At 66.1% G+C, this 47,342-nt stretch carries 43 protein-coding genes, 1 tRNA gene and 1 pseudogene; 22 read left to right on the top strand and 23 right to left on the bottom strand.

Annotation, left to right across the window (positions count from 1 at the left end; translation table 11 throughout):
• Positions 1–243: 243 nt before the first annotated feature.
• Positions 244–1,623 (bottom strand): annotated as a pseudogene (locus BUC15_RS09075) (alpha,alpha-trehalose-phosphate synthase (UDP-forming)); the annotation flags it as partial.
• Positions 1,624–1,694: 71 nt separating this feature from the next.
• Between BUC15_RS09075 and otsB the strand changes: the two are divergent.
• Positions 1,695–2,516, top strand: a complete 822-nt coding sequence (otsB, locus tag BUC15_RS09070) for a trehalose-phosphatase (RefSeq protein ID WP_073187314.1) — start codon at positions 1,695–1,697, stop codon at positions 2,514–2,516.
• An 855-nt stretch (positions 2,517–3,371) separates the two neighbouring features.
• Here otsB and BUC15_RS09060 read toward each other — a convergent pair.
• From BUC15_RS09060 to BUC15_RS09050, 3 genes are all read right to left on the bottom strand, one after another.
• Positions 3,372–3,554 (bottom strand): hypothetical protein, encoded by a 183-nt coding sequence (locus tag BUC15_RS09060; protein WP_073187310.1) that lies wholly within the window; start codon positions 3,552–3,554, stop codon positions 3,372–3,374.
• Between the two features lie 28 nt (positions 3,555–3,582).
• Positions 3,583–3,656 (bottom strand) — tRNA-Ile (locus tag BUC15_RS09055).
• A gap of 65 nt (positions 3,657–3,721) precedes the next feature.
• Complete coding sequence (locus BUC15_RS09050; protein WP_245787930.1) at positions 3,722–4,765, bottom strand: hypothetical protein; 1,044 nt, start codon at positions 4,763–4,765, stop codon at positions 3,722–3,724.
• Between the two features lie 122 nt (positions 4,766–4,887).
• Between BUC15_RS09050 and BUC15_RS09045 the strand changes: the two genes are divergently transcribed.
• Genes BUC15_RS09045 through BUC15_RS09025 form a run of 5 tightly spaced genes read left to right on the top strand, consistent with a single transcriptional unit; the run spans position 4,888 to position 9,654 of the window.
• A complete protein-coding gene (locus tag BUC15_RS09045) occupies positions 4,888–5,952 on the top strand; it encodes an AAA family ATPase (RefSeq protein WP_073187308.1) in 1,065 nt (354 codons plus the stop codon).
• 57 nt (positions 5,953–6,009) lie between these two features.
• Entirely contained in the window at positions 6,010–7,041 is a 1,032-nt protein-coding gene (locus tag BUC15_RS09040; protein ID WP_073187335.1) for a DUF58 domain-containing protein, read from the top strand.
• On the top strand, positions 7,038–8,000 hold the full coding sequence (locus BUC15_RS09035) for a VWA domain-containing protein (protein WP_073187306.1): 963 nt from the start codon (positions 7,038–7,040) through the stop codon (positions 7,998–8,000). Before BUC15_RS09040 ends, BUC15_RS09035 begins: the two co-directional genes overlap by 4 nt.
• Positions 8,000–8,959, top strand: coding sequence for a VWA domain-containing protein (locus BUC15_RS09030; protein ID WP_425443346.1), 960 nt, complete (start codon positions 8,000–8,002; stop codon positions 8,957–8,959). The genes BUC15_RS09035 and BUC15_RS09030 overlap by 1 nt, the downstream gene beginning before the upstream one ends.
• Positions 8,956–9,654, top strand: coding sequence for a YggS family pyridoxal phosphate-dependent enzyme (locus BUC15_RS09025; RefSeq protein ID WP_073187303.1), 699 nt, complete (start codon positions 8,956–8,958; stop codon positions 9,652–9,654). The genes BUC15_RS09030 and BUC15_RS09025 overlap by 4 nt, the downstream gene beginning before the upstream one ends.
• Positions 9,655–9,805: 151 nt before the next feature.
• On the opposite strand, the gene BUC15_RS09020 is transcribed toward BUC15_RS09025, so the two are convergent.
• The gene (locus BUC15_RS09020; protein ID WP_073187301.1) at positions 9,806–11,650 is read right to left on the bottom strand and encodes an alpha/beta hydrolase family protein; all 1,845 of its coding nucleotides are present in this window, start codon (positions 11,648–11,650) and stop codon (positions 9,806–9,808) included.
• Positions 11,651–11,766: 116 nt separating this feature from the next.
• Between BUC15_RS09020 and BUC15_RS09015 the strand changes: the two genes are divergently transcribed.
• A complete protein-coding gene (locus BUC15_RS09015; RefSeq protein ID WP_073187298.1) occupies positions 11,767–12,783 on the top strand; it encodes a hypothetical protein in 1,017 nt (338 codons plus the stop codon).
• A 100-nt stretch (positions 12,784–12,883) separates the two neighbouring features.
• Positions 12,884–13,402, top strand: a complete 519-nt coding sequence (locus BUC15_RS09010) for a DUF3145 domain-containing protein (RefSeq protein ID WP_073187296.1) — start codon at positions 12,884–12,886, stop codon at positions 13,400–13,402.
• Between the two features lie 56 nt (positions 13,403–13,458).
• Here BUC15_RS09010 and BUC15_RS09005 read toward each other — a convergent pair whose 3' ends face one another.
• The 5 genes from BUC15_RS09005 to BUC15_RS08985 all read right to left on the bottom strand — a co-directional run bounded on the left by BUC15_RS09005 (position 13,459) and on the right by BUC15_RS08985 (position 18,296).
• Complete coding sequence (locus tag BUC15_RS09005; RefSeq protein ID WP_073187293.1) at positions 13,459–14,715, bottom strand: beta-ketoacyl-[acyl-carrier-protein] synthase family protein; 1,257 nt, start codon at positions 14,713–14,715, stop codon at positions 13,459–13,461.
• An 80-nt stretch (positions 14,716–14,795) separates the two neighbouring features.
• Complete coding sequence (locus tag BUC15_RS09000; protein ID WP_073187291.1) at positions 14,796–15,041, bottom strand: acyl carrier protein; 246 nt, start codon at positions 15,039–15,041, stop codon at positions 14,796–14,798.
• Positions 15,042–15,085: 44 nt separating this feature from the next.
• Complete coding sequence (locus BUC15_RS08995) at positions 15,086–16,081, bottom strand: beta-ketoacyl-ACP synthase III (protein ID WP_425443345.1); 996 nt, start codon at positions 16,079–16,081, stop codon at positions 15,086–15,088.
• 2 nt (positions 16,082–16,083) lie between these two features.
• Positions 16,084–17,028 (bottom strand): ACP S-malonyltransferase, encoded by a 945-nt coding sequence (locus BUC15_RS08990; protein ID WP_073187289.1) that lies wholly within the window; start codon positions 17,026–17,028, stop codon positions 16,084–16,086.
• Positions 17,029–17,189: 161 nt separating this feature from the next.
• Positions 17,190–18,296, bottom strand: coding sequence for a PucR family transcriptional regulator (locus BUC15_RS08985; protein ID WP_245787931.1), 1,107 nt, complete (start codon positions 18,294–18,296; stop codon positions 17,190–17,192).
• A 132-nt stretch (positions 18,297–18,428) separates the two neighbouring features.
• Here BUC15_RS08985 and cobF point away from each other — a divergent pair, with 132 nt between their 5' ends.
• From cobF to BUC15_RS08960, 5 genes are all read left to right on the top strand, one after another.
• Positions 18,429–19,160, top strand: coding sequence for a precorrin-6A synthase (deacetylating) (gene cobF, locus BUC15_RS08980; RefSeq protein ID WP_073187284.1), 732 nt, complete (start codon positions 18,429–18,431; stop codon positions 19,158–19,160).
• A 52-nt stretch (positions 19,161–19,212) separates the two neighbouring features.
• A complete protein-coding gene (locus BUC15_RS08975) occupies positions 19,213–20,226 on the top strand; it encodes a PHP domain-containing protein (RefSeq protein ID WP_217652183.1) in 1,014 nt (337 codons plus the stop codon).
• 162 nt (positions 20,227–20,388) lie between these two features.
• Positions 20,389–23,241 carry a pyruvate dehydrogenase (acetyl-transferring), homodimeric type gene (gene aceE / locus BUC15_RS08970; protein ID WP_084189472.1) on the top strand — a complete coding sequence of 951 codons (2,853 nt, stop codon included), beginning with the start codon at positions 20,389–20,391 and terminating at the stop codon, positions 23,239–23,241.
• A gap of 127 nt (positions 23,242–23,368) precedes the next feature.
• Positions 23,369–23,794, top strand: coding sequence for a DUF3052 domain-containing protein (locus tag BUC15_RS08965; RefSeq protein WP_084189471.1), 426 nt, complete (start codon positions 23,369–23,371; stop codon positions 23,792–23,794).
• Positions 23,791–26,001, top strand: a complete 2,211-nt coding sequence (locus BUC15_RS08960) for a 6-phosphofructokinase (protein WP_073187282.1) — start codon at positions 23,791–23,793, stop codon at positions 25,999–26,001. Before BUC15_RS08965 ends, BUC15_RS08960 begins: the two co-directional genes overlap by 4 nt.
• Here the strand turns inward: BUC15_RS08960 and BUC15_RS08955 are convergent.
• From BUC15_RS08955 to BUC15_RS08925, 7 genes are all read right to left on the bottom strand, one after another.
• Positions 25,976–26,731 carry a hypothetical protein gene (locus tag BUC15_RS08955; RefSeq protein WP_073187280.1) on the bottom strand — a complete coding sequence of 252 codons (756 nt, stop codon included), beginning with the start codon at positions 26,729–26,731 and terminating at the stop codon, positions 25,976–25,978. The two genes, BUC15_RS08960 and BUC15_RS08955, sit on opposite strands and share 26 nt — an antisense overlap.
• A 64-nt stretch (positions 26,732–26,795) precedes the next feature.
• The gene (locus BUC15_RS08950) at positions 26,796–27,344 is read right to left on the bottom strand and encodes a hypothetical protein (protein ID WP_073187278.1); all 549 of its coding nucleotides are present in this window, start codon (positions 27,342–27,344) and stop codon (positions 26,796–26,798) included.
• Positions 27,345–27,496: 152 nt separating this feature from the next.
• Entirely contained in the window at positions 27,497–28,669 is a 1,173-nt protein-coding gene (locus tag BUC15_RS08945; RefSeq protein ID WP_073187275.1) for a lanthionine synthetase LanC family protein, read from the bottom strand.
• Positions 28,666–29,529, bottom strand: a complete 864-nt coding sequence (locus tag BUC15_RS08940) for a T3SS effector HopA1 family protein (protein ID WP_073187273.1) — start codon at positions 29,527–29,529, stop codon at positions 28,666–28,668. Before BUC15_RS08940 ends, BUC15_RS08945 begins: the two co-directional genes overlap by 4 nt.
• Positions 29,516–30,472: a phosphotransferase family protein gene (locus tag BUC15_RS08935; protein WP_073187271.1), complete on the bottom strand. Its 957-nt coding sequence runs from the start codon at positions 30,470–30,472 to the stop codon at positions 29,516–29,518. The genes BUC15_RS08940 and BUC15_RS08935 overlap by 14 nt, the downstream gene beginning before the upstream one ends.
• Entirely contained in the window at positions 30,469–30,741 is a 273-nt protein-coding gene (locus BUC15_RS19455) for a hypothetical protein (RefSeq protein WP_073187269.1), read from the bottom strand. Before BUC15_RS19455 ends, BUC15_RS08935 begins: the two co-directional genes overlap by 4 nt.
• Before the next feature lie 109 nt (positions 30,742–30,850).
• Complete coding sequence (locus BUC15_RS08925; RefSeq protein WP_073187266.1) at positions 30,851–32,569, bottom strand: chymotrypsin family serine protease; 1,719 nt, start codon at positions 32,567–32,569, stop codon at positions 30,851–30,853.
• Between the two features lie 311 nt (positions 32,570–32,880).
• On the opposite strand from BUC15_RS08925, the gene BUC15_RS08920 reads away from it, so the two are divergent.
• Entirely contained in the window at positions 32,881–33,321 is a 441-nt protein-coding gene (locus tag BUC15_RS08920; RefSeq protein ID WP_084189469.1) for a DUF485 domain-containing protein, read from the top strand.
• Positions 33,322–33,324: 3 nt separating this feature from the next.
• Positions 33,325–34,944 carry a solute symporter family protein gene (locus BUC15_RS08915; protein WP_073187264.1) on the top strand — a complete coding sequence of 540 codons (1,620 nt, stop codon included), beginning with the start codon at positions 33,325–33,327 and terminating at the stop codon, positions 34,942–34,944.
• Between the two features lie 77 nt (positions 34,945–35,021).
• Here BUC15_RS08915 and BUC15_RS08910 read toward each other — a convergent pair whose 3' ends face one another.
• On the bottom strand, positions 35,022–35,453 hold the full coding sequence (locus tag BUC15_RS08910) for a VOC family protein (RefSeq protein WP_073187261.1): 432 nt from the start codon (positions 35,451–35,453) through the stop codon (positions 35,022–35,024).
• Positions 35,454–35,554: 101 nt separating this feature from the next.
• On the opposite strand from BUC15_RS08910, the gene metX reads away from it, so the two are divergent.
• A complete protein-coding gene (gene metX / locus BUC15_RS08905; RefSeq protein WP_073187258.1) occupies positions 35,555–36,688 on the top strand; it encodes a homoserine O-acetyltransferase MetX in 1,134 nt (377 codons plus the stop codon).
• Entirely contained in the window at positions 36,685–37,290 is a 606-nt protein-coding gene (gene metW / locus BUC15_RS08900) for a methionine biosynthesis protein MetW (RefSeq protein WP_073187256.1), read from the top strand. Before metX ends, metW begins: the two co-directional genes overlap by 4 nt.
• Positions 37,291–37,295: 5 nt before the next feature.
• On the opposite strand, the gene BUC15_RS08895 is transcribed toward metW, so the two are convergent.
• Positions 37,296–38,186, bottom strand: coding sequence for a 5'-3' exonuclease (locus BUC15_RS08895; RefSeq protein ID WP_217652182.1), 891 nt, complete (start codon positions 38,184–38,186; stop codon positions 37,296–37,298).
• Between the two features lie 43 nt (positions 38,187–38,229).
• On the opposite strand from BUC15_RS08895, the gene lnt reads away from it, so the two are divergent.
• Genes lnt through BUC15_RS08880 form a run of 3 tightly spaced genes read left to right on the top strand, consistent with a single transcriptional unit; the run spans position 38,230 to position 41,107 of the window.
• The gene (gene lnt, locus BUC15_RS08890; protein ID WP_084189468.1) at positions 38,230–39,744 is read left to right on the top strand and encodes an apolipoprotein N-acyltransferase; all 1,515 of its coding nucleotides are present in this window, start codon (positions 38,230–38,232) and stop codon (positions 39,742–39,744) included.
• A gap of 33 nt (positions 39,745–39,777) precedes the next feature.
• The gene (locus BUC15_RS08885; protein ID WP_073187252.1) at positions 39,778–40,557 is read left to right on the top strand and encodes a polyprenol monophosphomannose synthase; all 780 of its coding nucleotides are present in this window, start codon (positions 39,778–39,780) and stop codon (positions 40,555–40,557) included.
• A gap of 4 nt (positions 40,558–40,561) precedes the next feature.
• Positions 40,562–41,107 (top strand): FxsA family protein, encoded by a 546-nt coding sequence (locus tag BUC15_RS08880; protein WP_175558278.1) that lies wholly within the window; start codon positions 40,562–40,564, stop codon positions 41,105–41,107.
• A gap of 61 nt (positions 41,108–41,168) precedes the next feature.
• Here the strand turns inward: BUC15_RS08880 and BUC15_RS08875 are convergent, their stop codons facing one another.
• The 3 genes from BUC15_RS08875 to BUC15_RS08865 all read right to left on the bottom strand — a co-directional run bounded on the left by BUC15_RS08875 (position 41,169) and on the right by BUC15_RS08865 (position 43,938).
• Positions 41,169–41,510 (bottom strand): RNA polymerase-binding protein RbpA, encoded by a 342-nt coding sequence (locus BUC15_RS08875; RefSeq protein WP_073187247.1) that lies wholly within the window; start codon positions 41,508–41,510, stop codon positions 41,169–41,171.
• Between the two features lie 56 nt (positions 41,511–41,566).
• Complete coding sequence (locus tag BUC15_RS08870) at positions 41,567–42,334, bottom strand: glycerophosphodiester phosphodiesterase family protein (protein ID WP_073187245.1); 768 nt, start codon at positions 42,332–42,334, stop codon at positions 41,567–41,569.
• A gap of 62 nt (positions 42,335–42,396) precedes the next feature.
• Positions 42,397–43,938: a helix-turn-helix domain-containing protein gene (locus BUC15_RS08865; protein ID WP_073187243.1), complete on the bottom strand. Its 1,542-nt coding sequence runs from the start codon at positions 43,936–43,938 to the stop codon at positions 42,397–42,399.
• A gap of 149 nt (positions 43,939–44,087) precedes the next feature.
• Between BUC15_RS08865 and lpdA the strand changes: the two genes are divergently transcribed.
• Together lpdA and BUC15_RS08855 are read left to right on the top strand one after the other, a co-directional pair.
• Positions 44,088–45,488 carry a dihydrolipoyl dehydrogenase gene (gene lpdA / locus BUC15_RS08860; RefSeq protein ID WP_073187318.1) on the top strand — a complete coding sequence of 467 codons (1,401 nt, stop codon included), beginning with the start codon at positions 44,088–44,090 and terminating at the stop codon, positions 45,486–45,488.
• Between the two features lie 121 nt (positions 45,489–45,609).
• Positions 45,610–46,563 (top strand): aldo/keto reductase, encoded by a 954-nt coding sequence (locus tag BUC15_RS08855; protein WP_073187240.1) that lies wholly within the window; start codon positions 45,610–45,612, stop codon positions 46,561–46,563.
• 8 nt (positions 46,564–46,571) lie between these two features.
• Here the strand turns inward: BUC15_RS08855 and BUC15_RS08850 are convergent, their stop codons facing one another.
• Complete coding sequence (locus tag BUC15_RS08850) at positions 46,572–47,018, bottom strand: PTS sugar transporter subunit IIA (RefSeq protein ID WP_073187238.1); 447 nt, start codon at positions 47,016–47,018, stop codon at positions 46,572–46,574.
• Positions 47,019–47,342 lie beyond the last annotated feature (324 nt).

Below are 47,342 nucleotides of genomic sequence, written 5' to 3'. Positions count from 1 at the left end.
CCCACGTCCGAGCCGCGGCCGCCCAGACCAGACCTCCCGAAAATCGGCCAGTGGTCGATTCTGATCCGTCCAGGCACGACTATCGACCACTACCCTGACATCCGGGCGCGGTCCTGCCCGCCTGCGGATCGACGTCTACTCTTCCGCTTCGTTCTCGGCCGAGCGGGCCCGTATGAATCGCGCCAAGTTCTCTGCGGGGTTCAGAGACCAGGTGGGGTTGCCCGCGCGCGCCTGACCGATCCTCTTGAGATCGCCCAGGAAGTGATCGGCCCACGCGTCGATCGTGTGGGTTTCCACCTGCCGCCTCAACGAACGCATCCGGCGGCGCCTCACAACGGCAGGGTCGGTGATGGCCTGCATCACCGTGTCCTTCATCCCGTTGATGTCGTAGGGATTGACCAGGTAGGCCTGCTTCAGCTCCCGTGCCGCTCCTGCGAACTCGCTCAGCACCAGTGCCCCCTCCGTGCCCGGATGGCACGCCACGTACTCCTTGGCGACCAGGTTCATGCCGTCGCGCAGGGGGGTGACGACGGCGACGTCGGCGATCCGGTACAGCGCGGCCATCTTCACCCGGGGGTAGCTCGTGTGCTGGTAGACGATCGGACGATGCCCGATGTCCCCGATCTCTGAGTTGATCCGGCCGACCAGGAGGTCGATGTCATCCCGCAGCTTCCGGTACTCCTCGACGCGCTCGCGAGAGGGCGTGGCGATCTGGAGGAACACGGTCTCGGACGGATCGAGCCTGCCCTCGGCGAACAACTCGCCAATCGCACGGATCCGCTGCCTGAGGCCCTTGGTGTAGTCGAGTCGGTCAACGCCCAGGAGGACGCGCTTCGGATGGCCGAGGTCCTCCAGAAGGCGGTCCGCTTCCTCAACAGCCTCCGGCGACTCTGCGAGTTCCTTGAACCCGGAGGTGTCGATTGAGATGGGGTAGGCACGCGCATGGCACGTGTGGTCACCCAATGCGACACCGTCGCGCTCGACGCGGTGATCGGTGCGGGCACGGACAAGACGCAGGAAGTTGGAGGCCGCCCCCGGTACCTGGAACCCGACGAGGTCTGCCCCGAGCAGGCCCTCCAGGATTCGGCGCCTCCACGGCAATTGCTGGAAAAGCTCGGTCGGAGGAAACGGGATGTGCAGGAAGAAGCCGATCGACAGGTCCGGCCTCAACTCGCGGAGTAGCTGAGGGACCAACTGAAGCTGATAGTCCTGTACCCAGACGGTGGCGCCGTCGGCGGCGACCTCTGCCGTAGCCTCGGCGAAGCGACGGTTGACCACGACGTAGGCGTCCCACCATTCGCGGTGGTATTCGGGGAATGCGACGGTGTCGTGGTAGAGGGGCCAGAGGGTGGCGTTCGAGAAGCCTTCGTAGTACTCCTCGAACTCGCTGGCGCTCAACGCGACAGGCACGATCTCGTAACCATCGTGAGTGAACGGCTCAACGGACTCGTCGGTGGCGCCGTGCCAACCGACCCATGCACCTCCGTGCTTACGCATCACCGGCTCGAGCGCGGTGACCAGGCCGCCTGGAGAGGTGCGCCAAGTAGTCTCGCCTTCCTCCGTGGTTACCCTGTCGACGGGCAACCGGTTGGCCACCACCACAAAGTGTGAGCGTTCAGGCATCGGGACTCCTCCTTGGATCTTGAATCAGACTACCCAGCCTCGGTTCATGTTGTTGCTGGCAAGGTGGAGCCATGACTAGCTGGACTTCGTTGCATAAGGCGGGAACCAACTTCATGGCTGCGGTGCGGGAGCGCCCTGAGGGCGTGCTGCTCGCGTTCGACTTCGACGGGACCCTGGCCCCGATCGTCCCGGATCCCGAAGACTCGCGACTGCACGAGCGCTCCGCTACAGCTCTCGGGGTCCTGGCAGGCCGGGTCGCGACATTGGCCATCATCACCGGCCGCAACGTCGCGACGGTGCGTCGACTCGCCCGGCTCGATGATCGCCCCGATCTGGTGGGCCTCATCGTGTTGGGTGGCTACGGGGCCGAGCGATGGGTCGTCGGTTCGCCTGACCCGGGACCCGAGACGAGACCCGCTGCGGTCGAAGCGGCGCTCCCACGCGTCCGGGTCGAGATTCAATCGTGTGGCGTCGACGGGGTGACCCTTGAGGACAAGGGCAGGGCCCTCGGCATACACACCCGTCAGAGCGCCGACCCGGAGCTGGCCTACGGTCGGCTGCTGCCTGGGCTCGAGCGCATCGCAGCCGACCTCGGACTCACGCTGGAACCGGGCCGCAGCGTCATCGAGCTACGTTCCTCCGATGTGACGAAGGGCGATGCCATCCGCGCTCTGGTCGCCGAGTCCGGCGCCGCCGTGGCCGCGTTCTGCGGCGATGACCTCGGCGACCTGGCCGCTTTCGACGCTCTGGTCGAGCTACGCTCCACAGGGATCGAGACTTGCAGGGTGGTCAGCTCATCGCCCGAGCAGGAGAGCATGGACGCCCACGCCGACATCCTGGCTGATGGACCCGACGGGATCGCGGATTGGCTGACGGTGCTGGCACGCGGTTGATGGTCCGAGGCCGGGGCCCGTCAAGCGCGGCGCAGAGTCCAGAGCCCTCTGGGCTTTGTTTGAATCCCGTTGGGGCAAGGCTGCCACCGCTGAACCGAGCCAGCAGCGCGTTCGCCCAGGCCTGCGCGGCGGCGAACACGAGCAGTGCCAGGAGCAGGGTGGACTTGCGGGGCGGCCGCAGGGTGGCCAACGCCATCAGCGGGGCGCCGATCATCATGCCGATCGCAAAGACGGTGATGATCAGGCCGACCTGCCCGATGGTCACCTCGAGTGCGTCGGCGACCTGCGGGACGAGCCCGGCCACGATCATCTCGGTCGTACCGCCAAGCGCGCCGCTGCGCCCGGTCGGGCCCAGAACTCCTGACACGCGCAATCGGCCGCTGCCCCATCGAGGCTCCCACAAGGCACTTTGACCTTGGTTGCGATACCCATCCAGGAGAAACCTGAGGGAGTTCGTGAATGGTCGATTCGGGTCGCGTAGACGGCCGAGCGGCTCCCCAGGGCGCTCGCGATGGCTCACATAGGCTGGATTCCCGCTCAGGTCATTGGTTGAAGATCCACCGTCGTCACCAGGGATATGCCGTCGACACCAGCCTTCTGACGCCGATACCTGCGGAAAGGCTCGTCACCAGCGGTATACGGCTGGTGTCCAGCGATACCGCTGGTATCGGCCACAAACCCACGCCGACCAGCGATCCACCGTCGACACCAGCCTTCTGACGTCGACATCTGCGGGAAGGCTCGACACCAGCGATCCGGCGCCGATACCTGCGGAAAGGCTCGTCACCAGCGGTATACAGCTGGTGTCCAGCGATACTGCTGGTATCGGCCACAAACCGCTGGTGTCCACGACCATCACGCGACAAAGTAATCGCCGCGCACTTCGCCGACGCCAGTGATCTCCCGACGCTCAAGCGTCATCAAGGCCGCATCCGCGCAGGCCTCGCCGAACCCTTCTCCACCATCATCCGCGCAACAGACGACCTCGGCAGCGCCGACGGCAAAGGGGTGGAACACGAACACGACGAACCTTCGCATGTGGCGTGTTCCTGGAAGACACTTTGGGTGGGGCGTGCGGGGCTCGAACCCGCGACGGGCGGATTATGAGTCCGCTGCTCTAACCGGCTGAGCTAACGCCCCTCAACCAAGCGACAGCATAACGGGTCGAGGCAGCCACCGATCAACCGCGCCTACGGCTCAGGACACTAAAGCCGCGGGTTCGGCGACGGATCCCCCGGGCCCGACTGGTCGCCGCTCGGTTGGTTCATCGAAGGGGTCTGGCTGTAAGGGCCGCCGCCATCGCCGGGCGAGGGGGAGCCACTGCCCGACCCGCTCTGCGTCGGGTCGGGCGACATCGGGGAACCCGAGCCTGAACCGGAGGCAGGGGAGGGGATCGGCTGCGGGGCGTCGACCAGCGGCTGATTCTGGAAAAGCAGGATCGCCAGCAGCAACGCGAGGGCCGCGATCAAGGCCATCAACAGGAAGCTGACCAGCATCGTCACCCAGCCTGCACGGTCGTTTCGTCCCGGCCACGGCAGCGGCCACAGCCGGGTGTTGCCGTGTCCGGTGCGCTCGATCCAGTGCAGCCTGAAATCGGGCCCCGCGGGGCCGCTGAGCGGCGGGGTGGCGGTGAGGTCTATCGCGAGCAGGATCCGTGCCGCCTCATCGACGGCGGTCTTCGTCCCGTCGAAGGCCAGGGCGACCCAGGGCGCCGTCGGGGCCTTGGACGCCAACTGAGGGTCGTCCTCCTCGCTGCGGAAGCGTCCAGCCATCCGGCCGTCGTCCTGGCCCTGACCCCCACGCGCCACAACGGTGTCGATGTGCATGGCGTTGACCTCGCCTGAGAAGCGGGCCCTGGCCGCGGCATCGCAGGCGGCCCCCTCCGACAGGAGGATGAGCATTACCGAGTCTCCGCCATCCTCATGCGCCACGAAGGCCATGCCCGCCGGGGTCGCCGTCAGGCGGGCATCCAACCAGAAGTCGCCGACCTTGGCCGGATCGTCGTCGGTGAGCGGATACTGCATCGCCATCCGGACGGGCGGTTCCTGGGCGTCCGGCTCGGCGGGCGCCTGCCCGGTCTCGTCGGCATCCGGGGCAACCGGCTCGGGATGGTATGAGTCCGAATCGTAGGGATCGGCAGCGTAGGGATCGGGGATCTCATTGCCCTCGGCGGACGACGCGGAAGGCGGCCCCGCGGTGGCCGCGTCCGCGTCGTCGGCGCCCCGTCCGGGCTGATTCTCCGTGCTCATCGAGACCCATCGAACCACATCGCGCAAACATTGCGCCCCAACCACAGGTGTTGCGCTCTGGTTGGCTGCCGGGATTGTGGCGCTATCGTTTGTAGCGCACCCCAATCCCGAAGGAGCGCCGAGTGAGCACACCCCGGACCTACAACGCACCGTTGCCCGCCACCGTCGCAGACGCTGCACAGGTCCTTGGCACGGCGATCAGCCAGGTCCAGCGGATCATCGTCGGGCAGGAGCACATGGTGCAGCAACTGATGGTTGCGCTCCTCGCGAAAGGGCACTGCCTCCTGGAGGGTGTGCCCGGCGTCGCGAAGACCCTGGCCGTGCGATCCTTCGCGACGGTCGTCGGCGGCGACTTCGCCCGCATCCAGTTCACACCCGACCTGGTGCCCTCCGACATCGTCGGCACCAGGATCTACTCGGCCAGCTCCGAGCGGTTCGCGATCGAACTCGGCCCGGTGTTCGTCAACTTCGTGCTCGCCGACGAGATCAACCGGGCGCCTGCCAAGGTTCAGTCCGCGATGCTCGAGCTGATGGCTGAGAAGCAGGTGTCGATCGGTGGGAAGACGTATCCCTCACCCAAGCCTTTCATCGTCATCGCTACCCAGAACCCGATCGAGTCCGAGGGCGTCTACCCGCTGCCCGAGGCCCAGCGGGACCGCTTCCTGATGAAGGTCGACGTGCCTTACCCACGGGGCAACGAAGAGCTCGAGATCCTGCGCCGGATGAGCGTCCGCCCGCCCGAGGCCGAGCAGGTTCTGGACACCGAACTCGTGCTCCACCTGCAGGACATGGCCTCCAACGTGTTTGTGCATAACCTTGTGGCCGAATACATCGTCCGGCTCGTGCTGGCGACGCGGGCGCCGAAGGACTTCAACATGCCGGACCTCGAGAGCGTGATCCAGATCGGCTGCTCACCGCGTGCCACGCTCGGGTTGGTCGCAGCCTCGCGTGCCCTGGCACTGATCAACGGCCGCGACTACGTGCTGCCGACCGACGTGCAGGCCGTCGCGAAGGACGTCATGACTCACCGCATCGTGCTCGGATTCGACGCGATCGCCGACAACATCAACCCCACAGACGTCGTGGAGCGGATCCTGGCGATGGTTCCCGCCCCTACACCCGTCTGGAACCAGGAACAGCGACAGGCCAGCCACCAGCAGCACGCGCACCAGCCCGGGCGCTCGTAGGAAGCCGTGGCGAAACCGGAATTCACAATGGGTGGCCCCCCGCCGCAGGGGCCACCGATGCTTCCCGCCGACGACCGGCGTGGGGCGGCGCTGACGGTGCTGCGGCCCCCCACCGGCCCGACCATCCCTCTGAACCGGCTGGCGCCCGAGGCCGCGCTGCGCAGGCTCGAACTGACGATCGTGCGCCGCCTCGAGGGCTTCCTCCACGGCGATCACCTGGGATTGCTTCCCGGGCCGGGCTCAGACACCAACGATGCCCGCGTCTACCAGCCGGGGCAGGACGACGTCCGGAAGATGGACTGGGCGGTCACCGCCCGCACCACCATCCCGCATGTGCGCGACACCATGGCCGACCGTGAGCTTGAGGTGTGGGCGCTGCTCGATGCCACCCCGTCGATGAACTGGGGCACTGAAGGGATCACCAAGCGCGACCTGGGGATCGCGGCCATCGCCACCATCGGCTTCCTGGGCCAGAAGATGGGCGACCGTTTCGGTGGCATGGTGATGCTGCCCGACAAGGTGAAGCGGTTCCCGGCCAGATCGGGGCGCACCGCCCTGTACGGGCTGCTGCGCAAGCTCCTTACCGAACCGATCGTCCCCGACCACGCCAGCGGCAACCTCGAACTCGCCGGCGGCATCGAACAACTGGCCCGTTCGCAGCGCCGTCGGGGGATGAGGGTGGTCGTCTCGGACTTCCTGACGCCGGGCGACTCGGAGCTCGACCCGAACGCCTCACCCCCCTGGGAACGCTCGCTCAGGAGGCTCGGGGTGCGCAACCAGGTCCTCGCCGTCGAGGTGGTGGACCGCCACGAGGTCGAGTTCCCCGACGTCGGAGAGATGCTGATCCGTGACCCAGAGACCGACTTCTCCCGCTACATCAACACCTCGGACGAGGCGGCACGGCGCAGGATGGACGCCGCAACCTCGGCTCAACGCGAGCGGATCAAGGTCGCCATCCGCAGGGCAGGCGCCGGACACATCCAACTTCGCACCGACCGTGACTGGGTCGCCGACATCGCGCGTTTCGTCCTGAACTACCGCAAGGTCGCCAGCGTGCTCCACCAGCCGCCTCAGGGGGTGAGCAAATGAGCTGGGTGCCCGAGTTCCAGAACCCGGAGCGACTCTGGACTCTGGTGTTGCTCCCCATCCTCATCATCGCCTACCTCATCGTGCTGCGCCTCAAGGGGCATGTTGCCCTCCGGTTCACCAACACTGGAGTGCTTGGCCGGGTGGTTGGCGCCCAGCGTCGCTGGACCAGACACGTCTTCGTCGCGATGTCGCTGGCGTCCCTGATCGCCCTCGGCCTCGCCTACGCCAACCCGCTCGGGGTGGAGAAACAACCGCGGGAACGGGCGACCGTGGTGATGGTCATCGACACCTCGCTTTCCATGTCTGCCGAGGATGTCGCGCCGAACCGCCTTGACGCCGCGAAGTCTGCTGCGACGACGTTCATGCACGAGCTGCCCGACAGCTACAACGTGGCGGTCGTCTCGATGTCCGGAAGCCCCTCGATCGCCATCCCCCCGACCACCGACCGGGGTGCCACCGAGCGCGCAATCGCCGCCTTGGAGCTCTCCGACGGCACCGCCATCGGTGGATCGATCACCAGCGCGCTCAAGGCCATCGACCAGGCGCCTGCGGGCGACGACGGCGAGCAGGCCCCCGCGATGATCGTGCTGCTCTCCGACGGCACCAACACCGAGGGCGGCGACCCGGCCGAGGCTGCGAGAGAGGCCAAGGACCGGGAGATCCCGATCTTCACCGTCGCGTTCGGCACCGACAACGGATACGTCGATGTCGATGGGCGACGCGAGAACGTGGCCCCGGACCCCGAGGCACTCGCCGCGCTGGCCGACGCCACGGGGGGCAGGGCCGTCGACGCCGACGGTGCCGCGTCCCTGGGCGACGCCTACCGGGAGATCGGATCGGTCATCGGCTACGAGGATGTGAAGAAACCGATCACCGCGACGTATGCGGCGGTCGCGCTCGGTTTCGCAGTCGTCGCAGCGCTGGGAGCCGTGTTCATGGCGGCCAGGTGGCCCCGGTGATCCCCCTCGCCTTGGAGTTCCTTGCTCCCCAGCGGCTCTGGGCGCTGGCGATCATCCCTGTGATCGCGTTGCTGTACGTGTTGTTGTCGCGGCGCGGCGGTCACCGGAAGCGACCTGTGAGTTCACGGCTACAGCTCGTCGTCCCGAAGGACGCCGCCTGGAAACGGCACGGGGCGGTCCTCCTCGCCCTGCTCAGCCTCGGATCGTTGATCGTGGCCTGGGCCATCCCCAAGGACTACACCGACAAGCCCCGCGACCGTGCCAGTGTGATCGTCGCCATCGACGTGTCGTGGTCGATGGAGGCCGAGGATGTCAGCCCGAACCGCCTGAAGGCCGCGCAGGCCTCCGCGAACGAGTTCGTCAACTCGCTACCCGAACGGTTCAACGTGGGGCTGGTGACCTTCGCGGGGACGGCCGACATCGTCGTACCACCCACCGTCGACCGCGGAGCCGTGGTGCGTGCCATCGACGCGTTGGAGCTGGCCCCGTCGACGGCCGTCGGGGAAGGGGTCTACCGGAGCCTCGACGCGCTCAAACTGGTCCCGCCCGACCCGGACGACCCCGACGCCGTACCTCCCGCCGCGATAGTGCTGCTCTCCGACGGAGCCACCAACATCGGCCGCAGCTCGGCAGGTGCCGCCCAGACCGCCAAGGATCAGGGGGTTCCCGTCTACACCATCGCCTTCGGCACCGACGACGGCTACGTCGTACAGGACGGTCAGAGGCAGCGGGTCTCCGTCGACCACTACGAACTCAGCGAGATCGCACGCATCTCCGGCGGGAAGAAGTACTCGGCCGAGTCCAGTGGGCAACTCGCCGAGGTGTACGAGTCGATCCGCGAATCGGTCGGCACCGAGAGGGTTCCGACGGAGGTCACAGACCGGTCTGCGGGGTTTGCGATCATTTTCGCCGTGCTGTCGGCGATCGGTGTCATTTCACTCGGGGCACGCTGGCCATGAGTATCACCGAGAGCCTTGCCCGTGTCCGGGCCGCCATCGACGACGCCTGCCGGGAAGCTGGTCGCGATCCGGCCGCCGTCCGGCTCCTGCCTGTCAGCAAGTACCACAGCGTCGCCGCCATCCGTGAGGCGCACGCGGCCGGCTATGGGCTGTTCGGGGAGAACAAGGTCCAGGAACTGGTGGCCAAGGCGGCCGAGTTGGGCCAGGAGGGGATCGGGTTCGCAGCGATCGGCCACGTGCAGACGAACAAGGCCAGGCAGGTCGCCGAGGTCGCGACCGAACTGCATTCGCTCGACTCGTTGAGACTCGCGGAGGCTCTGCAGCGTCGGCTCGAGGCCGTGGGGCGCCGCCTGCCCGTCCTGGTGCAGGTCAACACCTCGGGGGAGCAGGCCAAGTCCGGGATACGGCCCGAGGAGGCCGTCGAGTTCGCCTCGAAGTTGTCGGCCTTCGACGCTCTCGAGCCCCGGGGGCTGATGACGATGGCGGTCAACAGCCCTGACGAAGACGAAGTTGCCGCCTGCTTCGGGTCATTGGCCGACGCCCGTCGACGGATCAGGGACGCGATGGGCGGCGGCTGGGAGGAGCTGAGCATGGGCATGTCGGGCGACTTCCGCCTCGCGATCCGGGAGGGCTCGACCTGCGTGCGGATCGGCACCGCGATCTTCGGCCCGCGCCCTGCACAAGCCCCCCTCTGAACGGTACGAGCCTGACTCTGGCGCTGGAACTTTGGCGGGCCTGCGCACGCGGGCAGGGTTGGAACTCGCCAGAACTTGAGCACTATCACCGGTTCGATTCCGATTTGAACGTGCCAACGTGTCTGGATTCAGATCGAACCCGGATTAGTGCTCAACGCCCACTCAACCCCAGTGACTCGATCTCGAGGACGGGGACGTCGGGGCTGTGGGGCATCCCGAACACCTGCTCCAGGAACGACACCTGCGCCTCCAGCGCGCGTCGCCTGGTGGCAAGCGCCCGGAAGCCGTGGCCCTCGCCTTCGAGCATCAGCAACGCCACCGGTTGGCCCGCCCCCCTGACCGCTTCGGCCATCTGCACAGCCTGGCTGGGCGGCACGACCTTGTCCTCGGTGCCCTGCAGGATCAGCATCGGGGTGGACAGCCTCTCCAGGTGGTTGACGGGGGAACGGTCCTCATAGATGGCCCGGCCCTCGGGCCACGGCGCGACCAGGCCTTCCGGGTAGCGTGATTCGGCCTTGTGCGTGTCGGTGACGAGCGTGGTGAGGTCGCCGATGCCGTAACGGCTGATGCCGGCCGCGTAGACGTCTGTCGTGGTCAGCGACTGCAGTGTCGTGTAACCACCGGCGCTGCCCCCGGTGATCGCCACCCGCGTGGGGTCCGCGAGGCCGCGATCAGTGACGGCCCTGACGGCGGCGACGGCGTCGCTGACGTCGAGCAGCCCCCACCTGCCTTTGAGCCGATCCCTGTAGGCCCGCCCGAAACCGGTGGAGCCGGAGTAGTTGACGTCGAGGACCGCGAAGCCGCGAGACACCCAGAACTGGGTGGTGGCGTCGTAGCCCGCGGTAGCCATGCTCGTTGGTCCGCCGTGCGTCATCACGATGAGCGGAGGAGTTGCCGACTCCGGTCGGTACAGCCATGACTGAACCGGGCCTGACTCGCCCTCGGCCCAGATCGACTCTCCCCGCACGACGTCGGGTTCCTTCCGGGTCGGGCCGGCGAGCGACTCGGTCGATCCGTCCGGATGGATGGCGAACAGCGACGACCCACGGTCGGGCCATTCAGCGACGACGAACACGATCCCGCCCGCGGTCGCGAGCGACTCGATGTCGGTGGTGCCTGGGACGGGAAACGCCTCACTGCCGTCTGACGGGGTCCAACCGGCAAGCCGACCTGCCCCATCCCCATAGCAGACCGTGGCGATCCGGTCGTCGCCGAACCCGACGGCGACAGCGGGATTGAGCACCCAGAGCGGGCCTGAGCAGTCCCGGTCGATCTTCCAGCGGGGACCGTCGACGATCTGCCAGTTCCAGAAGCCGTCCTCGTCCGAGACGAACGCGAGGCGGCCGGAGGGGAGCCAGACCGGGTATCCGGCCGAGACGCCGTCGGATGAGGCGACCGGCGCGGCGTCGGACGGGTCGGCCAGCGTCGCCGTCCACACCGACGAGGTGTCCCAACTCATGTTCGGGTGATCCCACTGCTGCCAGGCCACGCGGCACCCGGACAAGGCGATGGAGGCGTAGAAGTCCGCGCCGGTGGCAATCACGGTGCCCCCGCCGTCGTTGGCGCCAGACAGTGACAACGCCACGATCTCGGTGCGGGTTTCCGGCTCCGCAGAGTGGTCCTCGCGGACGGCGAGGATGACCCCGTCCGCAATGCTGAGAACGAGCCCGCCATAGACGTAAGGCGAGTTCTCTGGCGTGACGGGGCAGGTCCCGGCTTCACCACGCAACCAGACCCGCCCGGTGCGATCGTCGCAGTAGGCGACGGCCAACCCATCGACGGCGTAGGCGCCACCCCCGTACTCCATCGCCCGGGAGCGGACGTTTGCCTCAGGGGTGAGCTCGGAGACCTCGCCACCGAGCAGGCGACGTACCGTCGTCCGGCCGTCTTCTGCGGCGATTGTCGCCAGCCAGTAGACGGCCTCATCGGTGGCCCGGACCTGGGAGATCGCGTCTGGATAGTGCAGGACCGAATCGATCGGCGTGGGGGTGCGCATCCTGGCTGTATATCCGATCCGCCCCTGAGCAGGCAAGCACTCTTAGGTATTGACATCAGGCGGATACTTATGTTAAGGACCGGATCGTTGCGCGGTCCTCGATGAAGGAGTGTGCAATGAAGCTGTTCCGTTACTGCGCGGCCGCCGTGCTGGCAGGCCTCCTGATGACCGGTCCGACGCCCGTTGCCAACGCGGCGCCGGTCTACACGCCTCCCACTCCCGTGGTCAGCGTATACAACACCCCCGGGTCCCAGTTCATCGGCGGCCGAGCCTGGCGGACGCAGTGCATGATGTACTCGTCGAGCATCGTGCGGTGCCGCACCGAGATCTGGGCCAGCCAGGTCGTGAGGGTCGGCTCCGGCTACCGACAGATCAACGGCTGGGCGTTCAACAACCTGACGTACCTCCCGAGCCCACGGGCAGCGTGGGCCGGCAACAACCTCGGCCGGACCGCATCCTGGACCGCCTCCGATGGGCGCGCGTGGCGCACCGAGTGCGACACGGCCTTGACTGGTAAGGGTGGCTGTCGCACGTTTGCCCGCGCGGATGTCGTGATCAGCACCGGCTCTGGATTCCAGACGGTCAAGCGCTGGGTGTTCAACAACCAGGTCCAGTTCTCATCCGCCTCGATCCCGGCCGTGACCAGCGTGCCGAAATCGGTGCTGCAGCGGGCCGTCCTGACCCCGACCGGGTTCGGGCCCATCCAGCTCGGCACCAGCCTCTCGATCATGCATGGGCAATACCTCGCTCCGGGCAACCTTTGCAGCGCTCACCGCGCGTCCGCAGAGGTGCGCTCATTCGGCGTCGACCTGATGGACTACCTTGACGGCACGATCGGCAATGTGTGGACCAGCAGCCCTGCCACCCCGATCGGCAGCAGTTCCGGCCTTTCTACTTTCCGGGTCGGCATGACCTACGCCCAACTCACCGCGGCCTTCCCGGGAAAGATCCAACTGGTCACGAGAAACAGTGAGGGCGGCCCCTTCCAGGGCGCATCGCTGCGTGAAGGCCCGGTCGAACTGTTGTTCTACAAGGCGTGGGATCAGGGCGACCCGGAGAAGCTGCTCCCGACCGACAAGATCGTGACGGTGAGGGCGCGCGAAGCGGCCCAGGATCACTTCTATGGCTGCTGAAGCGTTGCGCGTCCGCCGGGGCTGATGCACAATTGGCAGGACACCTGGTCGGGCCGAATCGCTGGGGAAGGCAATCTGGCCCAACCAGGAGGTTCAACCGATGTCTGCTCATTCAGAGACCAGACCGCCGACGCGGGGGATGATCTTCATCCACTCCGCGTCGGCGGCGCTGTGCCCGCACATCGAGTGGGCCATCGGCGCCGTCCTGGACACCCGCATCAGCCTGGGCTGGGTTCCGCAACCGGCCCAGCCGGGCAGCCAGCGGGCGGAGTTCTCTTGGACGGGGGCGCCCGGCAGGGGCGCCGCGATCGCATCGGCGCTCGGTCGGCTGGGTCAGTTGCGCTTCGAGGTGACGGAGGAGCCGAGCGGTTCCTCGGATGGGCAACGCTACTGCCACACCCCTTCCCTCGGCTCGTTCAGCGCCGTCGTCGGTGTCCACGGCGACATCCTCATCCCCGAAGACCGTCTCAAGCATGCAGTGGCCACAGACGCGCTCGGCGGGGAGCCGATCCTGAAGGCCCTGGAGAGACTACTCGGTGCCCCCTGGGATGAGGAGTTGGATGTGTTCCGCTACGCCTCCGAGGAGGCACCGGTTCGCTGGTTGCATCAGGTCGGCTGATCAGGAACAGAAAACGGCCGGGCCATGTCGGCCCGGCCGTTTTCGGCGCGGCCGATTCAGGCGGTGACGTTCTGGTTGGTCACCGCAACCGCCACGTTCGAGCCACCGAAACCGAACGAATTGTTGAGCGCGGCCAGATCGCCTTCGCCTAGCGTGCGCGTGGCGTTGACCGCGATGTCGACCGGCAGCCCCGGTTCGAGGTTCTCGATGTTGATGGTGGGGGGGACGACACGATCCCGCAGCGCCATTACAGTCGCGAACGTCTCGAGCGCTCCGGCACCACCGAGCAGGTGGCCCGTCATCGACTTGGTGGAGGTCACGACGACGCCGTCGACGGCGGAGCCGAGGGCCGTGGCGATTGAGCCCGCCTCCGTCACATCACCCTGCGGCGTCGACGTGCCGTGCGCGTTGACGTGGACGATGTCGCGGGGGGCCAGACCGGATGCCTTGAGCGCCTTGATCATGGCCTGCGACTGTCCACGACCGCTGGGTTCAGGCTGCACGATGTCATGGTTGTCGTTGCTGATGCCTGCGCCCACCAGGGTGCCGTAGATCTTCGCGCCGCGGGCCAGGGCACTTTCCAAGGTTTCGAGGACCATCAGGGCGGCGCCTTCACCGAGCACGAAGCCGTCGCGGTCCACATCCCACGGACGTGAGGCAGTCTCGGGGCTGTCGTTGCGTCGGCTTAGCGCCTGCATCTGCGCGAACGCGTTCAGCGGCAATGGGTGGATGACCCCCTCGGTGCCTCCCGCAAGGGCAATGTCACAACGGTCGAGTTGGATCTGGTCGTAGGCGAGGGAGATCGCCTCGTTCGACGACGCACAGGCGCTGACGGGGGCGTGGACCGCTGCGGCGGCACCGACGAGCAATCCGAGGTTCGCGGCCGGCGCGTTGGCCATCAGCATGGGGATGGTCAGCGGCGAAACGCGGCGCAGCCCCTTCTCCTTCTGCGTGTCCCAGTTGCCGAGGAGCGAATGCAGCCCGCCGATCCCGGTTCCGACCGAGACGAGTGTGCGGTCAGGGTCGGTGGGGTTGTCGGCACCCAGTCCGAAACCGGCATCGGCCCACGCCTCCATGCCTGCGACCATCGCCAGCTGCGACGACCGGTCGAGCCGTCGTGCGGTCACTCGGTCAAGATGCTCGACCGGGTCTGAGGTCTCGGCCGCGAAGGTCACGGGCAGCTCAGCCGCCCAGGACTGGCGCAGTGCATGTACGCCGGAACGCCCGGCGAGCATCGCCTCCCAAGTGCTGGGGGCATCTGCGCCGAGGGGGGTGAAAGCACCAAATCCAGTGATGACGACCGTACGGGTCATGCGGGCTCCTGAGACGTCAAGGGTGGGGGAGGGGAGGGAATGGAGGTGGGCGGCCCCGCGTTCGGAGCCGCCCTGGCGCGTCAGTTCTGGGCGCGCTCGATGTAGGCGACGGCGTCGCCGACCGTCTTGAGGTTCTTGGCGTCTTCATCGGGGATGCTGACGCCGAACTTGTCCTCGCAGGCGTAGATGATCTCGACCATCGACAGGGAGTCGACACCGAGGTCGTCCACGAACGACTTGTCGAGCTGAACATCCTCAGCGGCGACACCGGCGATGTCGTTGACGATTTCGGCCAGGTCCGTGCGGATCTCTTCAGTGCTTGCCATGTTGGCTCCTTAACTTAACTGTGTTGGGTGGGTGGGTGGTGTGGTCAGGGCAGGATCACGGTCTGGCCGGCGAACACGAGGCCCGCTCCGAATCCGATGATCAGTGCGCTGTCACCGCTCTTGGCCTGCCCGGATTCGAGCAGGGCCTCCATCGCCAGCGGGATCGACGCCGCAGACGAATTGCCCATCCGGATGATGTCGCGGCTGACCACGACGTCCTCGGGCAGCTTGAGGTGGCGCAACATCGAATCGGTGATCCGGTTGTTGGCCTGGTGGGGGATGAAGCAGTCGAGTTCTTCGGGGGTCAGCCCCGAGGCGCTGAGTGCCTCGACGGCCTTGTCCACGATCGCGGTGGTGGCCCACTTGAAGACCTCGCGGCCTTCCATGTGGATAAAGGGACCCTCGACACTCGGGTTCACCTGGCGCCAGTCGTCGATCTCGATGACCCTGGCCGCCTCAGGCTTCGAGCCCCACACCGTCGGACCGATCGCCGGGACGTCGGAGGGCCCTACGACCACCGCGCCCGCTCCGTCGGAGAACAGGAATGCCGTGGACCGGTCGCTGAAATCGGTGTAGCGCGAAAGCGTCTCCGCCCCGATGACCAGCACGTGCTTCGCCGACCCCGAACGGACCATCGACTCGGCCAAGCAGACGCCGTAGCAGAAGCCGGCACAGGCACCGGAGATGTCGAACGCGGCCGGCGCCCCGAGGCCAAGCTGACCGGCCAGGATGCAGGCCAGCGACGGGGTCTGCTGGTAGTGCGAGACCGTCGAGACGAGGATCGCGTCGATGTCGGAGGGCTGGAGGCCGGCCCGCTCGATCGCCTTACCCGCGGCCTCTATACCGAGGGTCTCGACGTCCTCACCTTCGGCCACCCAGTGGCGCTCGGTGATCCCGGTGCGCTGTTGGATCCACTCCGGGGTGGAGTCGATGAGGGTACACATCTCCTCGTTGCTGACCACGCGGCTACCGCGTGCTCCGCCGACGGACATGATCCGCGCGTATTCGGCGCCTGTGGAGGTCTTCAGAGCCACGTTGATACTCACTTGGATTCGGGCTGCGGGGCAGCGGATGCGTGGGCGTCGACGAAGGTGCGCGCCTCGTCGAGTTGGTCAGGCGAGTTCAGGTTGAACAATTCAACGCCCTTGAGGTTTCGCTGGGCGATCTTGGTGAGTGTGCCGGCCGGTGCAAGTTCGAGAAGACCGGTGACACCCAATTCCGCCATCGTAGCCATGCACAGGTCCCAGCGGACCGGGTTTGCGACCTGATTGATCATTCGAGTAAGGGCGTCGGAACCGGAGGTGACGACCTTGCCGTCGGCGTTGCTGAGGAGCGCCAACCTGGGGGAGTGGGTCTCGACCCCTGCGGCCACTCCTTGCAGATGAGCCACTGCAGGCTGCATGTGGATCGTGTGGAAAGCCCCGGCGACGCTGAGCGGAACCAGACGGGCCCTGCGGGGTGGGTTCTCTGCGAGTACCGCGAGCTGCTCCACGGTGCCCGCCGCCACGATCTGCCCACTGCCATTGTTGTTGGCCGGGGTGAGTCCGGCCGCCTCGATGGCGGCGAGCACCTCATCCCGATCGCCGGCGACGACCGCGGTCATGGAAGTCGGCCTGGCGGCAGAGGCCTCGGCCATCGCGCGGCCGCGTTCCCGAACCAGGATCAGCGCATCATCGTCCGAAATGACCCCCGAAAGTGCCATCGCGGCCAGTTCCCCGACGGAATGCCCGGCGGTCACACCGACCGCACCCAGGTCGCTACCCAGGAGGGCACGCGCCGTCAGGAGCGCGGAAGCCACCAGCAGCGGCTGCGCAATCGCGGTATCGCGGATCGTCTCGGCGTCGGCCTCGGTGCCGAAGTGCCCGAGGTCGAGCTCGCTGACCTCGGAAAGCGCGGCGAGTTGCTCTGCCAGCGCCGCGTCTTCAAGCCACGGAGCGAGGAATCCTGGGGTCTGGGCGCCCTGCCCGGGCGCGACAATTGCTAGCACCCTCCAACCATGCCCGTTTGCCCGCGACGGGGGGAAATCGAATCGCACGAAAATGTCGCGACGCGCATTGTGGGAACCCGACAATGCCCACCGAGTGCGGACCGTGACAGGCCCCTGGGGATTTTGTCAGGTGCGCTGAATCACAGCGGTGTCGGGAGCGGTCACCGTTGGAGACGGCCTAGCGTGATCGCCATCCTGAGCACGTAGGCCTCCCTCGCGTCGGCCGGATTGTAGCCGGTGACGTCCTGGATCCTCTTGAGCCGGTAGCGCACCGTGTTCGGATGCACGAAGAGGGCCCGGGCGGTGGCCTCCATCGAGGAGCCTGCATCGAGGAATCCGACGCACGTCTCAAGCAGTTCCTTGTTCGCGGCCAACGCCGGATAGATGTCGCCGCTCAGAATCCGGCGCGCGTGCCCATCACCGGCGAGAGCACGTTCCGGGAGGAGGTCGATGGCCAGCAGGGTCGGCGGGCCCTCGGGCCAGGCCTTCGCGGCGCGGAATCCGGAGGCGGCCGCCCGAGCGGACCGGGGAGAGCCCGCGAGTCCGTCCGCTGTGGGGCCGATGACCACTGGGCCGGGCGCGAAGAACTCCTGCAGCTTTCCGATCCGTTCGCAGGTCTCCGCCGGGTCACCCACTCCCTCCCCGCCGAAGATGCAGACGAGCCTGTCGCCTTGAGGAGCCGCGAGCACCTCAAGTTGCAGTCTCGCGGCGGCCCTGCGCAGGCCGTCCAACTGGCCTCCGCCGTCCGGGTCGTGGGGGTTTGGCACCCCGCCGATCGCCACGACCACGTCGGACTCCGTGTTCCAGCCGAGAGTCGAGGCCCGGGAGATCACGGATTCATCGGTCTCGGCCCGCACCACCGCATCGACAACCGTGGCCTCGATTCGCGTGTCCCAGGCGCCACGGGCCTCTGCCGCGCTCGCATAGATCGCGGCCGCCGCGAATGCGACCTCCCTTGAGTAGTGCACGATGCCCAGTTGCAGCGGCTGCCGGTCACCACGGGGCAGCAGATGCTGGATCTGCTCTTCCACCACATCGGTGGTGGTACGCACCAGGTCCACGGTCTGTTGCAGAGTGATGCGGCGTGCCATCGCGCGAGGAGCGGCGTCGAAGATCGACTCGGGTTTGAACTCCTCACCGGAGAACCAGGTTGCGAATCCGTCGATCCCGGAGCGGGCCAGCAGACCGATCCAGGAGCGCGACTCCGCGTCCAGCCGCCCGAACCAGGCATGGCGGGTATTGAGCGCAGCTAAGGTCGCGGTGTTCATCTCGGAGGATGCCGCCGTGAGCCGCTTGATGATCCCGGCTCGCGTGCGGGAAGAGGAGATCAACGCTGGCGCAGTTCCGGGACGGGGTTCCATCCAGCAAGTTTATGGCCAGGGGACGGTAGGGTGAGCGGTGTGGCGCGCAAGGTATTCGTGATCGGGCTCGGCCCCGGCGGCTTCGGTCAACTCACGCTCGACGCGGTCGACGCGATGAACAGCGTCGACGTGTTCCTGGTCGCCGACTCCGACGACAACCAGTCGGATCAGGTGTGGCGTCGCAGCGAGTTGATCCGCCGCAACGTCAAGCGGGTCCATCGGGTGGTAACGGTCCTCGATCCCGCACACACGCAAGCCGATGACGGTGAGATCGACGCCGCGCGGCTGGCCCCCTATTCGCAGATTATGAGTGGTCTGCCAGATGACGCCACGGTCGGGTTCCTGGCCTGGGGCGATCCGGCGGTCTACGACTCCGTCCTGAGGGTGGTCGATGAGCTGCGGGGCGCCATCCCGATGGACGTGACGGTCATCCCCGGAGTGTCTGCGCCCCAGTTGTTGGCTGCGGCACACGCGATCGCGCTCAACCGCGCGGGGCAGAGCGTGCACCTCACCATCGGAGCCCGGCTGTTGTCGGAATACCACCCGGGCCTCGGTGACTTCGTGGTGCTCGACGACGCCGACTTCACCTGCCAGGCCCTCGTAGCGGAGTTCCCGGACACTGAGCTGTTCTGGGGCGCCTATCTCGGCACCGCTGACCAGGTGCTGGCCAGCGGTCCCCTGCGCACGGTGGTGCCGGAGCTGCAGCGAGTGCGGCAACGGCTGATCTCGCAGCACAGCTGGATCCAGGACATCTATCTCCTGCGCTCATGAAGCCGCCTCCCAGCCCCGGCCCGGTTGGCACCTGTCGGCCGACGCGCATCCCATGACCGGCCTGACACCGTCGGAGGCGCTACGCGAGTACGCATTCTGGCTCGAGCGGGACCGCGCCGACACGTACCGCGTCCGGGCATTCCGCGAGGCTGCGGCCATCGCGGACGGCTTGCCAGAGCTACCAGACACCGAGGCGGGGTGGAGGTCGCTGAAGGGATTCGGACCGAAGACCTCCGCGATTGCCGCGGCCGCCGCACAAGGCAGGTTGCCGACCGCACTGGCCGATAAGAGGGCCGCGGGCGCAGCCTCGCTCGACCCGGCAGGCGACGACCTCAGGGCATTGCTGCGCGGCGACCTGCACACCCACACGAACTGGTCAGACGGCGGCTCATCCATCGCGGAGATGGCCACCATTGCCGAAGCTCTCGGCCACGACTACCTCGCGATCACCGACCATTCCCCTCGGCTCCGCGTCGCCAACGGGCTCAGTGGGGAACGCCTCGTCTCACAGTGGGGCGAGATCGAGTCCGCCCAGCGCAACCACCGGGTGCGCATCCTCAAGGGAATAGAGGTGGACATACTCGGCGACGGCGCCCTCGACCAGGCAGACGCGTTGCTCGACGGGCTCGATGTCGTCACCGCCTCGGTGCATTCCGAGCTGACGGCCGATTCCACGACCATGACCCGTCGGATGATCGGCGCCGTCTCGAACCGGCACACGACCGTCCTCGGGCACCCGACCGGGCGCAAGCTCCGACCAGACGGCACCTGGCGCGGCCAGTCGAGCTTCGACGCCGAACTCGTGTTCGCGGCGTGCGCCATGTTCGGGGTCGCCGTGGAGATCAACTCGAGACCGGAGCGCCAGGACCCGCCACTGGATCTGCTGCTCATCGCCAAGGACGCCGGGTGCCTGTTCAGCGTCGACTCGGACGCCCACGCCCCCGGACAACTCGACTTCCTCACCTACGGCGCCGCCAGGGCAGTGGCCGCCGGGATAGAGCCCGACCAGATAGTCACCACCTGGCCGGTCGAGCGGCTGTTGAAACACGCGCGGCGCCACCGCTGACGAAACGGAAACCGGGTCGAGGGGTGGACCGCCGGATCTTTTGCACTATTTTCTTGTATCATATTTAAAGACTTCGTCGCTGCCTCCAGCCTCGTCAGTTGCGGGACCGCCTGCATCGATCCCGCCCCAGGCGTCGAAAGACCCCTTCCACGCGACGGTTGAATGCCCATTGGGCACCCCCGAAGCGCGCTAGGGTGGGGATCTGGTATCGGCCTGCGCCGAAGCCCATGTTGCCCGACATCGAGAGGAACCTTCGTGAGTCAGAACGAGGTTGGACCGATTCTCAATGGTCTGCCCACCAATCTCCCGGACATCGATCCTGCGGAGACCGCGGAATGGCTTGAATCGCTTGACGGAGTGATCGAAGCGGGCGGCCGGAACCGCGCCCGCTACGTGATGCTAAAGCTCCTCGAGCGGGCCCGTGAACGCCACATCGGCGTGCCATCCCTGACGGGCACCGATTACGTCAACACCATCCCAGCAGGCAGCGAGCCGGTGTTTCCCGGCGACGAAGCGCTCGAACGCGGCATCCGCCGTCTCCTGCGCTGGAACGCCGCCATCATGGTGCACCGCGCCCAGCGTCCCGGCGTCGGCGTCGGCGGCCACATCGCCTCGTACGCATCTTCGGCGACCCTGTACGAGGTCGGTTTCAACCACTTCTTCCGTGGAAAGGACCACCCGGGGGGCGGGGATCAGATCTACTTCCAAGGGCACGCCTCACCTGGCATGTATGCCCGCGCGTTCCTCGAGGGTCGGCTCACCGAGGACGATCTCGACGGCTTCCGCCAGGAGCACTCGCACTACGTCGATGGGAAAATCCGGTCGCTCCCGAGCTACCCGCACCCCAGGCAGATGGACAACTTCTGGGAGTTCCCGACCGTTTCGATGGGACTCGGGCCGATCAACGCGATCTACCAGGCCCAGTTCAACCGCTACCTGCACAACCGTGGCCTCAAGGACACCTCACAGCAGCACGTGTGGGCGTTCCTGGGTGACGGCGAGATGGACGAGGTCGAGTCGCGCGGCGCCCTGCAGTTGGCCGCCAACGACGAACTCGACAACCTCACCTTCGTCGTCAACTGCAACCTGCAGCGGCTCGACGGCCCGGTCCGAGGTAACGGCAAGATCGTCCAGGAACTCGAGGCTTTCTTCCGAGGGGCCGGCTGGAACGTGATCAAGCTCGTCTGGGGCCGCGGCTGGGACCCGCTACTCGCCAACGACGCCGACGGCGCGCTGGTCAACCTGATGAACTCGACCACCGACGGCGATTTCCAGACGTTCAAGGCCAATGACGGCGCATACGTGCGCAAATACTTCTTCGAGCGTGATCCGCGCACCGCGGCCATGGTCACCGACTGGAGCGACGACGACATCTGGCGCCTCACCCGGGGTGGCCACGACTACTCCAAGGTGTATGCGGCGTACAAGGCGGCCACCGAGTTCACGGGTGCCCCCACCGTCATCCTCGCCCACACCATCAAGGGCTACTTCCTCGGCAAGCACTTCGCCGGCCGCAACGCGACCCATCAGATGAAGAAGATGGCGCTCGACGACCTCAAGGGCTTCCGTGACCGGGTCGATGTACCCGTCACCGACGAGCAACTCGAAGCAGATCCGTACTTGCCGCCCTACATCCACCCCGGGCAGGATGATCCGCGCATCCAGTACCTGCAGGAGCGACGTCGGGAGTTGGGCGGCTACCTACCGGAGCGTCGCGCCGACCGGAAGTTCATCTCGCTGCCAGCCGACAAGGCGTACGAGTCGTCGCGGAAGGGCTCCGGCAATCAGCAGGTTGCCACGACCATGGCATTCGTGCGGCTGCTGAAGGATCTGATGCGCGACAAGCAGTTCGCGCCGCACGTGGTCCCGATCATCCCGGACGAGGCCCGCACCTTTGGTATGGACGCCTTCTTCCCGACCATCAAGATCTACAACCCGCACGGACAGAACTACACACCGGTCGACAACGAGTTGTTCCTCAGCTACCGCGAGTCCAAGTCTGGTCAGATCCTCCACACCGGCATCAACGAGGCCGGTTCGGTCGCGGCGTTCACCGCTGCCGGCACCTCGTACGCCACCCAGGGCGAGCCGATGGTCCCGATCTACATCTTCTATTCGATGTTCGGCTTCCAGCGCACCGGGGACGCGATGTGGGCCGCCGCCGACCAGCTTTCACGCGGTTTCATGATCGGAGCAACGGCGGGTCGCACCACCTTGACCGGTGAAGGCACCCAGCATATGGACGGCCACTCGCCGATCCTGGCGTCGACCAACACCGCGGTCGTTTCCTACGATCCGGCCTACGGTTACGAGATCGCCCACATCGTGCGCGACGGGCTACGCCGGATGTACGGTGAACACCCCGAGAACGTCATCTACTACCTGACGGTCTACAACGAGCCGATCGTCCAGCCCGCAGAGCCGGCAGGGGTCGAGGTCGAGGGCATCACCAGGGGCATGTACCTGGTCAAGCCCGGCTCGATGGAGGGCGTCGGCGAAGACGCCCGCCGCGCGCAGATCCTTGCGTCCGGCGTCGGTCTCGCTTGGGCGCTCGAGGCCCAGGAACTCCTCAAGAACGACTACGGCGTGGTCGCGGACGTGTGGAGCGTCACCTCATGGGGCGAGTTGAGGCGCGAGGGTCTCACCATCGAGGAAGCCAAGTTCCATGACCCGTTCGGCGAGCATCCCAAGACCTGGGTCGAGCAGAAGCTGGAAGGCACGCCCGGCCCGGTGGTGGCGGTGTCCGACTACATGCGAGCCGTTCCCGACCAGATCCGGCAGTGGGTCCCTGGCGACTACACGACGCTGGGTGCCGACGGTTTCGGCTTCTCCGACACCCGCGCCGCGGCCCGTCGCTTCTTCAACATCGACGGTCCGTCGGTGGCGGTGGCGGTCCTGCAGCGGCTCGCAGCCGACGGTCAGGTCCCGGCGGAGTGGGCGACCGAGGCCGCCGCACGGTACCGGCTGGACGATGTGACGGCCGGCGCATCTGGAAACGCCGGAGGCGACGCGTAGGCCAAGGCGTCGCCCACAGAGGCCACATCTGGGAAGGGTCGGTCCTTATTCGGACCGGCCCTTCCTACCCGTTCCGGGGGGCCGTCGTGAAATCGGGCGCCGCATCTGGCAGGCTTGACCTGTGGACATGGCAGATAGCAAGTCGACCAGGGACCCGCTCGCGAGCGCCGACCTTCTGAGCCTCACCCCTGGGCTCGTGGTCCAGGAACTGGGATGGGACGACGACGTGGACGCGGACCTCCGCGACGACATCATGGACTCCATCGACGCCGAGATGGTCGACGACCCGCTCGAAGCGGTTGACGTCGTGGTGCTCTGGTGGAGGGAAGACGACGGCGACATCGCCGACGGGCTGGTCGATGCGATGACAGACCTGTCAGGCTCCGGCTGCATCTGGTTGTTGACACCGAAGGTCGGACGACCGGGGTTCATCTCCGCAGCATCGCTCGCAGAGGGCGTCACCGTCGCAGGGCTTGCGCTGACCAATACCGTCAACGTCGCACCCGACTGGCAGGCAACTCGTGTGGTGCGCCCAAAGGGAACCCGCCGATGAGCCCGCGCATCGGAGTCATGACTTCGGGCGGGGATGCGCAGGGCATGAACGCCGCAGTGCGCTCCATCGTCCGCTCCGGCATCCACCAGGGCGCCGAGGTGTATGCCATCTACGAGGGGTGGCAGGGAGCCATCGCCGGAGGCGAGCACATCAGGCACCTCGGCTGGAGCGACGTATCCGGCATCCTGAACAAGGGCGGGACGGTCATCGGCACCGCCCGCTCCGCCGAGTTCCGCACCCGCGAGGGACAGCTCAAGGCCGTTGAGAACCTCGTCCACAACGGGATCGACAGGCTGATCGTGATCGGGGGCGACGGATCGCTCACCGGTACCCGGGCGTTGTGTCTCGGCTGGCCCGCATATGTTGAGGAACTGGTCACCACCGGCCGCATCACCGCTGAGCAGGCCGCGGCCCACCCACACCTGAACATCGCAGGGATGGTCGGTTCCATCGACAACGACATGGTCGGCACCGATATGACCATCGGCACCGACTCGGCGATGCACCGTATCACCGAGGCGATCGATGCGATCAGCTCGACCGCCGAATCACACCGCCGCACCTTCATCGTCGAGGTGATGGGTCGCCACTGTGGCTACCTCGCCCTCATGACCGCCATCGCCGGGGGCGCCGACTACACCTTCCTACCCGAGTCCCCACCGCGCCCAGGATGGGAGGACCGCATGGTGGAGGTTCTGGGCCGGGGGAGGGCCGCAGGGCGCCGCGACTCGATCATCCTCGTCTCCGAAGGGGCCGCCGACCGTGAGGGGGAACCCATCACGGCCCAACGGATTCAGGCAGCACTGCGTGACCGCACCGGCGAGGAGGCGCGCATCACCATCCTCGGGCACGTGCAGCGCGGCGGGACCCCGTCGGCCTACGATCGTTGGATGGCCACCGTCTGCGGGGCCGAGGCGGTCCGTCAGGTCTTGTCCGCCGACGCCCAGTCCGAGCCGATGCTGGTGGGCGTCCGTCGCGACATGGTCAACACGACGCCGCTCCTGGCAGCCGTCGAGGCGACCCACAGGATCGGCGACTTCGTCAACGAAGGCGACTACGAGGCGGCGATCCACGCCAGGGGTGTGGGATTCACCACCATGGTCGACATCTACCGGATGCTCTCCGAGGCGACCCCGACCGTGGCGCACAGCGAGAACGCGAAGCGCATCGCGGTCATGCACGCCGGGGCCCTTGCGCCCGGCATGAACCAACTGGCCAGGGTTGCGGTGCGGGCAGGCCTCGACCGGGGCTATGACCTGTTCGCCGTGAAGGGCGGAGTGCCAGGGCTCATCTCGGGCGATCTTCAGGAAGTCTCCTGGTCCGATGTGGAGGGCATGGCCAGCACCGGAGGCGCCAATTTCGGCACCCGACGCTACGTCCCCGTGGACGCCGACCTCTACATGATGGCGCGCACCTTGGAGGAGCACCGCATCGACGCGCTGCTCGTGATGGGCGGTTTCCACGCCTACGCGACTGTCGACCTGATGGAGAAGGAAAGGCGGCGCTACCCGGCCTTCAATATCCCGATCGCCCTACTGCCCGCCAGCATCGACAACAACCTTCCCGACTGGCCGATGGCGGTTGGCTCGGATACGGCGCTGAACACGATCGTCAGATCGATCGACATGATCCGCATGTCGGCCTCCGCCAGCAAGCGGGCCTTTGTCGTGGAGACGATGGGACGCACATGTGGGTTCCTCCCGTTGATGGGCGCTCTCGCGGCTGGCGCCGAGAAGGCATACCTGCCTGAGACCGGCATCACGCTGGAACAGTTGACAGACGATGTGACTGCGCTGGTCGACTCCTTCACGAGTGGCCGATCGTTCTACCTTACGGTGATGGGCGAGGAGGCGAGCAAGTACTTCACCGGCGACGTGATCACCAGATTGTTTGAAGCCGAGGGCGCCGGCATCTACTCGGTCCGCGACGCCGTCATCGGGCATATCCAGCAGGGTGGCAATCCCACACCCTTCGACCGGATCAATGCCACCAGGCTCGCCTACATGGCGATCAGCAATCTTGACCGGCAACTGCTGAACGGCAGCACCGACTATGTGGCAGCCTCCAGCGGCGCACCAGGGCTACTCGCGCCGCTCCGTGAGGTCAGCGCGGGGATGGACTGGGACAACCAGCGTCCGAATGAGCAGTGGTGGCTGAAGGTGCGCCCTGTCTTCGAGCAGCTCAGCCGTCGGCCTGGCCAGGAGTAGCACACTGGCTGATGGTCACGCCGAACGAGTAGGCCGCACCACATTCGATGACCGCCAGTTCGGTCCTGGCGGGTGAGTCTGCAGGCACGGCCACTGGAATGGTGTCACGGAAGACGATCGTGGTGGAGTCGGTGTCGCGGCGTACCAAGGTGAAGTCGACCTTTGTTGCCACGGAATCGCTGGTCCGGGTGCCGGTGAAGCTGCACGCCACCCCCTCGGCCCCCGGCGCTACCGAGACGTCGACCGTCGCAGACTCAGCCACATTGTCGTAGGTCTTGCGCTGCTCGGTCACCAGGTCGGAGCAGGCCGTCGCAAGGTCTTCGTTGATCGACGTCAGGGTCACAATCTGGATACGGGTGTCAGTTTCGAGGTGGCGCAGCCTCACCAGCCTCCGGTCGTCCTGCACGACCTCATCCGCGTACAGCCGCCATCCGGGCAGCACGGTTACGCGGGAGTCACCCAACTCAAGGACGACCGGGCCAGCGGAAGAGGGGGCAGGGCTTGCCGACGGTGTCCCCGCCGACGGTTCTGCGGTGCTTGTGGGTTCCGCCGATGTTCCGTCCCCCGTCGGTTGGGCCGTGGGGCTTGGCGTCATCTCGCCGCCCGACCCTGCCGGGCCCACCGTGGCCATCAGGACCACGAAGATGGCGAGGATCAACGCAACGGCGGCTGCAGCGAGCGCGTACCAACGCCGGGATTCGGGTTCGCCCCCAGCGGCATCTTCCTCCATTGCGCACACCTCCCCTGCACCGTGGGCAACCTAACCAAGCTTGCCACAAGCGGGGCGCTGATGCTCAAGCCACGACAACTCGCCCAAGCCGCCCACCCCGGCCAGAGGCCGGTTCCGGTGGCGGCTCCTTGCAGAAGAGGTGCGCCAAATCCGGGCCGATCTCCTGTTCCATGACCTCGCAGGCCCCGAGAACCCTCAGCCTGCGTCTGGCAGCCGTTGCGGTCTCCGCACCGAGGTCGATGACCACAGCGGACTGGTTGGCCGCCAGCCCCTCACCGAGAAGGCTCAACGGTTCCTCTGGAACCCCACGCTCGACCAGCAACCCGGCCAAGGCCCGGATCCCGTCGCCCGCGAAGAGGTCCATGGACGTGGCAACGATCCCCATGAGGCCACCGACCAGGGCACCACGCCCTTCCGGACGGTCCTTCAACACCACGAAGGCCGACAACCCCAGTTGGATTCGGAGGATCGCCGAGCTCCCGACCCGCCCGGGAAAGGCGCCCCCCAACACCTCCACGGCCTGCGAAGCGCCGTCCACGGTGCCGAACCGCGCAATCAGGACACAGCGGGCGTCAGGGGCTGTGACGGTCGGCAGGCGGGCCGGAGCCATCATGGTTTCCCCTCTCTGGGTTCAGTGCCCGGGATCGGCGTCGACCCCGAACCCCAATTGCAGCACTTCCGGCCCGCAAATGCGCGCATTGGCTGGAGATTCCGCGCGGCGTGTCGCAAACCGGCATGCCTCGGCCACAGGCAATGCCCCCAAGGTCACCTCCCTGTCACCGCTCGAACAGATCCGGACTGCCGGAAAGGTCCGAGAAGGCTGAGGGTGCCCATACCGGTCGGGTCCGCGAGCCGGGTCAACAGGAGGGCCGTGCCCGCCACCCCGACGAAGAGTCCCAGGCAGCCTGGCGCTTTCAACCCAGAGGGCCACTCAAGTGGGTCCTCCGGGGCCGTGGCCAACAGATCGACCGCGATGCGTCTGGCAGCCTGCAGGTGACCAGGCTCGTCCCAGACCTCGGCTGCCTGCACCAGCACGTCGAGCAACCCTCCCGCCCCGTGGCAGAGCGTGAGCCCGTAGGGCACCGACGCCAGCCCACCCTTCCTCGCCACTCCCACGGCCCTGGTCAGCTCGCGGCCACAGGCGAGGACGGCGGCAGAAGCTTCGGCTGCGACTGCGTCGGCAGGGTAGTCGAGGTCGAGGCCCATGCGGGCCAGTTCCAGCAGCCGCAGCCGGGTGGCCCCGATGCCCCCGGCGCCATGGCACCACAGCACGGGATATCCGCCGCCGTCCGCCCTCAGGTCGGGCCACCCATGGACGGGGTCGTACCAGGCCGACTCCCAGCGCAGGGCATCGCCGATGAGGGGCACCGCGACCGGGGCGACCGACGGGTAGGCCACCGCGGCCTCTGCAAGCGCGATCGCGATCCCCGAGGCTCCGTGCGCCAGTCCGCACAGCGGTCGATCCGCAGGCAGCCTCGGGTCACCCCAGCAGGCCATGTCGTCGATGCGTACCGCAGCCCGTGCCAAGGCTTCGACGAGGCAGGCCACCCGGTCGGTGTCTGTGCTGCCCGTGCGAACCAGGACGAGTAGATCGCCTGCGATCCCGTCGCCCAGATCGTTTCCGCGATCCACATCGGACGAGGGAAGCGTTCCACCTCCGGCCAGCACGGTGCCCGCCGCACCACCTAGCAGCCCCGGCGGTTCGGCCCCGGTCACCACCTGGCCGGGGTCAACCCCCATAAGACGCATCGCCCACGCGATCCCGACGTTGCCGTCGTACAGCGAGGGCCGGGTGCAGTTCAGGCCAACGGGGTCTGCGTTCGCATCCAGTTCCCAGGTGCCCCAACCGACCCTCTCACCGTCCGAGACGCGATGCGCGGACAAGACCGCGAGGCAGCGTCCGGCCGCCTCGGCGAGAACCACCGCCTCGCCGGTCACAGCTCACCCCGCAGGTGGGGACGGGCAGGGTCGAGCCCGGCCGCTTCGAAGGAGGCGCCCGCCGCGGCCACCGCGTCCCCTCCGGTGCGGAAGGCGTCATGCAGAAGACGGCAGCGCCACTGCCCGAAGCTGTCCTCGCTCTCCGGGTCTTCGGCCCATGAGATCCCGTGCGCAAGTGCCGCTGTGAAGGGCACCGTCCGACCGGGCGCGAGGGAGTCAGCCATCGCCGCGACCACCAGCGGGGTCGCGACGCCACGATCCACGTCGTGGAAATAGCAGACCGCCGCGTCGGTCCGGGCCAGGGCCAAGGAAGAAGAGGGCGTCTTAAGGGTCCACGAGATCCCCGCCCCGTCGAGGACCGGCGGCAGCTTCCTGGCCACGTCAAGGATCCTCTCCGGAGCGACCGTGAGATAGATCCGGGTCACATCCGGTGCGGTGCGGGTCAGGTCCCAGCCGCCGCCCCAGGCCCGCCACCATCCGTCGGCCTCGTAGCCGCCCGACCGATCGACGCCCACCACCACATCACCGACACGTGCGGGCAGGCCGGGACGCCCCGGCGTCCAGTGGTCGCCCCGGGAGAGCGCCCTTGTGCCGCCGTCAGGCGTCTTGACGACCACAGTGTCGGCCTGCCCGACTGCCACGACGCGACACTCGCCGAGCCAGATCCGCGTGCCTGGGTGGGCGAGGCGCAACCGACCGGAAAGCGGGGGAGTCCCCAACGGTTCATCTGGCAGGCTGAGGCCTCTGGGCGCCGCCCACCACCTGCTGTACAGGGCATCGCCGTCGCGATCAGGCGCGGCGATCCCCGACCAGACGGCATGCGCCTCACGGATGTGCGCGATGTCGTCAGGGGAGAACATCTGCACCCTCCATCCGGAACCTGGCACAGAGTGCCTCGACCTCGGCGAGCAGTCGGGTCACCGTCCCATCGGCGTCCGGCATCGACCCGACGGCGAACGCCCCGACGGCCTGCTGGTAGGCCGCCACCAGCGTCCGGACGCAGAGCATCGCAGCCCCAGGTGGCTCAGCCGGCCCGCCCGCCACCCGGTAGGAATCCAGCAGCCGGGCCCAAGCCACCGAAAACCACGTAGGGGCCACGAAGCGTGCCATCAGGTTCGCCCCGGCAAGGTCCCATGACGGATCTCCAATGCCTGAACCTTCCCAGTCGATGAGCCGGACCGTGCCGTCCGGGCCGAGGATCGCGTTCATGGCACTAACGTCACCGTGGGTCCAGGCGCCGCCCTTCCAGGCTCCCTTCACCGACGCGGTGACGTCTCCAAGCCCGCGCGCCGTCTCGATGACCCGCGTCGGCACCTCGTGGAACCGTGCCGTGTCCATGTGACCGGGGAGTTCGTCCAGCAGGGGCCAGGGCAGCCTCATAACGGGGGCACCGGGTGAGACGGGGACGAGGTGCAACCCGGCCAACGCCTTGCCCACCGAGGCAAAGGCGTCCGACAAGGCCTCGACGTCGCCGACCGTGGCCAGTTCGGCAAGGCTCGTCCCCACGACAGGGGTGAGCCACAACCCATCTGCGTCGGTCAGCGGCAGGACCGCGGGCGAAGGGCACAGGCCCTGGATGAGGCCGAGCACCTCGGACTCGCGCGCCACGGCGTCGTCTCCGTCCATCGCGGCCGCCTGCCCGGTGCTCTTCACGTAGGCGACAGGGGCACCGTCGACCTCAACGCGATGCACGAAGTTTGAGGCGCCGATCGCATGCACGCTCACCCGGCCTTGCAAGGCGCCTCCAGCGTCCACGAGCCCACCACGGACGGCGCGGGCCAGCACCGTTGCGGCCTGTGTCACGTCTGAGGATCCTGCTTCACGATCCTCATCTCCCGCACATCGGTGGACACCCCGTCGATGGTGGCAGGGATGAGTTCGGCCTCGGGGATCTCCGTCAGCGGGCGCTTGTGTGCGACGAAGACCACGAGTGCCCCTTCGCCGGTGGGCTCGCCTCCTTCGTACGACTCGTCGATGTCGACCCCCGTCACTCCGGGCAGGTTCAACAGGTCGTCCTCCACCCGTTCCTTCACGGCCCGGATCCGTGCCCGCTCCGTCTCTGAGATGGCCATCTTCGGCTCCTGTTCTCCCGGTCCTGATTCTTGCAAGGCGCAAGTCGGCCTGTGTGCGTTGTGACGAATCGGTACCCGGCGACCCATGGTCGCCGGGTACCGGGAAGCGTCACTGTTCCTGTTCGCCGCCCAGTTGCTCGAGGGCCGACAGATAGCCGGCCCAGAAGGCCTGATCGGCTCCGGTATCGCCCTGCGCTCCCGGGCCGAAGTCGACGGGGAAGTCGCCACAGGCAAGGCTCGGGCAGCCTTGCAGGCTGGGGCAGCCGAAGAGGCTCGGGCAACCAAACTTGCTCGGGCAGTTGAACAGGCTCGGGCAGCCGTAGATGGTCGGGCAGTTGAAGTTGGTTGGGCAACCCAACCTGCTCCAGCAGCCGATCCGGGTCGGGCAGTCCAGCCTGGTTGACGGGCACCCGATGATCCGGCTGGGGCAGGTGTACAGCGAAGGCAGGAGGGTTGCGGACACGTCCTGACCCACGACGCCTGATGCCTCTTCCCTAGCGGCGGCGTAGCCTTCGGCGTAACCCGCCTGGTAGGCGGTGTCGCCACCCGAGTCGTCGCCCTCGGACGTGCCGTAGCCGTAGTCCTCCGGCTCGCCCTGGCCTGCGAACGGCCGACCAACGGGCCAGTCGCCCGGCCACCCGTTGCAAAGGATGGACACCTTGGTCGGGCAGATCGTGATCTTGGACCTGCACAACGCGATGTTGGAGAAGCAGATGGTCGGCTTCGTGGGGCAGATCAGGCGGGACTTGAGACAGATGATCGCATTCGTGGGGCACGTGATGATCACCTTGGACGGTACACAGAACAAGGTGGGCGCGGGGCCTGGCACCGGTGTCTTGGTCAGCAGCGTGACGTCCAGTTCCGACAGTGCCGCCGCGATCGGGTTTGCGAAGGTGGTGGAGCCGTCGGTCGAACCGGCAAACAGCAGGCCGACGACTTCCGCATTGTCGTTTACGACCACCGAGCCGGAGTCGCCGCCATTGGAGAATCTGGTGGACTTCGTGGTGTCGGTGGCGATTCGGATCTGCTTCTTCAGGGTGCGCGTCCCGATGCCGTGACCGTAGTCGAGGCTGACCGTCGCGTCGACCGAGACGACCTGGCCATAGGTGAGTTCGGTCGTGCGGCCGCGCTTGCGCACGGGCATGTTCACGCTCGCAAGGGCGGAGCCCAACACGTCACCGATCCCCTGGATCTCCGCACTCCAGGCTTTGCCGGCATCGATTGTCGTGACCGAACCGTCCACGTTCTCAGACAGGACGGCGCGGGTCAGGGCACCGAACGCCTGCGTCGAAGGGTTGCCACCATCGGGACGCCCAGGCTGGACCTGCCTGTCGCTGGCCGTCCACGCGGTGTCGACCGCGGCGACGTGGAAGTTTGACAGCGCCATCGTCGCCCCGGAGGCGTTGTCTTTCACCAGGGCACCGAAGGTGCCGACCATGGTGTAGTTGCCTGCCTGCTCCACCTCGGGAGGCTCAAGGTAGAAGGTCCGGGAAGGGCCCATCGAGATGCCTCCGACCAGGGTCGGGTAGGCCGCAGGGTCGACGAGAGCCGCGTCGTCCAGCGGCTGCCAGGCGGGTTGGAGCTCGATGACCATCTCCTGGACGTCTGTCTTGATGCCGTTGATCTCCTTCGGCACCTTGTCAGCCTCCCGCAACTCACCAAGCGGCAGCTTGTGTGTCACGTAGACGACGATCGCCAACTCCCCGGTCGGTTTCCCTTTCGAGACTTTCGGGGCGATGTCGACCATGTTCACACCGTCGATGGCGATCAGCTCGTCCTCGACCCGGGACTTCACCGGACGTATCGCGGCCAGCAGCTCGTTGTTCATCACCGCTCCCTTCTCGACGGGACGGCACCGTACCGATCCCGGCAACACCTATCAGGAGCCGCCAGGGGCTCTGGTGATACACAATCCGCCTCATGAATCCGACCCGGTTTCCTACCGGCGCGACTATTGCCCAACTTTCTTGTCACAATTTGCCGGTGCGCCCAATCCCGGATATTCCCCGACTGGAGAGGAGATGCGCGGCAGGGTGCGCCATCTCACGAACCGCACGGATTCCAGTTTTGGGCCCCAAATGGTTTACTCTTCCACCAGTTGGGCCAACGGCGGCCCACCGGACACAAGGAGGTGTCAGAATGGCGCATCTCGAGTTCGGGGACCCAAGCAAGGACCCCGTCGCACCCGATGAGACAGAAGCTCATCTTCCTCATGACCATTGGCCACTGCCTGAGATCACGAGCGTCTCAGACGGCCCCAAGCACGACCCGACGGTCAACGAGTTCCTCGCCACGGCAGCCACCCCGGAGTTCCAGAAGCTCAGGGCCACCTTCCGGGGCTTCGCGTTCCCGATGACGATCGCGGGATTGACGTCCTATTTCGTCTACGTCGTTCTGTCGATCTTCGCGCCGAACTTCATGGGCACTCCTCTATTCGGCGCCCTAAGCATCGGTATGACCATCGGCCTGGCTCAGTTCGCTGTCACCTGGATCTGGACTGCGGTCTACGTCAGATTCGCCAGTCGGCGCCTCGACCCCATCTCCACCGCACTCAAGGCCGACCTGGAAAAGGTGATCTGACCCATGCAGATTCTTGAATCCGGGTATGGAAACCCGGCAATCAACATTGCGGTGTTCGCGGTATTCGTCATTGCCACGATGGCGATCGTCATCATCGTTACCCGGCAGAAGCAGAAGGCGGCCGATTTCTACACCGGGGGCGCAGCCTTCTCCGGCAGACAGAACGGTCTCGCCATCACCGGCGATTACCTCTCGGCAGCCGCATTCCTGGGCGTGACCGGCGCCGTCGCACTCTACGGCTATGACGGCCTGCTGTACTCAGTGGGCTTCTTCGTCGCCTGGATCCTGGCCCTGTATCTGGTGGCTGAACCGCTCCGCAACACCGGCAAGTACACCATGGCCGATGTGCTCAGCTTCCGCATGAACCAGAAGCCCGTCCGCACGGCCGCCGCCACCTCCACCCTTGTGATCTCGTTTGTGTATCTGCTGGCCCAGATGGCGGGCGCCGGCGGCCTCGTGGCACTGCTGCTCGGCGTCTCTGACAAGGCTACCCAGTCACTGGTGATCGCTCTGGTGGGCGCCTTGATGGTGGTCTACGTCCTGATCGGTGGCATGAAGGGCACCACGTGGGTCCAGATGATCAAGGCGGTTCTGCTGGTCCTCGGGGCCCTTACCATGTCCATTCTCGTCATGTCGAACAGCGGCTTCAACCTGTCCGCGCTGCTCGGGCAGGCACAGTCAGCCGCCCTCGATCCGGCGTTTGGGAACGGAACCGATGTTCTTCAGCCAATGCAGCAGTACGGGGCGAGTATCTGGACGAAGTTGTCCTTCCTGTCCCTCTCGATCGCGCTGGTTGCCGGTCCTTCCGGCCTTCCGCATGTCCTGATGCGCTTCTACACGGTGCCCACGGCCAAGGAGGCCAGGCGCTCAGCCGTCTGGGCGATCGTCTTGATCGGCGCGTTCTTCATCATGACCCTCATCCTCGGGATGGGGGCCGCGAAGCTGGTCGGCCAGCAGGCCATCGTGGCGGCCCCGGGCGGGGCGAACTCGGCAGCGCCGCTGTTGGCGCTCAGCCTCGGGGGAGAGGTCTTCATGGGGGTGATCTCCGGCGTCGCGTTCGCCACGATCCTTGCGGTCGTCGCGGGCCTGACCATCACGGCATCGGCCTCATTCGCCCACGATGTGTACAACTCGATCCTGAAGGGCGGCAAGGCGGCACCGGAGCAGGAGGTCAAGGTCGCCAGGATCACCTCGATCGTGATCGGGGTGCTGGCGATCCTCGGTGGAATCCTCGCAAACGGCCAGAACATCGCGTTCCTGATCTCGCTGGCCTTCGCCGTCGCGGCCTCGGCGAACCTGCCGTCGATCCTCTACACGATGTACTGGAAGAGGTTCAACACGAGGGGATCTGTGTGGAGCATCTACACCGGCCTCATCAGCTCGATCGTGCTGATCGTGTTCTCGCCGTCGATCTCCGGATCGAAGACGTCGATGCTCGGCGAGGCCGTCAACTTCGCGTGGTTCCCCCTGACAAATCCGGCCCTGATCTCGGTGCCGCTGGCCTTCCTGGCTGGCTGGCTCGGCACCGTGACAGCGAAGAAGGGCAGCGATCAGGATCTGGCCACGGAGATGGAGGTCCGTTCGCTGACGGGCGCAGGGGCGGGCGAGTCGATCGCGCACTGATCTTCTTCACTTGTCCCATCGGGGCGCTTCCGCTTCCGCGGGGGCGCCCCGGTCGTCTGTCTGAACCCAGAGCGGGGTCACACGATGCAGAACTCGTTGCCCTCGGGGTCGGCCATCACGATCCAGTAGCCGATGGACGGGTCGTCGAAGACCGCCAAACGGGTTGCGCCAGCGGCGACCAGTTCATCCGCCCGCTCCGACATCAACCCATGGTCCTTGTTCATCCGGTCGGTCGACACCCTGACGTCCAGGTGCACCCGGTTCTTCACCACCTTCGGTTCAGACACCTTCTGGATGAATACCCTCGGCCCGATGCCGTCCGGGTCGACGATGGCGTTGGCGTCATTCCAGCGCTCTGGAGGTAGTACCCAGGCCGTGAGCGCCTCTTCCCACGTGGCATGCGGGGTCGGCGGGGCTTCGCGTTCATAGCCGAGCGCGAGCGACCAGAACTCGCCCTGGGCCTGGGGATCTGCCGCGTCCATCGTCACGCTGAATCTGGAACCATTCATGTGCTGAGTCTCCAACCGGATGGGGCTTCAGGCAAGGGTTCTGGTAGCTCACCCACGGTCACCGTGGCCGAAGCGGTCGCCGGGTAGGCAAGAATAGGGGGGTGAGCGGAGAATCCCTCGGCATCGTCGAGACCCGAATCGTGACCGTGTTCGACCGGGACGATCCCCTGCGAATGCGCAGCGGGGCCACGCTCGCGCCGGTCGAGGTCGCCTACGAGACGTACGGCGAGTTGAACAGCGACGCCACCAACGCCGTCTACATCTGCCATGCGCTGACCGGGGATGCGCACGCGGCCGGCTTCCACGAAGGCGACACGCGCCCCGGCTGGTGGGACAACATGATCGGCCCTGGACGCCCCATCGACACCGACCGATGGTTCGTCGTCGCCTCCAACATCCTGGGAGGGTGCCGGGGCACGACGGGTCCGTCCTCGCTGAACCCAGCCACGGGTGAGCCCTACGCGCTCGACTTCCCGCTGCTGGACATGGCCGACTTCGTGGAGGTGCACCGCGCGCTCGCCCGGCGCCTCGGAATCAGGAGCTTCGCGGCGGTCGTCGGGGGATCGCTCGGAGGGATGCAGGTGCTGCAGTGGGCCTTGAGCCACCCGGCAGAGATGGGCAGGGCCCTGATCTTCGCCGCCTCGTCCCGGCTGACCGCGCAGAACATCGCATTCAGTGCGGTCGGTCGGCAGGCGATCATGCGCGACTCAGGTTTCAGCGAGGGCAAGTTCCTCACCCGCGGGACCTCTCCGTCGAAGGGCCTGTCGGTTGCGCGGATGATGGCCCACATCACTTACCTGTCCGAGGAGGCGTTCCAGGAGAAGTTCGGGCGGTCGGCCCAAGGCGGCGAGCTGTCGCCCAACTTCGGAATCGACTTCGCCGTCGAGAGCTACCTCGAGCACCAGGGGCAACGGTTCCTGAGCCGCTTCGATCCGCTCAGCTACCTCTACCTGACCCGCGTCATGGACTACTTCGACCCGTTCGCAGACCCGCACGTGATTGACGCTCTGGCCGCCGATCCCGTGCGGTTCCTGGTGGTCAGCTTCGACACCGACTGGCGCTTCTCGACGGAACACTCCCGCCGAATCGTCCGGCATCTTGAAGGTTCCAGGGTGCCGACGTCCTTCCGGGAAATTCACTCGCCGTGGGGACATGACTCGTTCCTCCTTGAGATCGACGACTATCACGCGACCGTCCGGGCATTCCTCGACCGGGCCGCTGAGGAGCTGGCATGACCGAGCGGTTCAGGGCCGACCTGGCCATCATCGCCGATCTCATCCCCGAGGGATCGCGGGTGCTTGATCTCGGCTGCGGCAACGGCGACCTCCTGCGGCTCCTCAGCGAGAAGGGGTGCACCGGGACCGGGGTCGACGTCGATCCGTCAAACGTGCTCGCGTGCCTCCGCCACGGGGTCAACGTCATCGACCTCGACCTGGACACGCAGTTGGGCGAGTTCGGCGACGACTCCTACGACTTCGTGGTGTTGTCCCGCACGTTGCAGACGGTCTACAAGCCGCGAAGGGTGCTCTCAGAGATGGGCAGGATAGCCGTGCATTCCCTCGTGTCGATGCCAAACTTCGCGCACTGGCGCAACCGGTTGAGGCTGCTCCGCGGCAGGATGCCGATGTCGAAGGACCTGCCATTCGAGTGGTACGACACCCCGAACCTGCACCACTCGTCTATCCCCGACCTTGAGCCGCTGTTCGCGAGTCTTGACATGGTGATCGATCGACGTATCCCGTTGGACGCCGACGGCCATCGCCACCGCGCAGGCAACATCGGGGCCAACCTCCTGGCCAGTTCGGTGCTGTTCATGCTCCACGCCGCGCGCCCCTGATTGGCTCAGGCCAGTAGCTGCGCCAACCTGGTCATGGAGCCGCCGAGCCCCAGCTCGGAGGTCAGCACCGAGACGGCGTCGTCGTCTACAGGGGTGCGCCGCAAGGGTGGCAACCCGAGCGAGTCGACGCAGGTGACAACCTCCCTCGCCCGGACGAGGTAGTCGACGTCGGCCAACAACTTCGAACGCATGGAAGGCGACATGCCCGACGACGCGGTTGCCGCCGCCTCGACCATAGACTCAAGGCTTGGGTAGGTGCCCACGAGTGAGGCCGCGGACTTCTCCCCGATCCCTTTGACCCCCGGTAGCCCGTCGCTGGGGTCACCGCGGAGCACGGCGAAGTCCACGTACCGTTCCGGGGCAACCCGATACTTCGCGGCGAGCACCGCGGGGGTCACCAGTTCGTGTTTCGCCACCCCTCGTGCGACGTAGACGACGGAGGTGTCGTCATCGACCAACTGGAACAGGTCACGGTCCCCGGTGACCACCAGGCCGGGTCCCTCATGCTGGCGTGCCATGGAGGCGAGCACATCGTCTGCCTCATGGTCGGCGACGCCGACCACCGGGATCCCGAGGGCCGAGAGACAGGCGCGGATGAGCGGCACCTGGATGCTGAGGTCGTCGTCGACCGACTCCTGCTCGGTCCCTTCGACTTCGACCACGCGGTGCGCCTTGTACGTCGGCACCAGTTCCACCCGCCAGCCCGGCCGCCAATCGTCGTCCCAAGCGCAGGCGATGAGGTCGGGCCGGTACTGCCCTATCAGCCTGCCGATGAAGTCGAGCGTCCCCCGTACCGCGTTGACGGGGCGCCCATCCGGCGCGCGGAACGTCGACGGAACCCCGAAGAAGGCCCTGAAGTACAGGTATGACGTGTCGAACGCCATCAGAGTGCTCATCTGCCCATGCTGGCACACCCTGGGAGCCGGGTAGGCTTCGTCCGTGCTGACCCGCCCAACGTTGCCCCCACTGCTGATGCTGGTGCTCTCGGTCGCCGCCGGCCTCCTGCTCGGGCTCGGTCAGGCGCCGATGGGGGTTTGGCTAGCCACCATCGTCGGGGTCGCGTTGTTGACCTGGTTGATGATCGGGTTGCGTGGAAGGACGGCCTTCGGGTGGGGCACATTGGCGGGCCTGGCTCTCAACACCCTCACCATATCGTGGGTCTCGGTGCTGGGGGTGTGGGTCGCGGTCGCGTTGGTGGCGTTCATGGCACTCTGGTGGGGGCTGCTAGGGCTGATCGTCTCCCGCCTCGTCACGCTGAGGGGCTGGGCCTTCCTGGTGCCGGCCGCCTGGGTCGCGATCGAGTTCGGTGCGGGCAGTGTTCCTTTCGGCGGCTTTCCCTGGCTCCGCCTGGGCCACACCACGGTCGACCAGCCGATGAGCGGCTTCCTCTCGTTGGTCGGCGTCACCGGAGTCTCCTACCTGGTCGCTCTCGTCGGCGTGCTGGGGCTGTGGGCCGCGACCACGCCGACGGTGCGGATCAAGTCGATCGCAGGCATCGTGGCGTTGTTCGTGGTGGGTGGCCTCGCGAACCTGCTGCCACAGAAGCAGCCTGAGCAGTCGGTGACGGTGGCAATGGTCCAACCCAACGTCAACCGGGCCGAGAAGGGCAGCAGCTCGTATGCCCGTTCGGTGACCAACAATGCGCTCAGCGAAACGATCTTCGCGACCGCCCTGGCCCGGACGCAGGGCGAGAAGGTCGACTTCGTGCTCTGGCCGGAGAACGCCACCGACGTTGATCCGGTCAACGATGCAGAGACGAGACGCCTGGTCGAGTTGTCCGCAGCGATCGCGGAGGTGCCCATCTTCGTCGGCGCGGTCACCGACGGTCCCAAGCCAGACACCAGGCAGACCTCCAGCATCTGGTGGGACCCGCAGACCGGCCCGACGGCGACCTACCACAAACGCAACCTGGTGCCGTTCGGCGAGTACATCCCATTCCGCGAACAGCTGTTGCCGGTGCTGCCGATCCTGCGGCAGGTAGGTCGCGATTCGGTCCCTGGAGAAGGGTCAGGCGTCGTCGAAGTCGCGACGGGGGAGTACGGGCATCTGAGGGTGGGAACCATCATCTGCTTCGAGCTAGCCTATGACGACACCGTCTACGACCTGATCCGCGACGGCGCCGAGGTGATCGTCTCCCAGTCCAACACGAACACCTATGTCGGCACCTTCGAACCCCACCAGCAGTTGGTTCTGAACCGGGTGAGGGCCATGGAGACCGGGCGCGAGGTTCTGGCCAGCACGCTCAACTCCTACTCGGCCGTGATCGACACCCACGGACGCATCGTCGAGCAGGCCGAGGAGTTGGATGCGGCAACTCTGATCGCCACCGTCCCGTTGCGCTACAACGTCAACCTGTCGGTGCGGCTGAACCCCACAATCTCCTGGCTCGCGGTTGCCGCGACCCTCCTGGCACTTGGTGCCACCATCGTCCGGAAGCGACCCGACCCCCGCTAGCATTGATGGAAAATCGAAACCCCAAGGAATCAAATGACCTCGCAGGAATCCCTCGGCCGGGTGCTCGTGATCATCCCGACGTACAACGAGTCCCAGAACATCGAGAGCATCACAAGCCGGATCCGTCGCGCCGTGCCCGAAGCCGACATTCTGGTGGCAGATGACAACTCCCCGGATGGCACCGGCCAGCTAGCCGACCGCCTCGCCGCCGAGGACGACCACATCATCGTGATGCACCGCAAGGGTAAGGAGGGCCTGGGCGCCGCCTACCTGGCAGGCTTCCACTACGGTCTGGACAACGGGTACGGCGTGCTGGTGCAACACGACGCCGACGGCTCGCACCAACCGGAGGAACTGCCGCGGCTGCTGCAGGCCCTCGCGGACGGCGCAGACATGGTGAAGGGTTCGCGCTGGGTCAAGGGCGGCTCGGTGGTCAACTGGCCCAAGTCGCGAGTGTTCATCTCCAAGGGAGGGTCGCTGTGGACCCGGCTCTGGCTGGGCATCCCCGTCAAGGACGCCACCGGCGGGTTCAACGCCTACAAGGCCGACACCCTTCGCGGAATCAGCCTCGACGAGGTGGCCTCGGCCGGCTACTGCTTCCAGATCGATCTGGTCTGGCGAACCATCCGACACGGCTTCAAGGTCGTCGAGGTGCCCATCGAGTTCGTGGAACGCGAATTCGGCGATTCCAAGATGAGTAAGAACATCGTCGTCGAGGCACTGATCCGAACCACCTTGTGGGGCGTCGAATACCGGGCCGGGCAGGTCGCCAAGGGCGTGCGCAGGGCACTTGGCCGATCGAAGAAGGGTTGATGCTTTGAAGGCGAGGCAGCGGGGACGGTTGTGGCTGGGGGCGACCAGCCTCGCGGCGATTGCGTACGTCGTCGCGGAGGTCGCCGCCCTCATCTGGGTCGCGGGGGAGATCGGCTGGTGGACACTCCTGATTCTTCTCTTGACCAGTCTCCTCGGGATCTACCTTCTGCAACGCGAGTGGCGCAAGACCTGGGGCGCCTTGTCCGAGTCCCTGCGCTCCGGGCAACTCCCGTCCGGACAGATGGCCGATGCCAGCCTGATCCTCGTCGGTGGCCTCCTGCTCATTCTGCCGGGGCTCCTGTCAGACATTGCGGGAGCCCTGCTGCTCCTGCCGTTCACCAGGCCCTTCATCCGGTCCGCCATCTCGTGGTGGGCGGCGCGCGCTCTTCGCAACGGCGGCGCCACCGCAACGGTCATCAAGGGGGAGACGGTGGATGTCTTCGAGCCACCGATCCCGTCCATCGACATCCCGAACCAGCAGGGCCAGGGCGTCGACGGTGAACACGTCGTGATCGAAGGCCTCATCATCGAACCCGGCGACGAGCGGTAGCCGTCCGGTGACAAGATTCGCCCGCCCCTGCCTATCGGCAGGGGCGGGCGAATCTGTGTGATCAGTAGATCCGATCGGACTCGCGCAGCTTCGTCAGCTGCTCGGCGAGTATGTCTTCCAGCTCCGGGATCGAGCGGCGTTCACGCAGCATGTCCCAGTGGGTGCGCGCAGGCTTCTCGACCTTCTCCTCTCCTACCACGCCATCCGAGCGTCGAGCCACCTGGCCGCACTTCTTGCACTCCCATTCGGTCGGGAGTTCGGCCTCGACCGAGAAGGTGATGGTGAAGTGGTGGCCTTTCGGACAATCGAACGCGAGCGTCTGACGCTCGGCGAACTCGACGCCCTGCTCGTCCTCGAAGGTCTTCGAGCCGAGCCCCACGCCACGTAGTGCACGATCTGCCATGTTCCCTCCTTCGTTAATATCGCAATGTACAACGACTCGGAGGGCCGAATCGTTCCCTACCGAGTAGACCACATACCCCGGGCCCGGAGTACCTCTTTCAACAAATCCGGCCGGTCGGTGACGATCCCGTCCACACCCCAGTCGATCAGGCGGTGCATGGTGGTCGGGTCGTCGATGGTCCACACGTGCATCTTCCGCCCGGCTGCGTGCGCCCGGGCGATCGTTCCCGGCGTGACGAGGTCAAAGGTCGTGGGGCCGACGGCCTGCGTGATCGGCACCTGATAGACCTGCCCACCCTTGGAGATGCGCCCCATCAGGAGCGCTGCGCAACCGAGGCTGGAGACCGCGGTTGGCACGCTGGGGAGCAACGCCCTGAAGCGTTTGATCCGGGCCCTGGAGAACGAGCCGACACACACGCGGTGTTCAGCACCGTGGCGGCTGACGGCGTCCGCGAGCACCTCCACGGCCGGATCATGTTTCAGGTCGATGTTGAAATGGGCTGTGGGAAAGGTTTCGAACAGTTCGTCGAGGCTCGGAATCGGTTCCCGACCGCCGACGCGCAACTCACGCACCTCGCTGGAGTTCAGTTCGCCGAGCGTCCCGTCATAGCCTGTGACCCGCTCCAGGTTCTCGTCATGGAACGCGTAGAGCCGACCGTCGGCCGAAACATGGACATCGGTCTCCAGGTAGCTGAACCCCAGGTCCACGGCGTTTCGGAAAGCACGGATCGTGTTCTCGATGCCCAGGTTGGCGGTGAGCAACGAGCCACCGCGATGGGCCATCGCGGTGAACGGGGGCGACAGGTAGTCTCCATACACGGCCATGGTGGCAGATTCTACGCTGAACGGCCCAAATGGCCACTTCGTGCAACAAAGTCCGAAAAAGATCAGTCGTCGCTGGACGGATCCCCCCAGAAGACGTTGATGTTTGCCCCCAACTTGTTCAGCCGGTGGGGGAGGTCCTCGTAGCCACGGTTGATGACGTAGACGTCCATCAGGTTGGTTGTTCCCCTGGCCGCGAGCGCCGCGAGCAGCACACACACCGCAGGACGAAGCGCCGGGGGAGTGTCGATCTGACGACCCCTCCACGCGGTGGGTCCGATGATGAGCAACCGGTGCGCATCCATGAGCTGGATGTTCGCGCCCAGCTCGGAGAGTTTCGAGAGGTGGATCGCCCGGTTGTCGTAGACCCAGTCGTAGATGACGCTCTGGCCGGTCGCGGTCGCGCAGATCACGGCGAAGAAGGGGAGGTTGTCGATGTTGAGGCCAGGGAAGGGCATCGGATGGATCTTGTCCAGCGGTGCGTGCAGGTCGGACGGTATCACGGTCACGTCGACCAGTCGGGTCTTGCCGTTTCGGCTGGTGTACTCGTCGCTGAGCTCCAGCACCTGACCCATCTCGTCGAGGACGGCGAACTCCACCTCGAGGAACTCGATGGGACAGCGTCGAACCGTTATCTCCGACTTCGTCACGATCCCCGCGGTGAGCAGGCTCATCGCCTCGATGGGATCCTCAGAGATGAAGTACTCGACATCCTCATTGATCGACTCGACGCCATGGATGGTCAAGGTGGTGGTGCCGACCCCGTCGATCCTGACGCCGAGGAGTTCCAGGAAGAAGCACAGGTCCTGGACCATGTAGTTTCCCGAAGCGTTGCGCAGCACCGTGATGCCCGGAGTGCGAGCAGCAGCCATGATTGCGTTCTCGGTGACCGTGTCACCGCGCTCGATGAGCGTGATCTGTCGTTCCGCGCTGGTGTCGCGCTCGACGCGCGCATGGTAGTTGCGGTCGGTCGCGGTGACCGTCAGCCCCAGTTTGCTGAGAGCCGCCATATGTGGGTGCACAGTGCGGGCTCCGAGGTCACAACCTCCGGCATAAGGCAGCTTGAAGTCATCGAACTCGTGCAGCAGGGGGCCGAGGAACATCAGGATGCTGCGGGTCCGTCGGGCTGCGCGCTCATCGATCTTCTCAGGGGCGAGTCGCTCGGGCCGGACGATCTCAAGGTCGTTGCCCTCGCCTATCCAGTTGAGTGAGACTCCGATCGATGTCAGCACCTCGCTGATCCGGTCGACCTCCTCGATGCGGGCGATGCCCCGGAGCACCGTGCGCCCGTGATTGAGGAGGCTCGCGCACATGATTGCCATGGCGGCATTCTTTGAGGTTCGCACATCGATCTCGCCGCTGAGGGTGGTCGGGCCCTGGATCTCGAAGTTCACGCTGCCCTGCGTCGCGGTCTGGATCAGCGGCATGTCCAGCGCTTCAGCCAGGCGGTCGATCATGCTCAGCGAGAGGTTCTGTTGGCCGGCCTCAATCCGGTGGACGGCGCTTTGTGCCGTGCCGAGTTCTTCCGCCAACTTCTTCTGGGACCAGCCACGCGCGGTGCGGGCGTCGCGAATCATCCGACCGATGGACTCACTAGTTGCGCTCATCGCCACAGGGTATCTCATGTGTGAGATTGTCGGGTGATTTTCGTAGTCGTTCGAGTGTTGCCGGGCCGTGCAGCCAGATGTATCGAAGCTCTCACAACTGCGGCTCAACCCATGGGTTCCAGCCTCGAATCGTCGCTAGAGTGGGCACCATGAGCTCAGAATTTGACGTCGTCGTCCTCGGCGCGGGCCCCGGCGGCTACGTGGCCGCCATCCGCGCCGCCCAGCTTGGCCTAAAGGTCGGCATCATCGAGAAGCGCTATTGGGGAGGGGTGTGCCTCAACGTGGGCTGCATCCCCACCAAGTCGCTACTGCGCAACGCAGAACTCGCACACATCTTCAACCACGAGGCCGACACTTTCGGGATCGAGGGTGAGGTGACGTTCAGCTACAACAAGGCCTTCACCCGCAGCCGTGCGGTGTCTGACCGGATGACCAAGGGCATCCACTTCCTGATGAAGAAGAACAAGATCACCGAGCTCAACGGCTGGGGGACGTTCCTCGACGCGAACACCATCGAGGTGGAGGCCGACTCCGGAGAGAAGCGGCAGGTGCGGTTCACCAACGCGATCGTCGCGGCTGGCGCCACGACGCGGATGCTGCCCGGCACCCAGCGCTCGGCCAATGTTGTGACCTATGAGGAGCAGATCCTGTCCGACTCTGTCCCGGATTCGATCATCATCGGCGGGTCCGGCGCCATCGGCACCGAGTTCGCCTACGTTCTCAGCCAGTTCGGCACGGATGTGACGATCGTGGAGTACCTCGACCGGATGGTCCCGACAGAGGACGCCGAGGTCTCGTCGGAGCTCGCCAAGGCCTACAAGAAGCTGGGCATCAAGGTCCTGACCTCCACGAAGGTCGAGGGCATCGAGGACACCGGATCGGGCGTGCGGGTAACCGTCAGCCCCGCCAAGGGCGGTGACCAGTCGGTGCTCGAAGCCGACCGTTTCCTCTCAGCGATCGGGTTCGCGCCGCGCGTCGACGGCTACGGACTGGAGAACACCGGCGTTGCCCTGACCGAGCGGCGGGCGATTGCGATCGACGACCAGATGCGCACGAACGTACCCAACATCTTCGCGATCGGCGATGCGACCGGAAAGATGATGTTGGCGCACACCGCCGAGGCGCAGGGCGTCATCGCGGCCGAGGCGATCGCAGGGCGTGAGACCCATCCGATCAACTACGACATGATCCCGCGGGCAACATACTGCCAGCCCCAGGTCGCCTCCTTCGGGTACTCCGAGCAGCAGGCCCGCGACAAGGGCTACGAGGTGAAGGTGTCGAAGTTCCCGTTCGCAGCCAACGGGAAGGCGTGGGGGCTCGGCGACGGCAGTGGCTTCGTCAAGATCGTCGCGGATTCCCGTTACAACGAGATTCTGGGCGCTCACATGATCGGGCCGGACGTCACTGAGCTGTTGCCCGAGTTGACGCTCGCCCAAGCCTACGACCTGACCACAGACGAGGTCGGCCACAACATTCATGCCCACCCGACGCTTTCCGAAGCGATCAAGGAAGCTGTGGAGGGCATCGGCGGCCAGATGATCAACTACTGACGAGGGGGCGGCGACGCCGGGACCCGGCGTCGCCACCCCGTCAGCGGCTCATCGCCGCCCGTCCACCAAGATCCACCCCGACGGCGGGTCTCTGGTGAGCCTTGGTCGTTAGAGTGGGGTCATGGAGATACGAAACGTCGGTCGGTCGGATCTGCGGGTCAGCGTCGTGGGAATGGGGTGCAACAACTTCTCAAGGCGCGGCACCCACACCGAAACGCTCGAGGGCAGCACCGAGGTGATCCGGACGGCGATCGATGCCGGAATCACGTTCTTCGACGGAGCCGATATCTACGGGTCCACCCCGGGGCGGAGCGAGGAATTCCTGGGGGCTGCCCTCGAAGGCGTCCGAGACGAAGTGGTGCTCGCCACGAAGTTCGGCCACCAGGACTACGCCATGCCCGGCACGGAAGACTGGGGACCCAAAGGCGGCGCACGCTACATCAGGAGGGCCGTGGAGGCGTCACTTCGACGACTGCGCACCGACCGCATCGACCTGCTACAGATGCACACCCCTGACCCGGAGACACCGATCGAAGAGACCTTGGCCGCGCTGACCGACCTGGTGGGCCAAGGGAAGGTCCTCTACCTGGGGCACTCCAACTTCACCCCTGAGCAGGCCCGGGATGCCGCTGCCGCCTCGGAGCAGGACGGAAACGAATCATTCATCTCCACACAGAACGAGTATTCCCTTGTCGCCAGGGAATTCGAGGCGCTCATGGCCCCGGTGGCCGACGAGTTCGGACTCGGCGTGTTCCCCTATTTCCCGTTGGCCAACGGGCTGCTGACCGGAAAATACACCCGTGCAGGCGGGGGAGAGGGTCGGTTGACGAGGCAGAAGCCTGCTTTGTTGGCTGCGACCGACTGGGACCAGTTGGAGGCCTACCAGGCCATCTGCGACGACGCGGATCGCTCGATGCTGGAGGTCACCTTCCAGTGGCTACTGTCGCGCCCGAACATCTCATCGGTCATCGCAGGGGCCACGCAGATCAGCCAGGTGATGCAGAACACCGCCGCCGGTCGCAGCGTCGTGTCGACCGATGTCCTCGATGCCGTCGATGCTCTATTCGCCCCCTGAGTAGCTGGTCAGCGCCACTCGAACAGGGGTGTTCCGGCCACGATGTCCCGGCCGATCACATCCGATGAGATGGAATCGGCCGCCTGGTCCATCAGCACAACGACGACTGTGCCCTCCATGTCCGGGTCCGTGATCTTGGAAGGATCCCAGGCCACGATGGGTTCACCTGCCTGCACCGATTGACCTTGTTCGGCCAGGACATCGAACAGTCGACCTTCGAGGCGCACCGTGTTGATGCCCAGGTGCACCAGGACTCCGACGGAATCATCAACGAGCAGGATGAACGCATGAGGGTCGAGTTTCAGGAGTTTCCCGTCCGCGGGGGCGACGACGACCTGTCGGCCGTCGACTGGCTCGATACCGACCCCTGGACCGACCAGTTGGGCTGAGAACGTCGGGTCTCTGACGTCGGCGATCGCAACCACCCGGCCGTCACAGGGCGAAAGAAGCGGCATGGTCTGGTCCCTTCAGATTCAAGGTGCTACCGCCGAGCGTAACCAACCAAGAAGGGCGGCGCCGGGTCCGGATCGAAACGTTGCGGATCCGAAACAGAACTCGTCACACCCGCGTTCGACGCTACCGGCCACTTGTCCGATAAGCAACATTATGTCAGTTCGCGCTTCCCGACGACGAGCTTCGATCCTCGTCTGAAGTGCCAGCGCGCTTCTGCGAGGGCACCCGACGCGAGGCCGGACACATCAAAATCGACCAGTGGTCGATTCTCCCCCGTCTGACCACGAAGATCGGCCAATGCCTTGTCGCGCGAGCCCCGGACGCGG

This window comes from Tessaracoccus bendigoensis DSM 12906 (genome assembly GCF_900141915.1).
GTDB lineage: Bacteria > Actinomycetota > Actinomycetes > Propionibacteriales > Propionibacteriaceae > Arachnia > Arachnia bendigoensis.
The sequence above is the reverse complement of the archived record's forward strand: the minus strand, read 5'-3'. Positions and strand labels throughout refer to the sequence as shown.

Excerpts from the sequence above, each read along its gene's own strand:
- BUC15_RS09020 (WP_073187301.1), bottom strand. The coding sequence starts at position 11,650 with ATGCGCACCCCCACGCCGATCGATTCGGTCCTGCACTATCCAGACGCG.
- BUC15_RS09005 (WP_073187293.1), bottom strand. The coding sequence starts at position 14,715 with ATGACCCGTACGGTCGTCATCACTGGATTTGGTGCTTTCACCCCCCTC.
- BUC15_RS08975 (WP_217652183.1), top strand. The coding sequence starts at position 19,213 with ATGACCGGCCTGACACCGTCGGAGGCGCTACGCGAGTACGCATTCTGG.
- BUC15_RS09025 (WP_073187303.1), top strand. The coding sequence starts at position 8,956 with ATGAGTATCACCGAGAGCCTTGCCCGTGTCCGGGCCGCCATCGACGAC.
- aceE (WP_084189472.1), top strand. The coding sequence starts at position 20,389 with ATGCCCATTGGGCACCCCCGAAGCGCGCTAGGGTGGGGATCTGGTATC.
- otsB (WP_073187314.1), top strand. The coding sequence starts at position 1,695 with ATGACTAGCTGGACTTCGTTGCATAAGGCGGGAACCAACTTCATGGCT.
- BUC15_RS08885 (WP_073187252.1), top strand. The coding sequence starts at position 39,778 with ATGACCTCGCAGGAATCCCTCGGCCGGGTGCTCGTGATCATCCCGACG.
- BUC15_RS08940 (WP_073187273.1), bottom strand. The coding sequence starts at position 29,529 with ATGTTCTCCCCTGACGACATCGCGCACATCCGTGAGGCGCATGCCGTC.
- BUC15_RS08875 (WP_073187247.1), bottom strand. The coding sequence starts at position 41,510 with ATGGCAGATCGTGCACTACGTGGCGTGGGGCTCGGCTCGAAGACCTTC.
- BUC15_RS09060 (WP_073187310.1), bottom strand. The coding sequence starts at position 3,554 with ATGCGAAGGTTCGTCGTGTTCGTGTTCCACCCCTTTGCCGTCGGCGCT.
- BUC15_RS08865 (WP_073187243.1), bottom strand. The coding sequence starts at position 43,938 with ATGAGCGCAACTAGTGAGTCCATCGGTCGGATGATTCGCGACGCCCGC.
- BUC15_RS08870 (WP_073187245.1), bottom strand. The coding sequence starts at position 42,334 with ATGGCCGTGTATGGAGACTACCTGTCGCCCCCGTTCACCGCGATGGCC.
- BUC15_RS08915 (WP_073187264.1), top strand. The coding sequence starts at position 33,325 with ATGCAGATTCTTGAATCCGGGTATGGAAACCCGGCAATCAACATTGCG.
- BUC15_RS09000 (WP_073187291.1), bottom strand. The coding sequence starts at position 15,041 with ATGGCAAGCACTGAAGAGATCCGCACGGACCTGGCCGAAATCGTCAAC.
- BUC15_RS08955 (WP_073187280.1), bottom strand. The coding sequence starts at position 26,731 with ATGGAGGAAGATGCCGCTGGGGGCGAACCCGAATCCCGGCGTTGGTAC.
- metW (WP_073187256.1), top strand. The coding sequence starts at position 36,685 with ATGACCGAGCGGTTCAGGGCCGACCTGGCCATCATCGCCGATCTCATC.
- BUC15_RS08925 (WP_073187266.1), bottom strand. The coding sequence starts at position 32,569 with ATGAACAACGAGCTGCTGGCCGCGATACGTCCGGTGAAGTCCCGGGTC.
- lpdA (WP_073187318.1), top strand. The coding sequence starts at position 44,088 with ATGAGCTCAGAATTTGACGTCGTCGTCCTCGGCGCGGGCCCCGGCGGC.
- BUC15_RS08920 (WP_084189469.1), top strand. The coding sequence starts at position 32,881 with ATGGCGCATCTCGAGTTCGGGGACCCAAGCAAGGACCCCGTCGCACCC.
- BUC15_RS08960 (WP_073187282.1), top strand. The coding sequence starts at position 23,791 with ATGAGCCCGCGCATCGGAGTCATGACTTCGGGCGGGGATGCGCAGGGC.
- BUC15_RS08950 (WP_073187278.1), bottom strand. The coding sequence starts at position 27,344 with ATGATGGCTCCGGCCCGCCTGCCGACCGTCACAGCCCCTGACGCCCGC.
- BUC15_RS09010 (WP_073187296.1), top strand. The coding sequence starts at position 12,884 with ATGTCTGCTCATTCAGAGACCAGACCGCCGACGCGGGGGATGATCTTC.
- BUC15_RS09015 (WP_073187298.1), top strand. The coding sequence starts at position 11,767 with ATGAAGCTGTTCCGTTACTGCGCGGCCGCCGTGCTGGCAGGCCTCCTG.
- BUC15_RS08855 (WP_073187240.1), top strand. The coding sequence starts at position 45,610 with ATGGAGATACGAAACGTCGGTCGGTCGGATCTGCGGGTCAGCGTCGTG.
- BUC15_RS08895 (WP_217652182.1), bottom strand. The coding sequence starts at position 38,186 with ATGAGCACTCTGATGGCGTTCGACACGTCATACCTGTACTTCAGGGCC.
- BUC15_RS08910 (WP_073187261.1), bottom strand. The coding sequence starts at position 35,453 with ATGAATGGTTCCAGATTCAGCGTGACGATGGACGCGGCAGATCCCCAG.
- BUC15_RS09040 (WP_073187335.1), top strand. The coding sequence starts at position 6,010 with ATGCTTCCCGCCGACGACCGGCGTGGGGCGGCGCTGACGGTGCTGCGG.
- BUC15_RS09050 (WP_245787930.1), bottom strand. The coding sequence starts at position 4,765 with ATGAGCACGGAGAATCAGCCCGGACGGGGCGCCGACGACGCGGACGCG.
- BUC15_RS19455 (WP_073187269.1), bottom strand. The coding sequence starts at position 30,741 with ATGGCCATCTCAGAGACGGAGCGGGCACGGATCCGGGCCGTGAAGGAA.
- BUC15_RS08985 (WP_245787931.1), bottom strand. The coding sequence starts at position 18,296 with ATGAACACCGCGACCTTAGCTGCGCTCAATACCCGCCATGCCTGGTTC.
- BUC15_RS09035 (WP_073187306.1), top strand. The coding sequence starts at position 7,038 with ATGAGCTGGGTGCCCGAGTTCCAGAACCCGGAGCGACTCTGGACTCTG.
- BUC15_RS08850 (WP_073187238.1), bottom strand. The coding sequence starts at position 47,018 with ATGCCGCTTCTTTCGCCCTGTGACGGCCGGGTGGTTGCGATCGCCGAC.
- BUC15_RS08965 (WP_084189471.1), top strand. The coding sequence starts at position 23,369 with ATGGCAGATAGCAAGTCGACCAGGGACCCGCTCGCGAGCGCCGACCTT.